This is a genomic window from Pantoea sp. JV6, assembly GCF_025910055.1.
GTDB lineage: Bacteria > Pseudomonadota > Gammaproteobacteria > Enterobacterales > Enterobacteriaceae > Pantoea > Pantoea agglomerans.
Map to the genome: position 1 here is coordinate 57,672 of NZ_JAPCIM010000024.1, position 55,830 is coordinate 113,501.

General features: G+C 55.3%; 60 protein-coding genes and 2 pseudogenes (1 of these 62 cut by a window edge). 12 read left to right on the forward strand and 50 right to left on the reverse strand.

Translation table 11 applies throughout. The features are described from left to right. Positions 1–2: 2 nt before the first annotated feature. Both tnpB and OK412_RS22185 read left to right on the forward strand, forming a co-directional pair. Positions 3–102 (forward strand): annotated as a pseudogene (gene tnpB / locus OK412_RS22180) (IS66 family insertion sequence element accessory protein TnpB); the annotation flags it as partial. Between the two features lie 11 nt (positions 103–113). Then, positions 114–284 (forward strand): annotated as a pseudogene (locus OK412_RS22185) (IS66 family transposase); the annotation flags it as partial. Positions 285–560: 276 nt separating this feature from the next. Here OK412_RS22185 and OK412_RS22190 read toward each other — a convergent pair. From OK412_RS22190 to OK412_RS22355, 34 genes are all read right to left on the reverse strand, one after another. After that, positions 561–1,358, reverse strand: a complete 798-nt coding sequence (locus OK412_RS22190) for a thioredoxin domain-containing protein (protein WP_034950090.1) — start codon at positions 1,356–1,358, stop codon at positions 561–563. Between the two features lie 72 nt (positions 1,359–1,430). Beyond that, positions 1,431–7,064 carry a MobF family relaxase gene (mobF, locus tag OK412_RS22195; RefSeq protein ID WP_264353575.1) on the reverse strand — a complete coding sequence of 1,878 codons (5,634 nt, stop codon included), beginning with the start codon at positions 7,062–7,064 and terminating at the stop codon, positions 1,431–1,433. Then, a complete protein-coding gene (traD, locus tag OK412_RS22200) occupies positions 7,061–9,592 on the reverse strand; it encodes a type IV conjugative transfer system coupling protein TraD (RefSeq protein ID WP_264353576.1) in 2,532 nt (843 codons plus the stop codon). Before traD ends, mobF begins: the two co-directional genes overlap by 4 nt. 101 nt (positions 9,593–9,693) lie before the next feature. Then, positions 9,694–10,053 carry a hypothetical protein gene (locus OK412_RS22205; RefSeq protein ID WP_033781228.1) on the reverse strand — a complete coding sequence of 120 codons (360 nt, stop codon included), beginning with the start codon at positions 10,051–10,053 and terminating at the stop codon, positions 9,694–9,696. A 344-nt stretch (positions 10,054–10,397) separates the two neighbouring features. Then, positions 10,398–10,649 carry a hypothetical protein gene (locus tag OK412_RS22210; RefSeq protein WP_061704453.1) on the reverse strand — a complete coding sequence of 84 codons (252 nt, stop codon included), beginning with the start codon at positions 10,647–10,649 and terminating at the stop codon, positions 10,398–10,400. 79 nt (positions 10,650–10,728) lie between these two features. Further along, entirely contained in the window at positions 10,729–11,460 is a 732-nt protein-coding gene (gene traT, locus OK412_RS22215) for a complement resistance protein TraT (protein ID WP_061704454.1), read from the reverse strand. Positions 11,461–11,590: 130 nt separating this feature from the next. Then, positions 11,591–12,160, reverse strand: coding sequence for a hypothetical protein (locus tag OK412_RS22220; RefSeq protein WP_137230252.1), 570 nt, complete (start codon positions 12,158–12,160; stop codon positions 11,591–11,593). Positions 12,161–12,182: 22 nt separating this feature from the next. Next, positions 12,183–15,242 carry a conjugal transfer mating-pair stabilization protein TraG gene (gene traG / locus OK412_RS22225; protein ID WP_137230254.1) on the reverse strand — a complete coding sequence of 1,020 codons (3,060 nt, stop codon included), beginning with the start codon at positions 15,240–15,242 and terminating at the stop codon, positions 12,183–12,185. Further along, entirely contained in the window at positions 15,235–16,602 is a 1,368-nt protein-coding gene (gene traH / locus OK412_RS22230; RefSeq protein ID WP_264353577.1) for a conjugal transfer pilus assembly protein TraH, read from the reverse strand. The genes traG and traH overlap by 8 nt, the downstream gene beginning before the upstream one ends. A 34-nt stretch (positions 16,603–16,636) precedes the next feature. Beyond that, a complete protein-coding gene (locus tag OK412_RS22235) occupies positions 16,637–16,915 on the reverse strand; it encodes a hypothetical protein (protein ID WP_109654169.1) in 279 nt (92 codons plus the stop codon). A gap of 31 nt (positions 16,916–16,946) precedes the next feature. Continuing rightward, positions 16,947–17,573 (reverse strand): F-type conjugal transfer protein TrbB, encoded by a 627-nt coding sequence (gene trbB / locus OK412_RS22240; protein ID WP_132500212.1) that lies wholly within the window; start codon positions 17,571–17,573, stop codon positions 16,947–16,949. 201 nt (positions 17,574–17,774) lie between these two features. Then, on the reverse strand, positions 17,775–18,245 hold the full coding sequence (locus OK412_RS22245) for a hypothetical protein (RefSeq protein ID WP_137230256.1): 471 nt from the start codon (positions 18,243–18,245) through the stop codon (positions 17,775–17,777). 10 nt (positions 18,246–18,255) lie between these two features. Continuing rightward, the gene (traF, locus tag OK412_RS22250; RefSeq protein WP_069027079.1) at positions 18,256–19,053 is read right to left on the reverse strand and encodes a type-F conjugative transfer system pilin assembly protein TraF; all 798 of its coding nucleotides are present in this window, start codon (positions 19,051–19,053) and stop codon (positions 18,256–18,258) included. After that, positions 19,050–20,897, reverse strand: coding sequence for a type-F conjugative transfer system mating-pair stabilization protein TraN (gene traN / locus OK412_RS22255; RefSeq protein WP_264353578.1), 1,848 nt, complete (start codon positions 20,895–20,897; stop codon positions 19,050–19,052). The genes traF and traN overlap by 4 nt, the downstream gene beginning before the upstream one ends. Continuing rightward, positions 20,894–21,523 carry a type-F conjugative transfer system pilin assembly protein TrbC gene (gene trbC, locus OK412_RS22260; RefSeq protein ID WP_264353579.1) on the reverse strand — a complete coding sequence of 210 codons (630 nt, stop codon included), beginning with the start codon at positions 21,521–21,523 and terminating at the stop codon, positions 20,894–20,896. Before trbC ends, traN begins: the two co-directional genes overlap by 4 nt. Positions 21,524–21,532: 9 nt before the next feature. Beyond that, entirely contained in the window at positions 21,533–22,525 is a 993-nt protein-coding gene (gene traU / locus OK412_RS22265; RefSeq protein ID WP_109654180.1) for a conjugal transfer pilus assembly protein TraU, read from the reverse strand. Then, entirely contained in the window at positions 22,525–22,863 is a 339-nt protein-coding gene (locus OK412_RS22270; RefSeq protein ID WP_132500206.1) for a hypothetical protein, read from the reverse strand. Before OK412_RS22270 ends, traU begins: the two co-directional genes overlap by 1 nt. A gap of 166 nt (positions 22,864–23,029) precedes the next feature. Continuing rightward, positions 23,030–23,410 carry a hypothetical protein gene (locus tag OK412_RS22275; RefSeq protein WP_132500205.1) on the reverse strand — a complete coding sequence of 127 codons (381 nt, stop codon included), beginning with the start codon at positions 23,408–23,410 and terminating at the stop codon, positions 23,030–23,032. Between the two features lie 58 nt (positions 23,411–23,468). Beyond that, the gene (locus OK412_RS22280; protein WP_264353580.1) at positions 23,469–23,894 is read right to left on the reverse strand and encodes a hypothetical protein; all 426 of its coding nucleotides are present in this window, start codon (positions 23,892–23,894) and stop codon (positions 23,469–23,471) included. Between the two features lie 263 nt (positions 23,895–24,157). After that, positions 24,158–24,781, reverse strand: a complete 624-nt coding sequence (gene traW, locus OK412_RS22285) for a type-F conjugative transfer system protein TraW (RefSeq protein WP_264353581.1) — start codon at positions 24,779–24,781, stop codon at positions 24,158–24,160. After that, entirely contained in the window at positions 24,778–25,224 is a 447-nt protein-coding gene (gene trbI, locus OK412_RS22290; protein ID WP_264353582.1) for a type-F conjugative transfer system protein TrbI, read from the reverse strand. The genes traW and trbI overlap by 4 nt, the downstream gene beginning before the upstream one ends. Positions 25,225–25,238: 14 nt before the next feature. Next, on the reverse strand, positions 25,239–27,884 hold the full coding sequence (gene traC / locus OK412_RS22295) for a type IV secretion system protein TraC (RefSeq protein WP_264353583.1): 2,646 nt from the start codon (positions 27,882–27,884) through the stop codon (positions 25,239–25,241). After that, positions 27,874–28,101, reverse strand: coding sequence for a hypothetical protein (locus OK412_RS22300; RefSeq protein ID WP_264353584.1), 228 nt, complete (start codon positions 28,099–28,101; stop codon positions 27,874–27,876). Before OK412_RS22300 ends, traC begins: the two co-directional genes overlap by 11 nt. Beyond that, positions 28,101–28,643 (reverse strand): type IV conjugative transfer system lipoprotein TraV, encoded by a 543-nt coding sequence (gene traV / locus OK412_RS22305; RefSeq protein WP_264353585.1) that lies wholly within the window; start codon positions 28,641–28,643, stop codon positions 28,101–28,103. The genes OK412_RS22300 and traV overlap by 1 nt, the downstream gene beginning before the upstream one ends. 107 nt (positions 28,644–28,750) lie before the next feature. Next, positions 28,751–29,131 carry a hypothetical protein gene (locus OK412_RS22310; protein ID WP_264353586.1) on the reverse strand — a complete coding sequence of 127 codons (381 nt, stop codon included), beginning with the start codon at positions 29,129–29,131 and terminating at the stop codon, positions 28,751–28,753. A 262-nt stretch (positions 29,132–29,393) separates the two neighbouring features. Further along, a complete protein-coding gene (locus tag OK412_RS22315) occupies positions 29,394–29,573 on the reverse strand; it encodes a hypothetical protein (protein WP_132500197.1) in 180 nt (59 codons plus the stop codon). A 24-nt stretch (positions 29,574–29,597) separates the two neighbouring features. Next, on the reverse strand, positions 29,598–30,002 hold the full coding sequence (locus OK412_RS22320) for a hypothetical protein (RefSeq protein WP_132500196.1): 405 nt from the start codon (positions 30,000–30,002) through the stop codon (positions 29,598–29,600). Further along, positions 29,999–30,532, reverse strand: coding sequence for a transcription/translation regulatory transformer protein RfaH (gene rfaH, locus OK412_RS22325; RefSeq protein WP_132500195.1), 534 nt, complete (start codon positions 30,530–30,532; stop codon positions 29,999–30,001). Before rfaH ends, OK412_RS22320 begins: the two co-directional genes overlap by 4 nt. Before the next feature lie 11 nt (positions 30,533–30,543). Then, positions 30,544–31,935 carry an F-type conjugal transfer pilus assembly protein TraB gene (gene traB, locus OK412_RS22330; RefSeq protein WP_132500194.1) on the reverse strand — a complete coding sequence of 464 codons (1,392 nt, stop codon included), beginning with the start codon at positions 31,933–31,935 and terminating at the stop codon, positions 30,544–30,546. After that, positions 31,932–32,669, reverse strand: a complete 738-nt coding sequence (gene traK, locus OK412_RS22335) for an F-type conjugal transfer protein TraK (protein WP_264353587.1) — start codon at positions 32,667–32,669, stop codon at positions 31,932–31,934. Before traK ends, traB begins: the two co-directional genes overlap by 4 nt. A gap of 4 nt (positions 32,670–32,673) precedes the next feature. Beyond that, on the reverse strand, positions 32,674–33,273 hold the full coding sequence (locus tag OK412_RS22340) for a type IV conjugative transfer system protein TraE (RefSeq protein ID WP_264353588.1): 600 nt from the start codon (positions 33,271–33,273) through the stop codon (positions 32,674–32,676). Between the two features lie 44 nt (positions 33,274–33,317). Beyond that, positions 33,318–33,620, reverse strand: coding sequence for a type IV conjugative transfer system protein TraL (gene traL / locus OK412_RS22345; protein ID WP_109654215.1), 303 nt, complete (start codon positions 33,618–33,620; stop codon positions 33,318–33,320). A 7-nt stretch (positions 33,621–33,627) separates the two neighbouring features. After that, positions 33,628–34,044 (reverse strand): type IV conjugative transfer system pilin TraA, encoded by a 417-nt coding sequence (locus OK412_RS22350; protein ID WP_264353589.1) that lies wholly within the window; start codon positions 34,042–34,044, stop codon positions 33,628–33,630. A 237-nt stretch (positions 34,045–34,281) separates the two neighbouring features. Further along, a complete protein-coding gene (locus tag OK412_RS22355; RefSeq protein WP_111535084.1) occupies positions 34,282–34,485 on the reverse strand; it encodes a TraY domain-containing protein in 204 nt (67 codons plus the stop codon). A 352-nt stretch (positions 34,486–34,837) separates the two neighbouring features. On the opposite strand from OK412_RS22355, the gene OK412_RS22360 reads away from it, so the two are divergent. Genes OK412_RS22360 through OK412_RS22375 form a run of 4 tightly spaced genes read left to right on the forward strand, consistent with a single transcriptional unit; the run spans position 34,838 to position 37,777 of the window. Next, complete coding sequence (locus OK412_RS22360; RefSeq protein ID WP_264353590.1) at positions 34,838–35,608, forward strand: helix-turn-helix domain-containing protein; 771 nt, start codon at positions 34,838–34,840, stop codon at positions 35,606–35,608. Positions 35,609–35,619: 11 nt separating this feature from the next. Next, positions 35,620–36,054, forward strand: coding sequence for a GNAT family N-acetyltransferase (locus OK412_RS22365; RefSeq protein ID WP_264353591.1), 435 nt, complete (start codon positions 35,620–35,622; stop codon positions 36,052–36,054). Further along, positions 36,051–36,503, forward strand: coding sequence for a molybdopterin-dependent oxidoreductase (locus OK412_RS22370; protein ID WP_137230280.1), 453 nt, complete (start codon positions 36,051–36,053; stop codon positions 36,501–36,503). The genes OK412_RS22365 and OK412_RS22370 overlap by 4 nt, the downstream gene beginning before the upstream one ends. Further along, entirely contained in the window at positions 36,500–37,777 is a 1,278-nt protein-coding gene (locus OK412_RS22375; protein ID WP_264353592.1) for a sensor histidine kinase, read from the forward strand. Before OK412_RS22370 ends, OK412_RS22375 begins: the two co-directional genes overlap by 4 nt. Positions 37,778–37,818: 41 nt before the next feature. Here the strand turns inward: OK412_RS22375 and OK412_RS22380 are convergent, their stop codons facing one another. Beyond that, positions 37,819–38,217: a relaxosome protein TraM gene (locus tag OK412_RS22380; RefSeq protein WP_137230284.1), complete on the reverse strand. Its 399-nt coding sequence runs from the start codon at positions 38,215–38,217 to the stop codon at positions 37,819–37,821. 613 nt (positions 38,218–38,830) lie between these two features. On the opposite strand from OK412_RS22380, the gene OK412_RS22385 reads away from it, so the two are divergent. After that, positions 38,831–39,364, forward strand: coding sequence for a lytic transglycosylase domain-containing protein (locus OK412_RS22385; RefSeq protein ID WP_264353593.1), 534 nt, complete (start codon positions 38,831–38,833; stop codon positions 39,362–39,364). Positions 39,365–39,386: 22 nt separating this feature from the next. On the opposite strand, the gene OK412_RS22390 is transcribed toward OK412_RS22385, so the two are convergent. From OK412_RS22390 to OK412_RS22430, 9 genes are all read right to left on the reverse strand, one after another. Next, entirely contained in the window at positions 39,387–40,208 is an 822-nt protein-coding gene (locus OK412_RS22390; RefSeq protein WP_264353594.1) for a DUF932 domain-containing protein, read from the reverse strand. 122 nt (positions 40,209–40,330) lie between these two features. Further along, positions 40,331–40,909: a hypothetical protein gene (locus OK412_RS22395; RefSeq protein WP_264353595.1), complete on the reverse strand. Its 579-nt coding sequence runs from the start codon at positions 40,907–40,909 to the stop codon at positions 40,331–40,333. Between the two features lie 690 nt (positions 40,910–41,599). Beyond that, positions 41,600–42,169, reverse strand: coding sequence for a hypothetical protein (locus OK412_RS22400; protein ID WP_264353596.1), 570 nt, complete (start codon positions 42,167–42,169; stop codon positions 41,600–41,602). Beyond that, entirely contained in the window at positions 42,166–42,303 is a 138-nt protein-coding gene (locus OK412_RS22405; RefSeq protein WP_264353597.1) for a succinate dehydrogenase flavoprotein subunit, read from the reverse strand. The genes OK412_RS22400 and OK412_RS22405 overlap by 4 nt, the downstream gene beginning before the upstream one ends. Positions 42,304–42,406: 103 nt before the next feature. After that, positions 42,407–42,886 carry a hypothetical protein gene (locus OK412_RS22410; protein ID WP_264353598.1) on the reverse strand — a complete coding sequence of 160 codons (480 nt, stop codon included), beginning with the start codon at positions 42,884–42,886 and terminating at the stop codon, positions 42,407–42,409. A 416-nt stretch (positions 42,887–43,302) separates the two neighbouring features. Further along, positions 43,303–44,034, reverse strand: coding sequence for a plasmid SOS inhibition protein A (locus OK412_RS22415; RefSeq protein WP_264353599.1), 732 nt, complete (start codon positions 44,032–44,034; stop codon positions 43,303–43,305). Next, positions 44,031–44,468, reverse strand: a complete 438-nt coding sequence (psiB, locus tag OK412_RS22420; RefSeq protein ID WP_264353600.1) for a conjugation system SOS inhibitor PsiB — start codon at positions 44,466–44,468, stop codon at positions 44,031–44,033. The genes OK412_RS22415 and psiB overlap by 4 nt, the downstream gene beginning before the upstream one ends. Positions 44,469–44,506: 38 nt before the next feature. Further along, entirely contained in the window at positions 44,507–46,543 is a 2,037-nt protein-coding gene (locus OK412_RS22425; RefSeq protein ID WP_264353601.1) for a ParB/RepB/Spo0J family partition protein, read from the reverse strand. A 73-nt stretch (positions 46,544–46,616) separates the two neighbouring features. After that, on the reverse strand, positions 46,617–46,850 hold the full coding sequence (locus OK412_RS22430) for a DUF905 domain-containing protein (RefSeq protein ID WP_264353619.1): 234 nt from the start codon (positions 46,848–46,850) through the stop codon (positions 46,617–46,619). A gap of 670 nt (positions 46,851–47,520) precedes the next feature. On the opposite strand from OK412_RS22430, the gene OK412_RS22435 reads away from it, so the two are divergent. Beyond that, entirely contained in the window at positions 47,521–47,856 is a 336-nt protein-coding gene (locus OK412_RS22435; RefSeq protein WP_033781321.1) for a nuclear transport factor 2 family protein, read from the forward strand. A gap of 117 nt (positions 47,857–47,973) precedes the next feature. Here OK412_RS22435 and OK412_RS22440 read toward each other — a convergent pair whose 3' ends face one another. From OK412_RS22440 to OK412_RS22455, 4 genes are all read right to left on the reverse strand, one after another. After that, positions 47,974–48,162 carry a hypothetical protein gene (locus OK412_RS22440; RefSeq protein ID WP_033781319.1) on the reverse strand — a complete coding sequence of 63 codons (189 nt, stop codon included), beginning with the start codon at positions 48,160–48,162 and terminating at the stop codon, positions 47,974–47,976. Between the two features lie 39 nt (positions 48,163–48,201). Next, entirely contained in the window at positions 48,202–48,702 is a 501-nt protein-coding gene (locus OK412_RS22445; protein ID WP_264353602.1) for an antirestriction protein ArdA, read from the reverse strand. A 452-nt stretch (positions 48,703–49,154) separates the two neighbouring features. Further along, on the reverse strand, positions 49,155–49,385 hold the full coding sequence (locus OK412_RS22450; protein ID WP_264353603.1) for a hypothetical protein: 231 nt from the start codon (positions 49,383–49,385) through the stop codon (positions 49,155–49,157). Positions 49,386–49,420: 35 nt separating this feature from the next. Continuing rightward, the gene (locus tag OK412_RS22455) at positions 49,421–50,065 is read right to left on the reverse strand and encodes a DNA methyltransferase (protein WP_137230313.1); all 645 of its coding nucleotides are present in this window, start codon (positions 50,063–50,065) and stop codon (positions 49,421–49,423) included. Positions 50,066–50,504: 439 nt separating this feature from the next. Between OK412_RS22455 and OK412_RS22460 the strand changes: the two genes are divergently transcribed. Beyond that, positions 50,505–51,641 (forward strand): HNH endonuclease, encoded by a 1,137-nt coding sequence (locus OK412_RS22460; protein WP_264353604.1) that lies wholly within the window; start codon positions 50,505–50,507, stop codon positions 51,639–51,641. A 102-nt stretch (positions 51,642–51,743) separates the two neighbouring features. Here OK412_RS22460 and umuC (OK412_RS22465) read toward each other — a convergent pair whose 3' ends face one another. Both umuC (OK412_RS22465) and OK412_RS22470 read right to left on the reverse strand, forming a co-directional pair. Further along, positions 51,744–53,006: a translesion error-prone DNA polymerase V subunit UmuC gene (umuC, locus tag OK412_RS22465; protein WP_264353605.1), complete on the reverse strand. Its 1,263-nt coding sequence runs from the start codon at positions 53,004–53,006 to the stop codon at positions 51,744–51,746. Next, a complete protein-coding gene (locus OK412_RS22470) occupies positions 53,006–53,386 on the reverse strand; it encodes a S24 family peptidase (RefSeq protein ID WP_187495410.1) in 381 nt (126 codons plus the stop codon). Before OK412_RS22470 ends, umuC (OK412_RS22465) begins: the two co-directional genes overlap by 1 nt. A 137-nt stretch (positions 53,387–53,523) precedes the next feature. Here OK412_RS22470 and OK412_RS22475 point away from each other — a divergent pair, with 137 nt between their 5' ends. The 3 genes from OK412_RS22475 to umuC (OK412_RS22485) all read left to right on the forward strand — a co-directional run. Continuing rightward, entirely contained in the window at positions 53,524–54,204 is a 681-nt protein-coding gene (locus OK412_RS22475) for an SOS response-associated peptidase family protein (RefSeq protein ID WP_264353606.1), read from the forward strand. A gap of 456 nt (positions 54,205–54,660) precedes the next feature. Then, positions 54,661–55,110: a translesion error-prone DNA polymerase V autoproteolytic subunit gene (gene umuD / locus OK412_RS22480; RefSeq protein ID WP_264353607.1), complete on the forward strand. Its 450-nt coding sequence runs from the start codon at positions 54,661–54,663 to the stop codon at positions 55,108–55,110. 8 nt (positions 55,111–55,118) lie between these two features. Further along, positions 55,119–55,830: the 5' portion of a translesion error-prone DNA polymerase V subunit UmuC gene (gene umuC, locus OK412_RS22485; RefSeq protein ID WP_264353620.1), read on the forward strand. The gene runs 563 nt beyond the window's last position; only the first 712 of its 1,275 coding nucleotides appear in the window; the start codon lies at positions 55,119–55,121; its stop codon lies beyond the right edge, outside the window.

Sequence of the window (55,830 nt, forward strand, 5' to 3'; positions counted from 1 at the left end):
ATATGAAAAACGGCTTCAACGGCCTGGCATCATAAGGTGCAGAACACGCTTAGCACTGACACGTTCGGCGGCCACCTGTTCATTTTCCGTGGTCGCCGCGGCTACATTATATCGAAGCGGCTTATATGTCGCACGCCAGTAGAAAAATCCACGACGTTCACGTCCGCACCCCAACTGATATTACCACCGAGGCGCTGAAGCGCATCGGTGAGCTGTACTCCATCGAAGCGGAGATACGTGGCAGCCCTGCAAAGGAGAGACTGGCGGTCCGTAAAACCGAGTCCGCGATCTGTTTAGACCTTACCTCGGCTTGAACGTTAATACGGTCTAAATGCGATGCTTACCGTCGACCGCGAATGATCGCTTTAACAATACAATGGGCAGGGCGGTCAGAGCGAGGAACGAACAGCCTGAGCGGCGTGGCCGTCATGGGGTAAAGGTTCTGGCGGTATGGCCGATACTCACTGATACTGTCGGCGCGATTGTAAGTACATCCGATGGCCTTGCCTTTTCCATTGTGGATACTATGACTGGCCCTTTATGACTCAGGCCGGTCTTTTTTATCCTTTCTCTGCCCGGGCAATGGCCTGCTGCATAACCTGTTCGCTGACCACGCCCGGGATAACCGTGGTGTTATCCTGTGTGGCGTTCTCAGCAGGCATCACGATAATGCCCGGCGTCCCCGTAAGGCCCAGCATCTCAGCCAGGTCAGCATTGTTCTCAATAATCTGGTCGGAGGCAGCATTACTATCGTCTGAAGCGTTACCTGCACCGGCAGCAACGGCGGCTTTCTCAATATCTTCTGCCGTCAGTTTCCCTTCGTTATGCCCGGTCTGGTAAATGCCGTTGTGAAACGCCATGTACGTATCTGCGCCGTGTTTCCTGTAAATGCTAAGGCCGCGGCGTGATGCCTGCTCTGATTCCGGATAACGGGCGGCAAAAATGGTCCAGTCCCGGAATGCAAAGCGCACGCCGGCGTTTGCAGCCATCACCTTTTCCATCACCGGCGCCATCATGCTGCAGGCGATACATTCATAGTCAAAGAACTCAGTCACGATAACCTTTGAGTCAGCCGGCCCTTTCACGGGAACGCCATCAAGCTGCATCAGCAGCCGGTGTGTTTTCAGCGCTGACTGCACATAAGTTTGCTGCTGCATTGCCTGTTGCCGCGCCTGTAGCTTTTTGCTCACCTCTATGAGCACGTCCGGGTGCGCGACCAGATAGTCCGCCGCAATCTCGCCGATACGGGCCTGTTGTTCGGGGCTAAAAGTTTCCGCGCCGGTCGCGCCGGACTGTACTGAAAACAACGAGGTGCTCATGGCCAGCGCAAAGGTGGCCATCTTAAGGGTCTGTTTCATGATTTATCTCATATGCCTGCCCGGAGCAGACTGAAGGTGAGGCGGCCGCAATGAGTGCGGCCACGCTGATTTTTAACGTTCTTTCTGAATGTTCCTGGAGGGTGCATGTGACAGTTCGGGTGGCATTCGTTCCGGAGCATCATGCTGAACCGGCCTGCTGAGACCTGCCGCAATCTCTCTTTCCGTCCGGGCGGCGGCTGACAGCTCAGTAGCCAGTTCTGTATCGCCCTTGCCCGAATGTACTGGCTGCTCCCGGCTCTCCTCCGGCATCCTGATAATTTCCGGAGAATCCTGCCGGGTATCTTCCAGAACCCGGCCGGCAAGTTTCGCCTCGTCCGTTACAGACCTGACATCTGGAATCTCAGGTTTCTCACTGTCTGTCTTCTCCTGTGGAGCAGCCCGACTGAGGTCTGTGGCAAGCTTTTCCTCTCCTGCCACATCTGCCCGACTGTCACTGGCCATAATATGCGCCTCCGGTACGACAGGAACGTCAGGCTGATGACTGTCTCTCCTGACAAGGTCTCTGACAGCTGCGTCACCAATGTCGGCAGGTACCGCTGTTGACACCGTATCTTCCGGAACGGGCGGTGTGTTCTGCACACTATTAACGGCTGCTCTTACCACCGTTTCAGCTACGGGCTCCAGGCCCCCTGAAATCTTTAGCAGCTGTTGTGACGGCGAGTCGTTTCCGGTTTTAAGCAGAATGCCGGACGTGGGATGCTTTCTCGCCGTGCTGAGCGCCTCGTCCAGTGTGTTCACCACCAGAGTTTCACCGTTCCGGCTTTTCTGCAAAAGCGCCGCCTGTCCGCCGGTAGTGATAATCCGCCTTTCGGTACCCCGACTTACTTCACCACTGCCGGGACGAAGCGGCACCATCGTCAGGCCCGCCGCTTTACCGTTACCGTCGTACACCGGCAGGGCCAGATGAGGCTCAGGGAATTTTCGCGTCGGTGGGATAATACGGGCAGTAACCGGGCTGCCGCTCAGGCCGTTTGACCGCAGAAACGCGCGACCGATGGCCGTTTTTGACGCGGCCTGCCCCATCGCCCAGATTTGCCTGGCCTGAACGCGCTCCGGCTCCGGCATCAGCGCGTCATGCGCCGTGGACGGCTCGTTTTTTCTGCCCCCGAGCGTCTTTGTCCAGCCATCTCTGTCATCGGTAATTATCTGAACGTGGTCCTTTGCACGCGAGACGTTGATATAAAACGCCCGTGCGCCACTCATTTGCTTGCGGGCACCCTCAACGCCTTCGAGCGCAAGTGAGTACCGGGCGCTGGCGCCCTGTGCGCCATAGCCGGTGACAGCCCAGCTGTAGTCCACGTGTCGATCTGCAATCGTAGTCGCCGGATCGATGACTTTAACCCCACTGCCGTTACGCAGGACAATTTCACCCGTGTCACGCAGTTCCTCTACGCGATACTGTTCGTGTGCAGCGTGACCGGCCTGCTTCTGTGTTTTACTCAGGCGGACGCTGTCACCCGTGCGTAGTTCAATTGCACGGGTTTCAAAAACCTCGATTTCGGTAGCGTTAAGTTCCTGTGGGGACCAGAAGTGCGTGCGCCCTGCTTCATCCTTCAGGATGACGTTGCCATTGTCCTGATCAACGCCAGTAACGTGCAGATACCGCTGATTTGCCATAACCACCTGCCCGGCTTCCCAGTCGTCAATACGGTTAAAATCGTGCCGCCCGCCATTAATACGGTCCAGGACAGGGACGATGCGATGCGCCTCGCCCAGCTCTTTTGTTATCACCATCGCCTCATGAATACCCTCATTGATGGCTTTGCGGTCTGCGTGCAGCTGTACCATGATCATGGTCTGCTCCCTTGCCTCATCAGTGCGGCTCATAAAGTCAGCCACGATAGTAGAGACCGGGTCTGCTGACTGCACAATTGATCCAGAGGGAAGCACTGTACCCGGCCGCCGGGGGACGACGTCCGGAGAAACTTTTTCAATATTTCTGAGCGCGCCCGCGAAATCATTGCCGATGATGCTGTACACCGCAGACTTCAGGTCCGTATCGCGCTGGCGCACGATTTCTTTCATCACCGCCACGTCAATCGGGCTCCGCTCCTGCATCAGCTGGAACGGCGCACCGCTCTCTGGCGACTGCAGCTGCGCGACGTCACCTACTGGTACGGCGCGGCCGTTGCCGGCAGCGATCGCGCGATACGCTGCAGCGGTATCCTGGTTCCCAATCATGGAGGACTCATCGATAAGGAACAGCATATTGTCATAGCGGACGTCCTCACCGGCCGCGCTACGCATCTGCCAGTCCAGCACAAACGACTTTAGCGTCTGCGCATCAATGCCCGTGCCCGCCATCTCTTTGACCGCCCGGTGAGTCGGCCCCAGGCCCACAATGACCGGGCGCGCGTCAGCCGGTAGGGTATCGATTGCCGCCTTTACCGCATTGAACTGGGTGGTTTTACCGACACCCGCATACCCCTGCACGGCCGTAAAGCGGTCCGGACTCTGCAGAATAAGTGAGGTAGCCTCTTTCTGGCCCTGAGTCAGGCCTGAAAGCAGAACCGGATCTACCTGTGACATCAGCGGCACCTGCGTGTTTTTACCCCGTTCGATTTCACCGAGAATGGCTTTTTCCATCTCCCACGTGGAGCGCGCAACGAAGTGAGGCCCGGAACCGGTCTGCACCTCAATGAGATCGCCTTCCTTAACCTGCCGGCCAATTTCAGTTTCAATGAGCTTCAGATTGCCGCTGAACGTCAGCGCCTCCTCCAGCAGCTTCGTCCACGAGAAAGCAACGTCCCGCATCTGCGCCACGCTTCGCGTCACGGCTTTACGGGCATCAGAGAGCAGCTGCCTGTTAAGCGTGTCCACGGCCTCGCTGGCATCCTCTTTTCCGCTGGCCTGCCGGACCAGTGATAACGGCGAGCGCGTTGATCGCATGCGTCCCAGTTTCTCTTCCGCCCGGCTCAGGTCCTCTCCCGTGAAAATCTCCGCCTCATGGCCTGACTGCGCCAGCGAATTAATCATGTTCGCCGACAGGTCCTGCGCACCCAGGCTTGCCAGCACCGTACCATGGTCATTGTCCCGGCTGCCGGGCGCACTTACATAGCCATAACTTACATATAGCGGCCCGGACGCATCCAGCTGCAGCGGCTTTTTCTGCCCTTCGCGCTGCACGACGAGCGTTCCGTTTTCAATGGCCGTGACCGTGAGGCGGTCGCGCGCCTTCAGGCCCGCATTTTTATCGCCGGCGAGTGCAAACAACTGCTCCCCGGCAGCAACCTCTACCGCACTCTGCTTAAACAGCCGCCAGTCACCTGAGAGCGAACTGAGCTTTATCCGTGACAGCTCACCGTCCCCGTCAACCACGGACAGCATACGGGTCTCATCATGCACACGGTCGATGACGTAGTGACGCGTCTCGTTTTTCTCCGACCTGTCTTCCAGCACCATACCGGCGCGGTAGGTCTGAGGGAGACGGCGCTCTTTGGCCGTCATAAATACCGGCGTACGCGCCACGATACTGACCTGCTCCTGCCCCAGTCTGCCGGCATTCTGCAGCGCATTCCTGATAACACCGGTCAGCTGAGCCTGTTCACGCGGGCCTGTTACAACAGCCGTAACTGGCCCATCCGCGGGGTCCATTCCGGCGTAACGCTCTGCCAATGCCTGATAGCGGTCGCGCTTGTCCTGAATACTGGTTACGCGGACCTCTATTCCGTCAGGTGATGTGTTAAGGCTCTGACGTTTTACGCCTGCCGCGGTCAGTACGGACAGTGCGTTCGCATTTGACTGCCGCCCGGCGCTGTCCAGAAAGAGCAGCTGCGCATTCTGCAACTGCGCCTCACCGGTAAGTACCAGCATTTCTTTCAGGCTGAGTTTTTCCGCACTTTCCACGATGACCGTACTCTGTGGCGTCAGGCTGAAGGTGCCATCGAGCATCCGGCTGCGGTGGAGAAGCCGGTCTTTGAGCTCAGGTGATTTGGCAAAGCTGAGTGCGCGCTCGGCGGAGCTTGTCAGCACGCTGACCTCGCGCCCCTGTTCGCGTGACATTGTCACCAGTTCCTCCGTGACTTCACGCAGACGCCCGACAGATGCGGGTGCGTTGATGATAATGGCAGGCTCCCGGGCAACATGCTCAAGATGGCCGGGGGTCGGGCTGCAGGTGAGGCTGAAATTTACCACCCTGTTATCTTTCAGGATATCCGCTGCCAGTGACTGTACCGACAACTCATCCAGCAGGTGGATGTGCGAGGTAAATACGCCTTTATCGCCGTCAAGAGGCACGAGCAGGTTGTCACGAATTGCCTGGTCCAGCGCTTTGCGCAGGTCCGGAATGCTGTTCTGCAGTTCACCGGCGTTATGAGCGGTCAGCAGTAGATCCCCATAGGTAAATCGCGTTTTACTGTCGCTCAGTACAGAAATAGCGGTGCGGACAGCCTCCATCGCCTGCACGGGCGTTTCCTGCGCTTCGCCGGCTTCAGGCCGTGACTTTTCACGTTCGCGGGCCTCATTCATGACGCCCTGAATATCAAAGCCGGTATCCTCCATCTGTCGCTGCCAGCGCGCCTGAAGCCGTGCGCGGCCATCGGCGGTTTCGGGCTTCGCGATCGGCACATCTTTCATCTGATCTGACGGCGCTGAGGGTTCCTTATCCGCAGTTGCAGGGGCTTTTCCGGTGTCAGCCACCACATGTTCCGGCACGGGCTCAGTCTGCTCGAGCACAGGGGATGGTCCGGGCCGGACAATCGGCACATTTTTATCCTGTGCTGAAGGCGTTGCCGGTTCTTTATCCGCTGTTGCAGCCGCTTTTCCCGTTGTAGCGACCACGTGTTCCGGCACCGGCGCAGCCGGCACGGATACGGCGGAGGGTTCTGTCCGGGTACGTACCGGTACGGTTTCGTCTTCGCCATAGCGGCTGATATCCTGCTTGCGCTGGCGGGTATCAAGTGCGGCCACGTCGCGGCTTTTCAGCGAGGCATCCTCGCCGGCGCGCGCGTGGATTTCCCGGTGACGTGAGGAAAATTCTTCCAGCACATCTTCCGTAAAGCCCTTTATTTCCCACAAATCGTGACGGCCGCCGGTGGGGAGGGTTTCATAACCCATCGCCTCAGCCTTGCCCTTCAGCACGTTGCGGTAGATTTTGCCGTACGTAATCTGGTTGCGGTACGCCGTCTCGATGAAGCCGGCACCGTGAATGGTGTCGGTGGCCAGCGCCTTCCACTTGCCGTCCAGCTCCGTAACGTTAGCCATCACCGCGTGGGTATGGATCTGCGGATCGAGGTTGCGCGAAGTGTCGTGCGTGAACAGCGCGGCGACCATTTTACCGCTGGTAACGATGCGCGTGACGCCCTCCTTCGTGTCACGGGCACTTACCGTCTGCTCCATGACAGCCAGCGTCTCTTTTACCGCTTCATGGTGCGCCTCCAGCAGGCGTTTGTCGCCGCCGGCAAGGATCAGCATTGAGACGCTTTTAGGTGCTGAAAAGGTAAAATCATATCCAGGCCGGTGCACGTGCGCGCCCTGCATTTCCTTACCCAGCGTCACGCCATTGGGCAGATTGCCATGCAGAATGCCCGTGAACGTATCAAGGTCAACCGGCCCCTCAAGGCCGAGCTCGCGCGCGCCCTCGCCCAGCCACTGCGTGGGCATATCGTCCAGAAAATAGTAGTTATCCTTGCTGCTGTAGTAGCCGGCAGCATCGGCGGCCGAAGCCACCGGAGCAACGGTCATCATCGTTCATACCCTCCCGGGTCCAGGCTGTCACTCATCTCCTGATACGCCTCGTAGTCGTCGCGGTGTCGCAGGATGTTCTTTTCGTCGTCGGCCATGCGCGCATTGGCATCCCCATACTTTTTGGCTTCTGCTTCCTCGCGCTTTTCCTGATCCGTTTTTCGCGGGCTGATGTGCCGGACAATGAGGCGCCCGCCGTCATCTTTTTCCATTTGCACGTTTAGCTCTGGAGCCTCCCCGCCCGATGTGTCGCTGTCGGTTTCAGTCGTGCCTGCCGTATTGCCGGTCTGCAGCCTCCGGATTCGGTCCAGCGGAGAAAGCCTCGGGGCGGTATCAGGCTGTGGAATTACTGGTGCCGATGGGCCCGGCGTTGTCTCTGTTGTTTGGTCCGATGTGGCTTGCCTGGCAGGCAGCGGCCTGACCTGAGACGCACTCAAGGGTTCAACCGTGGCGCGGCGAGCGAACGGATGGACGTTAGAGGTGGTCAACATTTCGCTGGCAGAAGCGGGGGTTTCTTCTGTCGCTTGCACTTGAGTGGAAACTTCGACGGCAGGATCAGCTTTGCATTCAGCTGACGCTGCTGATCCCTCTGTGAGGTTTTGAGGTATCACTGGGGCTACAGTCGGCGAGGCAGCTGCAGATTCAGGCACAGCAGTGACGGTGGTGTGGCCACCGTCTTCAAGTATTTCTTCGCCGGTCGGAAACGAAATGTTCGCCGCGCGGGCGCTGCGTTCGTTGCTCTCAATGATGCGCTCGAGTTCCGGACTCAGCCGGTCGCGGAATTCGCGCTCAATCAGCGCGGGGTGGTATTTTTTCTGTTTGCGGTATTTCAGGTTCAGCTTCACCACGGGGTATTCGCCCGGCAGGCGGACATAGAACTGCAGGTTAGGCATCTTCATTATTTGGTCGTAGTCCACGATGGGCTCGTTGACCTTGTCCTTACTGATGGAGATGCCGTCGCGCACCTGGTCAAGGCCGTAGCTATTCTGTTCGCGCGCCTCGCGCCGGCGCTGATGACCCAGCTCCTCCTCCACGATTTTTGCCACCTCAGCGCTCGGTGAGCGGCCGTAGGCCCGGGTGTTCAGCAGGTCAAAAATGGCTTTGGCCATCTCGCGGCCGTAAATGTGGATAAGCTGCGGCATGTTCTGAATGCCCAGCACGAAACAGCCACCGAACTTGCGGGCCTCGGCCAGCGTTTCGTTGAACTCCGGTATCTTCTGCAGGCTGGCAATTTCATCACCGATGAACCACACGCGCCTGTCGCTGTTCTCGCCCATGCTCTGCAGCAGCAGAGTTGCCAGCGACAGCCACATCGATATCAGGGGGCGCACAGCCTTGCGATGGCGGGCCGTGGTGGAGATAAACAGCCAGCTGCTGTCATACTGTGCATCGGTCATCCACTCGCGGATGCTGAACTCCGGCTTACCCTCCTTATCCAGCCCCTGCAGGTAGCGCAGCGATTTGGCGTAGTTGGTCAGCACCGATCGGATAGAGATGGCTGTTTTCTCGATTTTCTCCTCAACCAGGTTGGCGGACGGGGTGTTTTTGAGAAACTCGCGCAGGCTTTTCAGGTCGATGGAGAGGCAGGTCTTCAGGAACGTTTCGATGCTGCGATCAGGACGGGACGCGAACTGCATGGCCGTATCGCTGAAGATGGTGCGCGATGAGGACACCCAGAACGGGTCAGAGTCGCCCTCGACCGGCATCAGCGCGGCCGTCATATTCTCGTAGTCCACCACGTCCTGCGCTTCGCGCCACAGCACCCAGTTCTCACAGCGCCTGTCGTGCGCGTTCAGAATTTTGTCCACGCGCTCGTCGTAGTGGGTCTCAATAAAAGTACCGCCGGAATCGTAAACAATCGCCCGGTCGCCGCGCCGGCGGATATAGTCCAGCAGCCAGCGGATGAGCGTGGACTTGCCCACGCCGATGGTGCCGTGAATGAGATAGTTCATGACCTCGGCGTTCTTCACCATGTTCAGGCCACCAATCTGCAGATCGGACTTCTCACCGGCCTTTTTCAGCAGCCGGTTAACCTCTTGAAGCTGATCGGTAAGGGTCATGCCAGAGATAAACTCGTCCTCACTCTCTTTTTTACCGATGCGACCCACGTACCAGGCGATGAGGCACCAGAGCAGGCTGGCGGTGATACCACAGGCGCTGGCGATAAAGCGCAGGTTCGCCAGAAACTGGCGGCCCATGTCCTGCATCCACGGATTGGCCAGCAGCTGCGCCGGCGTCAGCTTTATCGTGCACAGCTGCGCACCCTCATCGCAGTGCCAGAAAATGTCCCACGTGGCTTCGGCCGCGCGCGGGGACAGGCCCAGCAGTGAGTGACTGGGCCACGCAGCCCAGTACCAGAAACCGTTGCGCAGCACGTCGTCGGGAGTCGTCAGCCAGAACAGCACACCGGTGGCCACCACGAACAGCAGCAGCATCCAGTGGAAAATCCAGTTGCTGACCTGCACAAACATGCGCAGCCGGTAGGCCGTCATCTGGCCGCCCTGCGTCAGGTATTTGGGTGTAAAACTCATGGGGAACTCCGGAAAGCACGCAGGCGCAGCCCGCCCGGAAAAATCGGGCAGGCTGACGGCAGAAAGAAAAGTGGCTGAAAGGGCCGCTCAGGCCCCGGAAATTATTTCAGCGTAACGGACGCGGGAGTGCGGATAAGCCCCGTACGGCGCAGCAGCCAGACGCCAGCCATGACGGGAATAGCACAGGTGAAGATAAACAGATTCCAGCAGGCCAGCGTGAGTGCGGAGAGCACGCAGCCGGCCGTCAGTACCAGCAAAACCAGCAGCAGCGTGATAATCCCCGGGGGCATCATGTCGCCCTGCACCATACGGGTGGCGAGATCCCAGGCAAACAGATGGCTGTGTGACATGATAGTTTTTACGATATCCGGGCCGAACTGCCACAGTACGATGGCGCTCCAGGCGAAAAACAGGGTTAACCAGATAATAAAGGTGCGTGCCGCACCGCTGAGAGTGAGCATAGGAATTTCCTTCTGAAAGATAAGAACGGAGAGTCAGTACGGATACAGCGCAATCCCGGACGTGCGCCACCCGCGCAGAAACCTGCCAATGAAGCATGCGGGGGAGATATCCGGAAAATCAGAGCCACGCTTCCGCTACCCTGTGTATCAGGGAGACGCGTGGAAATATGAGGTCCCGTAAGGGAGGAGGGCAGCACCCGTGGTGTTGATGCTGCCCCGGTGTCAGCCGCCCGGGGGCGCAGACGGGGGTCGGCAGGCGCCCCGTTGTCAGGAGAGATTTCTTATTTCCCCTTAAGGCGCATGCCGCCGGTTTTGCAACCGGTCATTATTTAATACCAGGAATTTCAGCGGCCTGCAAGTATCCAGATAAGGCGTAAGATATTCCAGAGCGCCAGTGCAATGGTTATTCCGCAGGATGCTATCGACAAAACATAAAGAAGCACGGCTGCGACGACAAACCGGAAGAAACCATCAGAATTAACCGCAACTGATGTGCCGCTGTATTCATGCATTGCGCTGATAAACCGCCCCGGGAGCCAGTTCTCTGTAACCTTCGCTAACAACAGTGTGCAGATGCCACCGAGCAGTGTGATCATTACATGTGCTGGCAGCCAGGCTGCAACATCCTCGATTCGTCTTCGCACTGTTCGCTCCCGTGATCAGTGACTTTATCCGTTACATGATGCCTGCAACGGATTTGGCCAGCTGCGCTTCAAGCACCGGCTTTGCCTCTTCGAACTTCAGGTTTACTTTGTTGGCATTTGAGACAACGCGGGTCTGGTACTTCATACGATTGCCCTCTTCGCTGCTGGTCTGCAGCTTGATGCCCGAGGAGCCCTGACGCAGTGCTGCTACGTTGTCAGTTGTCACTGACGCCTTGCTGCGCTCAGAAATTTGCAGATCGGTCACCATCGTATAGTTTGTGTCTTCAACCAGAGCATCCGCCGCCATTCCGGCAAGGCCCGCCGCCAGACCTACCCCAAGGATTGCCCCGCCGGATGTGCTGTTATAGGCAGTAATGCCTGCACCCAGCGCGGCGCCGGTAGCGGCACCTTCATATCCGGTCGACAGAAATCCCTGTGCCTGACGTAAGTCCATCTTTTCTGCCTTCAGGACATTGGCCTGAATCCAGTAGTAGGCAGAGTCAGGATTTGAAGTCACGGTGTAGCCTTTGGCCCGCAGGTCCTGTGCCAGCATCGGCTCCAGATCGCTCATGTCCTTGTCAGATGTGTTACGCACCTGCAGGTACACGGTTTTCTGGCTGGAAGGCTCCAGCCACACTGTCTGGCTCATCTGCGTTTTGACGTCGAGATTGCGTTTTTTGATGGCAGTGCTCATGGCACTACAGCCGGAAAGCATCAGAGAGGCAGCAGCAATCGCTGCCACGAAGGCATTGCGGTTTTTCATTGACGTATCCTTGTTAAACGGAAAAAACGGGACTGGCGCGCCCCGGGGCACGCTGTATTAATAAGGGGGTTATTAAGAAAACCCCTTCCGTCAGAGTGCCGGAAGGGGTATCGGCAGACGCCGTGAGAACTTAAATCTTTTTGATAAGATTGCTGATTTTCTCAAGAGCCAGACCGGCTCCGAGTCGGTTAATTTCAGCGGATACTAATATGCTTGTAATCACAAACAACATTAATAATAAAGCTGGAACTGCTAAGGCAAACCAAACAGAAACCCCGGAAAGTAAGCTACTCAAAATCATTAGTGAACAAAAAATTATGACCGATTTTCTTACTATCTTGCCGATATGACTAATTATCAACGACTCATTTCTAAGGTTTGATGGTAAAGATAGGTAGGTGAGTTGGTTGTTATATGTCATAAGAAAAACAAACAATCCTATACCTGCAGTAATGGCCACTAAGTACCAACCTTCTGAAGCAAAAAAGTTCAAAAAGCCTGCAATAGATGCATCATCTTTATAATAAGAAACATAAAAGATAATGGTACTTAAGACGCTTAACACAGCAGCAAAAAGTGGCAATATTGAACTTCTTTTCGACAAGGAAGCCGCCGAAGGAATTTCTCTATGATTAGCCCCTAAGCAGCCCATCAAAAGATCGACGTCCGCTTCAACTTGTGCTGCAGTTAAGTTTGCCATCTGCGTTCTCCCTTCACATTCATCAAGAGGCTTTTTTCTGCTGCTCCCTAAGCTCTTTTAATTTCTTCTCAAAGGCGTCGGTTTCCGCATGATCAAAGCCTGGTTTAGTTTGCCTAATATCCTCTTCAGTACGGCCTATCTGCTGACTCCTGACCGCACCCTGATGCTCATTTCTGAGTATATCACTGGACGTCTGAACAGTGGTTTTGTTTTCGGCGATTTTCCCGTCATTTTCCCTGAGAGTTTCCATAAGGCCAGATCTTTGTGCTGCGACCTGATTAGCAACGTTACTCTGGATGCCGGCCCCTGCGGCCTGCTCGCTCACACGTCTGGACCCGCTGCGGAAATCATCTCTCATTTCCTGTGAAGGTGCACCGGCCTGAGCGCTGAGGTTTCGTTCTCCCTGATGCGCGCTGACTTCAGTTGTGCGGCCATTTGTGACGACAGATTCCGGCGACGCTCCGCGGACTCGTTCATGGCCATGAGCCGAAGGTGAACCCGACAGAGCGTCTCCAGACGACTGCGTCCCGGCCAGAAGCGGTGCTCCCCCGCCCGAAGATGTCCCGGCGGCATCCAGCGAACGGGCAGGCTGCAGCGGCTCGCTGTTAACCTGATCTGTCCTTGCGCCATAGTTACGCATGATTTCCGGCTCAAGCCGCTCGTGCATAAATTCGGTGGCCGCACCCTGAGCGCTTCTGACGTTGGTCAGGATGTTCTGCGCATCACTGCCATATTTCGCCGTCGTCCAGTCCACAAACTCCTGATTGTAGTTAGCATCCAGGCTGGCGCTCTGCGTCTGTGACAGCGTGGCCATGCGGCTGAACTCCTGACTGCGCGTGCTGCTCTCGGTGTACTGATGGTACTGACTCTTCGCATCATTAAGCGTCGCTGCGAACTGCTGAGCATTCGAGCTGGACTGATTATCAGTATGACTCCCCGAATCGCTCAGGCGGGTTGAGGTGACCATGTCCACACCCTCGCGGAAGTCACGGGCTTCCTGACTGCTCTGATCCTTACGGTTATCGCGGCCCTCAGCGTGGCTGTCCTGCGTCCCGTGCGAGCTGCCAGACGTATGGCGCCAGTCCGTATTGACGTTTGCTTCGCCCCCGGCACTGAGGCCGGTCGCCCACTTGCCCAGCTTGCCGGCAAGTTGGTCACCAGAGTCAAATTTCACATAGCCTCTGGCACCCGCACCCACACCACCCTGATTGGTAATGTCCATTAGCTGGTTATACGCCTGCTGTTCAGAAACATTATGCGACTTCGCATAGCTCTCAACAGCCGACTGCATTTTGCTCGCGCCTCTGGAGACGTTCGTTGCCACGCTGTTGTCGCTGCCCTGCGTCACGCTGTCGCTGTTGCCACTCTGCTGCGTCAGCTGGTTCATCTGCTGGAAACCACTGGTCACGCTATGGTTATAGCCATCAAGAGAGCTCTGCGCCTGCTGCTGTGCCTGCCGCGCCTGCTCGGAGAACCCGCTGCTGGCAAGGGAGCTGAGGCGCATGCTGACCGGCAGGTTAGATATCGCCTGGCTGGTATCCACTACGGTATGGCCGTCCGCCGTCTGCGTCATCATCGCGTTATTACCGGTCTGGAAGCCCTGAGACCCCGAGCGGCGCAGCATGTTGGTGTCAAACTTGTTGGCGCTGACGTTATCCATCGACATGTTGTTAAACGACCAGTTGCCGTCCGCCGTCGTAGAGGCCTGTCCGCCGGTCGCAAATGCCGCCGAACTCATTACCCCGCCGACGGCCTGTGAGGCCACTGATGCCGCGCCTTTGGTCAGGAAAAAGGCCAGCACTGGTATCGACATGCTCAGATAGCCCGCGATGTTGGCCGCGTCTGAGTGCTGCAGGGCGACCTGATCCTGATTGGCCAGCACCAGCGGCGTGGCACCGGTCTTCGTCTGCAGATAGAAGTTGGCCAGCGAGTTAAGAATGGCGAACATAACCGGCCACATGGTGAAGTAAACGAAACCGCCAGCGTACAGCTTCAGCGTTTTAAGCCCGAAGATGTCGTGGTTCACCAGTGCCAGCGCGATCACCAGCGGGAACAGCGCAATCAGGACCAGCATCATCAGCGACTGGAACATCGGCAGCGTACGCGCAGCTATCACGCCACCCGCGCCCCAGCTGATGCGCTGTTTGGTCATGCTGGACTCGGTGGCCAGATTCAGCAGGTTGGCCGTGTCCGAAGAGCGCGCCGCAAAGCCTTTCCAGCCGTCACGGATGGCCGCATTGGTGATGTTATTACGCATAATCTGCGCTGCGCTCAGGCCGCCTGCATAGAAGAAGTTGTAGCTCTCATCCATCGCGTTGCCGAGCAGCGTGTCCCCGCTGACGCGGCTGCCGAACACGCGCGTGGCCAGTGCATGCCAGGTTGTGCCGCCAATGCGCACGTCCGCCCCAATCAGGTTTTTAATGACCGCAGCCGCCTGCTGGCAGGTGATGAACTGCCGGCCGCTGCCCGTATCCTGATACAGACCGCGCAGCGGGCTCGGGTTATTCGTAATCAGCGTAAGCGGATCGGTGCTGTTCAGCAGCTGTGACACGGTGTATTTATTATTCAGCAGAATATCGCCCACCACGCAGTTCTCCACGTAGTCGGTAAGCATTCCGGCCAGCTGTGGATTCTGTGATCGGAAGTCCGTAGTCTGCGCAACAATCTGCGAACCAAACAGCATGCCGGTCTTGGTATAGGTCAGCGAATCCGGCCGCGAAAAGCTGTACTCATAAAGCCGCGCCACACCGAACTGCACGGACGTGGTCAGGCCGGCGATGAAGGCCAGGCCGGCCGGCACGTTATCGACCTGATAAACCGCCGCCGGATCTGTGACATCAAGTATCTGTACGCTGCGCTTCGGAACGAGCAGCACCGAGGTGATGACAAAAAAGATGGCCAGCCAGCTGGCAAACACCATCGGATTGCGTGATTTGATGAAGCTGACGATCACGCCCAGCACGCCAAACAGCCCGGCGATACGTTTTAACGTGTCATAGGTGTCGCTGCCGATGACGGTGACGACGCCGTTAAACACCTGACGCCACATGTCACCGCCGTAGATGGTCCAGACCTCAGTCATTGCCCGTTCCCCACTGATAGTTGCCCTGATAGGACGTCGAGATAATGGTTGATACCTGCTGCTGCAGGTACTGCATGTTGCGATCGATGCCGTCCAGCGCGTTCTGATCAGCTGTACTCTGCAGCTTCATCTGTGCCAGCAGCGAGGTTGCAGCCAGCACGTTGTTACGAAGCTCGCCGGCCGCCTGCTCGGGGAAGTTTTTACCGGCAAGTGACTGACTTGCCTGCTTTACCAACTCTTGCAGGTACTGGATCATCATGTCCTGCGCGATAAAGTCGGCGACCTGTATCAGGTAGGTCGGGCTCATGCCCATGCTGCGCGAGTTGGTCAGGTATTTCAGTACCGGCACCGAGGTGGTGTTGATGAAGCCTTTCTCTCTGTCCGACAGGCCGGTATCGGCCGTGAGCTTGCTGTCGATGGAAATCATCAGGTTGCGCACTTGGGTCACCAGGGCGATGTCGCTACTTACCGTGACACTGGCCACTGTAGGGCCGAGGCACAGATCCGGCTCGTCGCAGCCGTACATCTTCGCGGTGCCGCCGCGCATCAGCACGGTAATGATGTCGCGGTTATCAACCAGAGGCGTCAGGACAGTGACTTGCCCGGCTTTATTGAAAATGATTGAACCCACCACGCTCATCACCAGTTCCTTCAGCTGGCGGTTGCCGTCAAACAGGTGGTTGCGGCCCAGCGCATCCCAGATGAGGTTTTTGTTCTTCAGCACCCGGTCCTTCATGTTGTCAGAGGCTCTTCCTGTGACGCTGTCACCCTGCCCGCCCACTGTGCAGCCCTGACGCGACGCCGCCCAGTCGGAGAAAATGTTGCTCTCGCCGGCAATGTCCTGACAGATCTTCTGATTCGACACCTGCGATACAGGCCACAGACCGCCGATGATGCCCTGCGCGGCCTGGCATGAACTCATGTTGGCTGAGTTCACATCAGAGGCCAGCTTCTGCAGGAAATCCTTAGCCTGCTTGAGCTCCGGCACCATCGTCTGCAGCGCCAGATCAAATGCATAGCCCGCCGCATTACTCATGATCTGCTTAACAAATCGCTGCAGTTCTGCGCCATTGATGTAAGAAAAGGCGCCCAGATAGGAGTCAATGCCGCCGCAGCCGGCGTTGAGTGACGGCACCTGCATCGAGATGAGCTGAACCTGTTTCACCGGGTTACGCAGATAGATGGAGCCGCCGGTAACATAGCCTGCAGCCTGCCCCTGCCATGCCTGCGCCTTTGAGACGTTGCCGTCAAAGCCGAGGCTGCCAAAGTAGCCGTTCAGGTCACCCTGCACATCGGCAAAAGCCGGCACGTTCAGTGTAAGGGCAGCCAGAGCGCCTGTGAGGAACTGACGCAGATTCATGGTGTTTTCCCCGTCTGTAAATGTGTACGTTCTGTCATTGAAAACTCCGGTCAGCCGTAAATCCGTGCCGGCGCAGTGTGATGCTGGTCAGTACGCCGCAACCGAAGCCACCGGCAAGGGAAAGCAGGAACAGCAGCGGATAAAGCTGAAGACCGCTGAGGACCAGCGCATCAGAACCGTAAGTCATGCCGATTATCGGGCCAGCAAGGTCGCAGGCGAGCCAGGCATAAATTCCGGCAGCAGCCAGCAGCGAGGCGCAGACAAGCAGCAGCGCCGTCTCAAGTCGCGAGAGCGTTAAAGGTTTTTCAGTCATGGGTATTCCGTGAGCGGCACAGCCGCCTGTATTACTGTGGGGTCAGTGAGGCACTGCTGGGTACCGGACCCAGCGTATCCGGCGGGAGGTTGTCGATATCGGCTTCGATCATCTGCGCCAGGCGCTGGCTCATCGTTCCCATATCCGTCTCTCCCTGAAAAAGCGGGTAGGCCACGTTGGTGTTAACGTTGACCATAAACGTGGTCGGCGTGGCGATGGGCAGGCCATTACCGAAGAACGTCAGAATTTCACCGGCAATCGGCTCGTTCGGTCCCGCTTTACGCGGGATAAGCGCCACCGGAAAGGCCGCGTCCCCGTAGCCGTCAAGGCTATAGGGGTACACCTTTATCCCTTCCTCATCAGCCCAGGATTTCAGCAGCGGATCGAACTTCGCGCTGTACTGACAGCCGCGCTGCATAAAAACCACCACCGCATAGTCGTTCAGGTTCACCTGCCGCCCGTCCGTAAGGGTCATCATCCGGGGCGGTTTTACGGGCGCCGCCCGCACCAGGCTCGCCCCGGGTAATCCGAAGTCCGGCAGCTGCGCGCCCCGCTGTGCCTTTGCCTGCTCAAGCGCAGCAATGTCAGAGGCCACTGACGCCTGAGCTAATGCAGGCAGTTGCAGAAGCAGCGCTGTCAGCAGTACGTTAAGCCTCATGATGGCCTCCCCGGCGGCGGCGCAGCATTCGGCGATATGCAATCAGTTCCATAATGAAGCCCAGCGCAACCAGAACCAGACAGGCCAATGAGCACCCGGCAAGCACGTCGTACGTTAAGCTGACTGACCATGTCAGCAGCTGGCGCAGGCAGTTAAAAATAATGCCCGCCATAAACAGTAAGATGATAAGAGGTAATCGGTTCATGTACGGACTCCCTGAGCGCGGCGGCGCAGGATTCGCACCGCCAGGCCGGCAATAATGGAAAACAGTACGCCGGTGAGGTAGAGGCTGCGCAGCATGTTATTGGTGTCGGCTGCCCATGCCTCGCGGCTCACCGCCGCTTTTACGCAAATGGCAGGCGAGGGTGCAGGCTTAATATCTCTGCTGACCGGTACGGTCTTATCTCGTGATGTTTCAGGAACGGCCGGCCAGGTCTCTACGCGCGTGGCCTGCGATGCGCAACTCCACACCTGCCCTGCCGGCGCATCGCGTATCAGCCTTTCGGCCTCACTAATCAATAAATGCCCGGCACCACCGGCGCTGTGCGCGCAGAGCAGGAACAGCAGAAAGAACAGCAGCGCCGGATGGATAACCAGCGTCTGCAGCAGGAAGTTTTGTACCCGGCGCGCATCGCGCAGCCGCCCGTACCAGACCGGAGAGAGAGTCAGCATACACATGTCCTCAGAAGTTAGGTTTAAAGCCGGTGGCCACGTTAAGAAAGCGCTTCGCCAGGTCGTCCTGGGTCATGAAGCCATAGGCAAGCGGCCGGAAGCTTTTTGACTTCGGGTCAACCAGGAACAGCGCCGGATAATGGCTGATCCCCATGCGCGCGCTCTGACCGGCGTCCGGCCGACTGTCGGGCACCTGCGGCGACACCGTGCCGTCCACGCTCACCGGGATAAGCGAGATGTGACGCAGGCGGGCAAAGTCCGCCACCACGCCGGCCATCTGAGCATCAATCGGGTCGCTGCCACGGTAGAAGTAGAAAAGGCCGTACTCACCTGAGAGCTTACTTATCGCCGCGGTCTGCTCGGCCTGATCCCGGGCCTGCTGCAGCGGCGCAGTGCTGTTGTAGTGCGGGTGATCAAGGTTGTAGTCGAGGTCCGGATGATCGAGCTGCGCAACGGCGAACGACTGGCTGAACATCGAGGCGCGGTCGGTCCAGAACTTCTGCCAGCGCAGAAAGGTGGCGGTGTTCTCGGCTGACGGATGAAGGATGGCGTTATTCAGCGCCTCCTTTGTATATCCTTTCAGAACGTCCGCCTGCTCTGACGGTGACAATCTGCTGAAGTCCGGGACCTGCGGCGCAGGCTGCGGTTTCGGCGCGGGCGGGTCCGGCTTTTTCTTCGGCTCGTTGTACCAGTGCCAGCCGGTAAACGGGTCGGCCGGCGTCACCACCGCGTCAGCGGGCGGCGCATCGTCCGCCACGGCCTGGCCCGTGCACGCCACCATCAACAGGGCAATCAGCAGTGGTTTCATTTTTTACCTCCTGTCTGCGCGTTAACCTGCGCGGCAATGCGGTCCTTAGCCTGCTGAACCATCGTCGCTGAGTCAGGGATTTTCTGGTTGGCCATCAGGTCGCTGTAGAAATCCTGGAAGTTAATCAGATCAAAATTTATGGCCTGCAGTTCAGGAACGGTGATGCCACGACAGTTCGGTGAGTCTCCGCTGCCAAAGCTGACGTGCAGCTGATCGCGTCGGCCCTGCTCCTGAATGATGCGGGCGAGCTTCCCGCCGAACACGCAGTAAGCCTGCTTCTTCTGTACGCACACCCCGAGCACGGCCTTATTGCAGGCTTCGCCGACGAGTACGGTGACTTTTTTTGCCTTCGCCTTACCGATGGCCATTTCATCACTGTTGCAGTTAGCCAGCCCCGAACTGTTCCCCCAGCCGGTATCGACGCAGCAGTTTGAAAAGCCCGCCATCGCTTTACGGCAGTAGAGCGCCTGTCCGGTAAAGGCTTTGATATCGATCTGATCACCGTTCTTGACGTCATCGCCGGCGGAGGCAAGACCGGCCAGTTTGGCCACTGCCGTGTCAAAGCCGCTGTCGCCGGCTCCGTCAGTACCGTTGCAGTCGCCGGTCTGACACAGATACTGTCCGCCGCACAGCAGCCCCTGAGAGCTGTAGGTTGTCTGACACTGGTATGTATCCTGCTCATGCATGCACGTTCCGCCTTCAGCCTCTGTACAGCCGCGGGCAGCGATAGTGCAGTTTCTGTCAGACATCAACTGGGCACAGTTACCGGTGGAATTAACCGGCACGATGTAGCTGTCCTGGTACTGCCAGCAGCCCTGCGTCTGGGTAAAGGTCTGGCCGTCAGAGGTAACCGAGCGGGAGCCGCCCGGGTCGGTGCAGACGCTGCCGGTGCTGGCGGTGGCCTGTGATTTATCAAAGCTGCAGCTTTCGGACCAGGTCGTGTCGGCCTTTTTATCCGATACGGTTACGTTAAATGTTACGTCGAGGTGGAACAGCGTGGTGCCATCGTTGATGTATTTAATAAGCGTATTAATGGTGGCATCGAGACGTGACCCTTTAGGTGTAATCACCGCAGAGTAAACCTGACCCGCGTTAACCTGCAGCCCCGCGATACCCAGGCTGTCGGCTCCCTTGCCGTACCGGAGCGTGACGCTGTTGTTCAGTATCGAGGTGACGTAATCGGCTCCCGAGTTGTAGGACGGGGCCGGGGTATAAACCAGTTGCGTGCTGCCGCTGATGAGCGTGGCCGTTTCAGGAAATGTGAAATCCACTATTACCTGGTTGCCCGTTCGGCGCGCGTTTTTAAGCAGCATATTCATTGTCCGGGTTTCCGTATGGCTTGAGCCCGTGACGATAACGCTGCCGGTGCGGGCACAGGTCTGGATCTGCGCCACATCCCTGTCGCACGTGAAGTTTTCGAATACCGACTTTGAAACAACTTTCGTGGTGCACTGGCTGTTGGTACCGTCCACGATAGAGCCGCTGTTGGCTTCTGCATTCTTGCCGTTCTGGATAAAGTCAGCGTTGGGATCGATGGTTACAGGCGGGTTCTTCGTTGAAGAATCCGTAACTGCCTGTCCCGCTTCATTACTTCCGATCTGTGTCTGCCCTTTATCCCCAATGCCACCGTCACCACCCTGCACGCCGCCGTAATAGCCGCCCTGTGGGGGATTGGCTGTGTAGCCCGGAATGACTGACGCCGGGTCAGTCCCTTTAGCGGCAGAGGTCCCCTGTCCCTTATTCGATCCCGCATACCCTGCACCCGCGTTGTAAGCGTCGCTTACCGCATCTGCGAATGCGCCGGACGCCATCAGACATAAAGAAAGCAGCAGGGCACGCTTCATTTCGCACCCTCCGCGTCCTGGAGCAGCTGCGCAGCCGTACTGCCACAGTCGCCGCGCTGTTTAATTTCTTCGAGCGCCTGCTTCACAGGCAGGCTGCCGTAGATCACATCAGACTGACTGCCACAGGTGACGACCAGCGCCGGCACGGCCTTTATGTTGTACTTCTCGTACAGGGTTGGGTCGATCTGCACCCCTGCCTGCTTATCTTTTTTGGACAGTTCAAACATCGTCTCAGCCGTCTGACGGAAGTCGTTGTTCAGCAGGCCGCGCAGCGTGGCCGGTATGCCGAAGCGGCGTGCGTCCGCAAGCATCGGCAGCAGCCCCTCCTCCGGGATACCCAGACTGACGAAGTAAACGGCACGCGGCGTGGGGCGCGCAGCGCTGTTCTGATCCGCTTGCGCGGCGGCAATTTCGTTCTGCAGCTGCGAGACCCGTCCCTGCTGCGCATCCGGTAGCGTGATATTCATGCCCTTCAGCTGGCTTTTGAACAGTTCCAGGTCGCGCTGCTGCTGTTTCATATACGCCATGTCGTTGCCTGACACGACTGGCTGATCAGCCGCATTCGCCATTTCCGTGCACAGCAGCGCGGCGCCCGCGAGCAGCGCCGTAATCAGAGGTTGTTTCATGGTGAGTCCTTACAGATAAACGCAGTTACGCTTTCGCCACATGAGGTAGCCGAAGTTCTTTTTCGTCGCCGGTGAGTTGTGTACAGAGCCCCAGAGCTGGGTCGTTGTGCCGAACGGATGACAGTCGTTTGGTTCGGGGTACATATTCACCATCTGATAACGCCAGCGTGATTTCGGGATGATCGGGGACGGATACTGATAGCAGACCGCCACGTCCGCCCCGACCGTCTCCATCACCAGTCCCTCCCGGTGCAGCTTGAAGGCCATGCGTTCGCTGACCAGCAGGGAGGCCTCAAGCGGCGAAAACTCATTACTGGTAAAGCCCGTAAACGGATACATCGACCCCTGTGCGCCGGCGCACCAGAACAGCGGGTCCAGTGGCACGCCCGCCGTGGAGGCAATCGAGTCCGCCGCACAGGCGCCCTGCGCCAGCAGGTTGTTGAAAAGCGCCACTTCCGGATTCAGGATCATGGCCAGCGTGCTGTCGTTCCACAGCGGGTCGACCTCAGACAGATACGCGATGTCCATGTCACCGGTCTGCATGCAACCCGTACTGGTGATGATGTTGAGCCAGTAAATCAGCGGATATTTGTACCAGTGCACGTGATAGAAGCTGCCGGGTGTGGGTGAGTCGCTCTGCCCGCCGCGTCCGGCACCGGTGCGGCCGAGGTTAATTTTGAAGCCGCCCATGTTCACCATGACGCCGGGCTCGCGCGTCACGTCGGTCAGCGCCAGCGGCTCCCAGAAGCCAATGGCCAGACCCAGCCGGTAAAAAATACCGTACGGGCACATCTGAATCGGCGAGGCAGGGTTCGGAGTATCCGGGTGCGCGCCTGATGCCAGCTGGATGCTGCCCAGCGACATCGGGAACAGACACTTCCAGCAGACGTCGCTGATCGGGTTCACCCAGCGTCCGTCGCCGGCGTTACTGGTCGCTGCCATGACAGGCTTCGCCATGACCGCTGCCGTGAGCAGGCACATTATGAGAAGGAAACGTTTCATTAATCTTTGACCTGCATTTTGTTACGGAGCCAGACGCACACCGGACCGTCATCTGTGTCGTGAATGCTGCCAACAAACCATCCCCCGCCTGCGGGCCCGGACGGCTGCCACTGGCTGCAATTACCTGTTTTCCAGAATGTCTTCATCAACCAGCCAGGTACGTCGTTTTCCATCCAGATGAAGGAGGCAGCGAGATTATGTGCGGAAAGCCAGGCCTCAAACTCGCCGGGCTGCGGATATTCATTGCCGTCAGCGGGCACAAAAAATTCAGGATGCGTCCAGCCGCCCCAGCGATCGCGCACGACCGGCTGAGCCGATATTTCAGCAGGGTGTGTCATAGGGTGAGATTCCGTAAAGACGGCAGCGGAACTGCCGGGGTCAGACGTTAAACGGGCCTGCCTGCGGGGTGCAGGCTGAGGCGTACCGCAGCAGCGCGAGGAACGAACAGCCTGCGCACTGCGGGCAGAAAAGGCATTCAGGTGGCCGCAGCCACCCGGGGAGGATTTACTTCACCGCGCGGCACAGTCTGCCGGCAACATCGTCGAGTTCGCGGTCATAACTGGCACGCTCAGCCGCACTCAGAAAGCCCTGCTGCTTTACGTAGCCGTCAGCATCTTTTCTGACGCGGCCAGCCTGTTGCCATAGCTGTTCAGACTGCGCTTCCGTAAGGTGACGCGCTTTGCGGGCATTACCGATATCGGCCTGCAGCACGTTAATGCGTACCGATATGTGCGCCTGAAGCGGGTCTTTAATACTGCCGCCGGTTTCCCCCTTCACGTCATGCTGAGCCTTTATATCGCATGACGGCCACTCCTGCGTAAATGACGAAGCGGCTGTGGCATGGCCGGCAGCCAGCAGCAGAAATCCTAACGTCAGCGTTCTCATTGCCTGTGTCCCTTAAAGTGATTATTCACGCGCAGAATTATAGACCAGCCGCTGTCAGCTACAGATCCGTACCATTATCCGCGGTATGACCGCCACGCCTGACAACGTACCAGCCAGCTGCCTCGGCTCCCCGCTGACAGCAATCTGTCCAGCTGCCGGTGTAGTCATCCTCTTCGGCATCCCGCAGCATCGCCTCTGCAGCTTCGTCGCTCTGGCGCGGGTTCAGGTAGCGGGAACGCGCTTTTACGATGGCGATACCCACGCGGGTCCGGACTGCATAAGGCAGCAGAACCTTTGACTGCGGCTCAGCACGAAGCGCAAACCCTTCCGCCTCCAGCGCGCCGCCAAATGCCGCCAGCATGAACTGCCAGTAATGGCTGTTCGCCTCAGCAGCTGCAAGTTCGGCCATCTCGCGACTGCCAAACGGTGCCGGAGATGATGAGCCGAAAGCCACGCGCATCGTGTCCTGCCTCTCGGGAGTCATTCTCCTGCCAGTCCTGACCATAACGATGGCCAGCGCTATGAGAACAATGAAACCACCCACGGCCGGCAGGCCTGACGTAAACGCGCTTATGCTCTCGGGTGTCAGTGAGATTTCGGCACGACAGGCAGGCGGGACAGGATCAGTCCATATCGGTTGCATCACCGGCTCCGCGTGCAGCTGAACGGGTGCGGCCTCAGATGACGACGCAGAATGCTGCCGGTCATTTACCAGTCTCTGCACAAGATCATACGGCGTGTTATCACTCATTTCAGTGCCACCTCCTCAACCCTGAGCATTCTGTCCGCGCGCGTAATGCGCACCGGGGTGTGCTCAAAGCCGAATTTCGTTGTTAACGTGCCGTACTGGTCGAAGTACACCGGCTCGTCCAGTGCAATACTGCTGTCGTGCACGTTGCCTTTAACCAAGATGACCTTAAAGTTCTGCTGGCCCGTGATCTGCAGCTTCAGCCACGCCATCTGCTGCGGATTGTCACCGTCAACGAAGTACAGCGTCTCGCTGAAGGCGACCTTGTCCAGCGGATTAACCTTATCGCCCGCCCGGGCGATGACGTTGCCGCGCATGTCGCGGATAGTTTCCCGCACCGTAAAGGTCGGGTCATACAGGAACGCGCGGTCCGTTTTCGCCGGCGTCAGCCCGGCCACCGGTGCCGGACGTACGGCGTGAGCTTTCACCCGGGCTTCGGCCTCACGCTGCAGGCGGTCCATTTCGCCGCTGTCCTCCATGCCCTGCAGACGCTGCCCGATAAAAGTCAGCAGATCCGGTTCGGCGATGGGGAACAGGTGGCCGATGGTGCCGAGGTCTTTAGCCAGCGCAGAACCCGGAACCACTGTGGCGAGCAGAACAACCGCTGTAGTGAGCAGCCTCATGGCGCCCCCTGCATCTGACGGGCAATGTCGGCCTGAATGATTGGGGTAATGTCGGTGACGCCCGCAACCACCGCCCCCTTCACCAGGATGACACCGCCATGCGCGGCCTGCCAGTCAGAGAGGCTGGCGTCCAGCGCGGCGCCAAACCGCTTTGTCAGTGTCTCCAGCGCCCCCTTTTCCACCGGCTGCTGCACCGTCTGCTGCCGAAACGTATCGATAGTGCCTTTCATGTCAAATACCACGTAATCGGGCTGTACGGCCTTAGCAACCAGCGCACTGACGCCGGCGCTGAGCACAATGACCAGCGCGGCGAACGCTGCCAGCCGGGCACCGCGGCTGCGCATCAACTGCGCTGACGCGGTCGCGCGAGCGCCGTCACTCATCCCTGCGTTATCCTCGTTTTCTATGGCCACCTGCTGAGGCGGCTGTCTTTCTTCCTGCATCGTTTAATCCTCTTTTAAGCAGTGGTCAGGCCTGCCCAGCGCTCCAGCTCCTGCATCTCGGCCTGGTACATGTGAGGCTCGCAGGCCAGCAGGTATGCAGCCTCTTCGCTGGTCGCCCCGGCCTTCTGCGCCTCCGTCATGTACTGATAGTCTTCGCCGCGGGTGCTGAACATGGCGCGCGTGACCGGGTCAACAAAGACGCGATGGAACGAACTGTTTTCACCCGTTGAGATCATCACCGAGCTGAAGCCGGTATCGCGCGCGGGCTGGAAGCCGCGGATAACCTGCGTTTCAACCTCACTGAACTGATCCGGGTTGGAATTGAGGTAGGTTTTGAACGCTTTTGCATCCTGCAGCAGAGTAACTTTGGTGCCCGAACAGTCCCATGCGGCTGCCGCGGCTGGCGGTGCGGCCTGGTCTTTGGTGCCGGTAAAGTCCTTGATACCCTGCGTGATGGTGATGAACGCCCCGCGATGGCGGCGCACCGTACGGTAGCCGGTTTCGATAAAGCGGGCCGCGTGCGGGTTAGAGCCGCTGAACAGGCGCCAGGCCTCGTCAATAATGGCGACCTTCTTCAGGCTGCGCGGCGAGTGGTACATCTTTTCCTGAATGGCCAGAATCAGCGAGTACAGGATGGCAGAGAGCAGGTGCGGCTGATTTTCCAGACTCAGCAGTTCCAGTACGGCAAAGCGCGTGTCGCCGTCGAGTGTCGGCTTGTCCGAGTTGAAGTAGTCGCCGTTGGCTCCCCACGTGCACCAGCGGTCCAGCAGCAGCACCAGCTCGTTGATGCGGTTCATGATGGTCGGCTGCTGGCCATATTCTTCCCTGACCGCCGCAGACTTCATGTACAGCACCACGTCGTCTATACGCGCGGTGTTCTGCTTCGCCTCGTAGGCCGCCACCACCCCTTTGAGCAGGATGGTTTCGCTGACCTTATCCAGCGGTTCGTTGGGGCTGGCCAGTACGGTGAGCAGTCCCTGGATGCCTTCGGCAGACGCTTTAATGTCCCGTACGTTAGCGAACGGGTTAAAGCGCAGCGTCGCACCGTCCAGGTAGGCCCCGCCCGCCTGCCGGCAGAAGTTTTTGTAGCTGCCCCCCATGTCGATAACCCACCCGAAGCCGCCGGCGTTCAGCACCTGTCGCAGGATTTCCTGTATGAAGAAGCTTTTACCTGCGCCGGTGGTGCCGGTCACCGCGATGTTAAAATTAGTTGCCCCGTTGCTTTCGCTGAACATATCAAAGAAGGCCAGCGCGTTGCGGTAGGTCGGCAGCGGACTGCCCGATGCCGCCATCTGCCGCTCGGCTACCACCGGCATGAGGTTAACGGCGTTAAAGCTCTTGCAGCGCAGGGTGGCGTTCATGTGCTTCATGTCGTCCCACAGTCCCTCCTGCATCAGGAACGGCATTGAGGTCAGCCAGTTGCGCAGCTGCTGGTAGCGCGGCGCGGACATTTCAAGGTCATTTTTGCGAAACACGTTGATGGCGGAGAGTTCACAGCGCTGTTGTTCGCTGTCGCTGTCGGGCGTGAACAGCGTCAGGTTAAGGTTAAAGCTGCACATCGCAATTTCGTTGCTGGCAAGCCCCATGCGCAGGTCGCGCCACTCTTCATAGGTGCGCTGCGTGTTGGGGAACAGCTTGCCGTAGGAGGAGTTGGCCTTCTTGCCCATGTCCTGCTCCTTACGGAACGCCTCGTTCTGGCTGCTCACCTGCTCCTCCACGCAGATGGTCCAGCTCAGCAGGAACGGACAGGGAATGCCCAGATCAGGAAACCGCATGTTCTGCAGGTTGTCCGCCGCCTGCCAGAGCGCGAACTGCTTCGGAACCTTTGTCAGCTGCATGTTCACGATGCGCGTGCTGACCACCGCGCTGTCGCTGCTGTCGCTGACCGCACGATCGCCGTGCTGGCGTGCAGTGGTCAGCTTCAGGTGATCCGGATGAACCTCCATTTCGGTACTGGTGTCCACGCACTGGCGGTGCAGCTCCTGCTCCGGGTTCCAGTGCTCACTGCCCGCACTGACCTGCCCCGGCCGGTAGTTCAGCTGCTCGCGGATGACGGATAAAAACTCATTCGGTCCCACGCGACGGGTGTCCATGTGCGCGGCCAGCATCGAGACACGGAGCGTTTCGCGCACCTGCGCCACCGCGTCCAGCGACTTGATGCCGCCGGTGCCGGGGTGTGCATACACCAGGAAAACGCGGTAGTTACGCAGGTACAGCGGGTACTCGCGCTCATTGGCCAGCCCCTTCAGCGCCGAGCGCTCCCAGAAGGCTTTGGTGATGGCGTTCAGGCGCGGCGCCATGTCGCCCTTCCACATATCCCGGCTCAGCCCGTTTTCCAGCATGTCGCCCACGCACTTGCTGGCCACCATCAGCACCGTGACCGGCGTTTTACGGGGCAGCTTTTTACGCAGCAGGTCGTCGAGCGCCTGTACCACCTGCTGATTCGCGCCGGCGAGCGGTGCCACCTCCAGAATAAAGCCGACCGAGCGGCTGTTAATGAAGAGTTCGGACTTTTCATCAAACTCACGCCACGGCAGCAGGCTGGTCAGCGACGGGTAGCTGAAGCTCTCCTCCAGCCTCTGGCGCGCCATCCTGGCACCGCCCTCATCCCGGCTGCTGCTGAAGATGCCGGTGAGGTGATCGATAACGTTACTGATCATGCTGACCTCCGGCGCGCTCTGTTTTCAGCGCGGCCTTTATCAGGGTATGGAAGTGCGCGGATTTTCCGGCTCCGGGCGTACTGTGCGTAAAGACGTGTCCATAAGGGGGCACATCCACGAACATCAGTCCGGGCCTGACCCGGTGATGCAGCGCAGCTGCAGACGATGCGGGCGCCCGCTGTTCAGAGGCACTGCTGAATGAAAAACGCTTTTTCATTACTCCCCCTCGCTGATTACGCGGAAATCTTCGTCCCAGCGGGACTTCTGCTTCACGAACTCCACCACGGCGGGCTGATGAAAGCTGTCCTGCTCGTCCACCCAGGGCGCAATCCACAGGCGCTGCGTCGCGTCAGGAATGCGGCGGGCGTCCACCTGCCCCGGTCCGCTGTAGTCACCCGGGACAACAGGGCCGGTGGCGCCAGTACGAACCGGCACCGTGGACGCGCGCAGGCTGTCTGCGGTCATGCCCTGTCCTTTAACCGGGCGCGGTGCAGGCGTTGCCATGCTTACCGGGCGGTAAGGGCTGACGGCGGGCTTCACGTTGCCGGGCGTCGCCAGCGCCTCAGCGGCAGGCTTTGGGCCGGCCTCCTTTTCTGCCGTCAGGTCATCCAGGCTCTGATGCCTGGATGCCAGCTTGCTGGCATCGGACATCGACAGGCACTGGTCGGTCGCGGTTTTATTACAGTCAAAATCAGAGTTCATGCCGGCGCAGCCGGACAGCGCAGCGCACAGCAGTGCGCACGCAAAGAGTTTCTGCATGGTGGAGTCCTCAGTGGCGGCTGTGCCGCAATGGGTCAGGGAGATATAAAAGTGCAGGTTAGTCAGGTGGTGCGGGTTGCCCTGGTGAAGGCACGTAAAAAGGAGGTTCAGCCGGTATGTTTTTCTTTCATAAAGGTGTTGACCATCTGCCAGTCCTTAAATTCATCGTCGCTCATGACGTGATGTCGGCAGGCGACTGGTTTATTTTTGACCGGCTCTTTTGTTCGAACCCAGACATCAGCACTCGGCATGTCCGGTGAGACCTGGCGGATGACGTCAGCGATGTACATCGCCAGCCGCTCAATTGTGATGTCTGCGAGTGCGGGGACATGCCTGGAATTCTCTGCCATTGGGCGTATCGCTGCATCCGGGAACGGACGGGTGTTAAGTCTTTCAAGCCGGAACAGCATATTATCGCTGGGATGCCGTCCGCCAGTAATCCGGATCAGCAGCGAGTCCGGCACAGGTGTGGTTTCATCGTGGACCATTTTTCGCCTCGTTTAAGGTCAGGTTCTGTTGAGGAAGATGCGAAGGGTGCCCTGGTGAAGGCTGAAGTATTGTTCATCGAGTTATGTGATACCTGTCACGGCTGTCAGATAAAGAAACAAAGCAGTCTTTTTAAAGGGGGACAGTCTGCAGGGTGCGGAGAATCCAATTCACCGGGTTGCCACACTCGTCTGATTGACGGCCAGCAGGCGCTGATCTACCCATCCATCTGCCCTGCAGGTCGCTACGGCCGAAGCTAAAATCTCAGCTATATAGGGCATCAGGCTGGGGACTGCCAGAAGCCAGACGCTGACGGAGCGCCTCGATCTCGGTCAGCATGGCGGCCAGCTGGCAGCTGCTCGCCTGTGCCTGCCAGGCTTGCCGGTAACGAAGCCGCAGCGCACAGAGCCGGATATGCAGTTCACGCTGGTTGTGTTTATCCATGATTGCCTCCGCAGCCTGATTTCGTTATCTGAGGTTAAGCAGGAAGTAGAACAGCGTTAAAAAATATGCGATACCGGTAGTAAAGGCCGCCATAAATAAAATATCTATGGGATGGGGTACCGGTACCATCCAGAACCACACACTCTTGACAAAATAATATGCCGCCAAGATCAGCCAGAACAGCACCATCGCCCCGAAGGTCAAGACCGCCATGTTCCTGCACAGGTACGCCAGCAAAACAATAACGGGAGACGTTAACAGGGCCAGCCGCCAGACCTGCCAGCCCGGAAAGCCCGGGAAACCGGGCAGCCCCTCACGCATCGTCAGGCCGGACAGGATGAAGTTAGCCGCCAGCATGACTGCAATCAGAACCAGGTAAAGGTGATCCCTGTTATCCGCATGATGCCAGCGTTGAATCATCGCTTTCATGCCGCCTCCTGCCCGTGAGTTGACGTCCTGCGGAACTGAATGTTCTGAGACCTGACCTTTTTAAGATCAAGCTCGACCAGTCTTCCCATAAGGTTCAGGAGAAGCATTGCACGCTTTGCGCCCTGCGGCTCATGCCAGATAGCTTGCATGTTTTCAAACGTGCCGTTTGTTATCAGAACTGTATCGCCATGCTCAGGTGCCTGCATGTCTGCCTGCGCGGCCGATTCAGCTCCCCGCTTCATGCGCTCCATTTCCGCATCCCCCATAATTGCGATGCGGTTGCCAAAACTGACTATGGTTGAGACTCCGCGAGTTGCTTTAATTGTCGTCGTATGAATTTCTTCAGGGTCGAATCGCGCAAACAGATAGCCAGGAAAAAGTGGCTGGGGTTTAACCGGTTTAACGCTTCCCCCTGCAACAAGCTGACAGGTGAAAAGCGGAAGGTAACATTCCACACCTTGGTTGAGCAGATGGGCCTCAGCGCGCTTTTCCTGATTAAATAACGACTTGATTACATACCACTGTTTCATCTGTCATCTCCTTAATTAATGGTGTCGCCGAGGCGCAGCTGGCTGGCCTGACGCAGAACTTCGTCAGGGTTCAGAACAGGCGCACTGCCGTTACTGCTGCTGACTGTCGGTGCAATCGCTGCCGCCTGCTGCACAGCTGCCTGCGGGGCCTCCTGCTTCGCCTTTTCTGCTTCAGCGTCCTCAATTGTTTCCAGGCGGAAACCCTGCTGGAAGACCACCGTCACAGCGTTGCCGGCGCCGATATCAATGACCGGGTGATACTGCTCGGCACGCTTAATCCAGTACTGGCTCAGCGTGTCCGCAGCCTTGCTGGCACCGCCACCGAGGCCCTGCTTGAAGATATCGCCGGCACCCACAGAGGCGCTGCCACCGAGTCCGACCGTAGGTGTCGCGGCAGACTGTATGCCCTCACCGAAGCCGGACAGCAGCCCGGCAGCCCCGGCATTGGCAATGATGGCGCCGTTACGCATGACCGGCTTGCCGCGGATACCCACCTTGCCCTGGAAGGACACGTGCCCGTCGAACGGCATGTCGATGTGTTTGCCGTTTTTCAGGATACAGCTGATGTTTTTGGTGCGGACTTCGCCGCGCTCGCTGGAGATATCACCGTACATCTCCCCGGTCACGCGGCACTGGTCCATGTTCCAGGTCTTCCCGTTTGGCATGGAGACATCGCCCAGCAGGGTGATGACCACCGGAGAGGTATTCTGCTGACCGGTTACGCTGGCGTTGGCGTCAGCGCCCTCAATCATGACCGCCTCGGAGAATGACCCGGAAGGTATCCAGGGAAGCTTCATCTTTTTGTCAGTGAGCGCAGCGTAGGTGAAGGTATCGCGGCTCAGGCCGCCCGGCCGCACAGTGCCGGTGCCAGGATAAAAGCCCTGCCCCTGCGAAGGATAAAACTGGCTGCCCTGACCCGCAGCCGGTCCGCTGCCGGGATTGTTAATGCTCCACTGCGCCGGGCCGGACTGCCCGGAGGAGACCGGGGCACTGGCAGGTGGCGTGCCTGCCGCCGGTGTGGTGGCTGCAGGACCATTCGGAGTCCGGCCTCCCTGTACCTGCTGCGTCTGCAGCTGGCTGATAGCCTCTGCCATCGTGGTCAGCTGCTTCTTCAGCTCCTCATTCTGGCTTTTCAGCGTGCCGGTCAGCGTACCGAGGTCGCGCTCAAGTCCGGCTGTCTTGTTCTGCTGCTGCTGCAGCGCCGCGGTCGCTACGCCTTCGGTAAAGGACGTGTTCACCAGGCTGCCTGTCAGGTTCGGTGCCGCCTTCGGTGCAGGCTGGTTCAGCTCCGCCTCATGATGCGAGTAAGCCCAGATGCCGCCGCCCACCGCCAGCATGACCGCGGCGGCAACGCCGGCAATCACCCACTGGCGGCGGCGCGTCGCGGTATTGATGTTGCTCATGCCCCGCCCTCCGCGTCAGTCGAGAAAATCACCCACACGAAGCCTTCACCGTTAGCGTAGAGCGTGCGGGTTGAGAGCATCACCGCGCGCACGCCCTTCTGCCAGAACTGCTTTTCGTTCAGCGGCCGCGTTACGTAGCCGGTGTTTTTCATGCGATAGCGCATAACCCGCAGGTGAGAGCCGGCAAACTGGCGCTCCGGGGTCAGCAGCACGCCCGCAGGCGGGTTATACGCCGGACCGCGCGAGGCTTTTACCTCGGTGTAGCTCTCCGGCACGTCGCCGCTGACCACGCTGCGGGCAACGCTGATCAGGGTTTTCTGGAAGGGCTGACTCTCCTCCCAGACCTTTGCATCCGGGTTGGGCTTAAGTGGCACATCCGCCGGTATCAGGTGCAGCGTGCGGCCGTTGCCGGGCTTCGGCGACACGTCGATCGAAACACCCACGCCGCCGGCTGTCTCCAGGAAGATGGTGAAGTCCTGCCCGGTCAGCGGCGTAATCAGCAGTGCGCCGTCGGCGGTGTTGCTTTTGAGGTAGGCATTATCCGGACCGGTAATGCCGGTAATAAGCTCGCCGTCGATAATGATTTTGTTAGGACTGGTGTTGCTCATCTGCGCCTTAAGGTGCGCATTATTTTCAAACGGGGTCCCGGCAGGGCCGGGTACTGCTGCCTGCCCGGTGGCAGGCAGCAGCGCCAGCGCGCCGGCAACGGCCAGGGCGGAAAGGGTCTTTTTCATCGGTTCAGTCCTGTTGCGGGCGGCGTTCAGGTTGAGTCCAGGGCACCTCGGGGAAGGCCGTCAGGCGGATAAGGCCGTCCACGTAGTGCACACTTAGCCGGTAGGCTTTACTGGCATCCGGAAGTGAAATATTCAGGTTGCCGTTAGTGGTGCTTGCGCTCAGTGTGCCCTGCACGGTGATGTCACCGGTGTTGGAATCGGTGATTTCGTCATCGATGCGGAACACGGAAGAGACGCCGTTGTTTTTGATGTACTCAGCTTCGGCTGCGAGCTGCTTTTTCATGTCGTCACGGTACTCAGCGGGAACGAAGCGCAGCAGGGCGGCATGCTGGCTGTCCACGGTTTCGGGCGTGACGGAAAGGCGGAGGTTGACGAAAGAGCGTACCAGCATGCCGTTTAAGGCCGCGTCTCCGGAGGCGGAATCGGAGAGGAACGGGCGGTCAAACATCATGGGGGTGGTCAGGGTCCTCTGCGTTTTTGCAAAATGCCACGCCAGCGCGCCGGTCACGACGGTGCTGACGGCGAGAATAAACACGAGCAGCGAAAGTGCGCACAGGGCCAGAATGATTACCCGGTTGCGCCCCTCCCGGACCTGATACTTCATAGCGTTATCCTTTTAATAAGCGCCATCCGAAGATGGCGCGCGGGTTACTGCATCCAGTGCCGGTTGCCCGAGTCGGGCACGCGGCGGAACTGCAGCCGGAGCAGCGTGGTCGGCAGGTACCAGTAAAGAAGGTTCAGGAGCCACCAGGTGCCCTGCCCCTTCTTCAGATGGCGGACTAACAGCCAGAGCGCGCCAGCCACAATCAGCATCACAATGAACATGTCGCAGAAAAAACCGATGACGCCGCACGCAATGATGAGTACGGCCTCCTCAGTGGGGAGTCCGGCAAGGCGTTTCTGCTGATTGAGGGTTTCCGGGAACTGATACTGAAGCGATTCCCTGTCCATGACGGGGTCAGCCGGCGAGGCTGAAGAACACTTTGGTGATAACGATGAGGAACGGGATGCCGCCGACCAGAATCATCGGGTTGCGCACCTTGATGTAGGCCGCGACGGACAGAATGACTTCGCCGATATACAGCCCCCATTCGACGGTGCTGCCATGACCAAATGTATCCTTAGCATCCTGCTTCTGGCTGGCCAGCAGGTCTGTAGCTCCGGCAAAGTGTGGCAATGCAAAGAACAGCATTGCAAGGGCAATCAGGGTTACGTTTGCTCGATGCCGATAAACTTTTTTACAGGCAGTATGGGTAAGACCTTTCAGCATTTGTTTAATGGAGAAACATTTACCAGAGATAGGTTCCTGGTAGCCATCAGACAATGCTACCGCCACGCTATCCGTTTTACCGGAAGCGAAAATCGAAGTTTGCATTATTCAATCCTTAATCAGAATCAGGTTCTAAAAAAAAGGACTCACCATTTTTATAATGGTGAGTAGCGTCCTGCATCAGCAGTTTCTGATGCAGTTTGGGAAAACATTTTAGCGAATATGAGTTTTCTGTTTCAGAATGGGCTATGTATATCCACCTCCTAATATGCATAAAATTAACAGTAGCGTTATATAAAAAAATTTATATGAGAGGCATGGGCGGCGAAAAAAACTCAAAACCTACTCACAGTCAGTGGCAGATTCGAATCTCCGACCGGTGGCGGCTAAGTCGGAAAATGATCTGAGTGAGTCTTCAAGTCTGATTTTTGCCTCTCGTGTTTTACTTCTTCCTGAACGCTTAGATGATTCCACCAGGAGCTGGTTAGTCTCCTCTGACAGGTGGACTAAAACTGAACCTCCCCTGATAGATTTTTCATTGGCCATAAGGCGTCTCTTATGTGGATAAAAACATTTTAATCAATAACTTATCTAATCACGCTAACTGCAAAACATCTCGTTTACTGATGAAGAAAGTTAACTGAACAACTCAAAAGATACTCAGTAGTGATGTGTTTCTGTAAAGAATTATGCATGTATTGAAAAGTATTTCGAGTGGTTTTTGAGTATTTTCCTATATAGAAACTGAGTTTATTAAGAAAAGCCTTAATAAACAGAACGTTACCGGATCAAAAAACCCTTCAAAAGATACTCATTCGTGTATCATCTTTTGTTTAACCCAAATTCTTGAGTCACGGCGTTAGCTGGGTAAAACGTAACCGATGGACGGGAGTAGACTTTGGACACATCTAATAAAAACCTCAAAAAAGTATTAGAACTTTTTGAGCGGAAAGGAATCGATAAGAGGAAACAGGCGTCAACAATGGCTGATATCCTCGGTATTAAATATCAGAGCGCCAAACAAAAACTCGATGGTAAAAGAGGAGTTTTCTATAGCGAGATAAAATCGGTTTATGATTATTTCCACGAATCCCTTGATGAAGCAAAACCATATAACGGTATATTCATTGTTAATGATATGCATGTTAGATGTAATATTGTTGTCAGTGATGAAAAGGTTGATATTAAAGAGCCAGGCATTAACTATGCATACTTTCATAAAAATTATTATGTAGTAAATCCAACAAGCGTGAAATTCAGTAAAGACATGAAGCAGGTAATAAGAATGGATTTTTTACCTGCGCCGAAACTGGCAATACTCGATAATGATAAAGAACTACTCGAACTATTAAAGTCAGTATCTAACAGATACGGTATTGATGCGTCGGTTTACGAGACTGCACAAGAAATGATGCAGGCGGTCGACAGTGAAGATTATGATGGATATGTTGTTGACTGGTTACTGGACTACAGCGAAAACTCAGAGGCAGTCATCAAGAAGATCCGCTCTAAAAGCGAGACAGTGCCGATAATCTTGCTCACCGGACAACTGAATCAGCATGAGCGAGAGATAGGAGAAATCATTATGGAATACGGAGTTGAACTGGTTGAAAAGCCAACTCGTGTTTTTATACTTTCCTCCATATTACTAGCAAACCTCTTTTTTTAAATGGCACTGAAATGGAATTAATTAAATTAACAGCTGAACATATAAAAGAAATGTACGACATAAGGTTTTCTGTTACCGAAAACTTTGTCCATGCCCATCAGATTGAGTATCTGCAGAGAGAAGTAATTCTGGCTGACGTTGCTCAGGGTGGTGGATGGATCTGCAAGATTGACGGTAGCTATGTGGGTTATGGCCTCGGCATTCATATACCCCATGCACTGATAGGTGGTCTGTTTGTTCGGCCAGAGTACCAGGGGCAGGGAGTTGGGGGAGCGATACTGGAAAAAATCACTGAGTGGTTTTTTGAACAGGGAGACACTGAGATTGAACTGACCACTGATGAACACTCATCAGCTGCTCGCTTCTATCAAGCGAGAGGCTGGCATAGTTGCGGTCACGATGAATATGGACAGTTGATTATGAAGAAAAGGAAAATGACCAAATGAAGTTACTCACAGCTCTTCTGTTCTCTGCGATCTCGGCCAAAGCAGCGTATGCTGACTCCTTTGTTCTGGCAGACGGCAGTAAAGAAATTACCGTCTCTACTGAGGATCTGGTCAAGCTACCAGTCACTTCAATAACTACAGCTACGAATTTCACGCCCAAAGCTACTTTCGAGGGCGTGACCTTCACAGAGCTGCTATCAAAGTACTCGATTAAGGCATCATCTCTGAGAGTCTATGCCCTTGATGACTACAGCTACACCCTGCCAGTGGGAGAGCTTATAAAATATCACGTTATCCTGGCATACCGGAAAAATGGCCAACTGATCCCGGTTTCTGATCTGGGGCCTTTTGCCATAATCTACCCCAGAGATGAGCATCCAGAACTGAACAAACTGGAAGTGAATGCCAAAACTGTCTGGCAGATAAACAGGATTGAGGTTATCAAATGAAACGCAGGGTTGTTCCCGTCGTACTTGGCTTAGTACTGACACTTTTTTTTCCAGGTTCAGTTTTTTTTACTGTTCAGAAATTCAACGAAATTAAAAATCAGTATAAAAGTATTGAGCCAAACCTTGATAACTACTCGACGGCTGAAATCCTCTTCCTGGCATTTGAAAGAACCCGAACATCTGTTTACCAGACACAAACCCCGGACAATTTCGAAACAAAGAAGTCTGTTTTTGACTCTAAAGTCAGAATTCTTAAAAACAAATCATTACGCATAAACTCATTTTATTATGAGCCGGATTTCCTTAGTGCACTTAACCTCCTTGAGAAGCAAAGCGCTGAACTAGGCAGGCTTAATGAATCCACACCGCCCTCAAAAAGGAAGGATGTACTCTTAGAGCAAATGAATAAGATGCAGCCTACGCTCATTAACCTGCAAGAAATTATTTATAAAATCCAAATCAGAAACTTCAACACAATAAAGTCATTGATACTGGATAACTCCTCATACACAGAGCTTGCAGCACTTTTTTGCATTTTCCTTCTTTTTACTTTAATCATTTTACTCTGGGTGCATATCGTAAAACTAAACTCAGCGATTAAAGGAAAAAACATCTTCATCTCAGCCATATATCATGAGCTATCAGGCTCTATTCAGAAAATCCAGTTATCTTCTGATATGATCAATGTGAGGGGGGATGTTTTAAATTCTGAAAAATACCTTGCTAAAATCACTTATCATTCTAATAAGCTTTATCAGCAGACAAAAGAAATACTTGAGTTTTCTAAAATCGAGATCGGTAATGTTGGTGTTAATAACCTAAGCTTTTATATTGAAGATGCTTTAAATGCTGGCTTATCTCTCTACAATGAAAGCAATGCCAATAAAATAGAATGTAACATATATCCGCAGAACATTCTCATCAATGCTGATAAACAAAAAATCATATCAATAATCCATAACATTATTGACAACGCTAATAAAAACACTCATTCCGGGTTGATTAAAGTGCGACTTAGAGTGGCTAAGTCGTACTTATTTTTAAGAGTCAGTGACACAGGATGCGGTTTTGATACTAAAAAACTCAATCTACTTTTCCAACCATTCAATCAGGGCGCTGAGAGTCAAACCCGACAAGGTCTGGGCCTGGGACTTTCAATTGTTAAAAGTTATCTCAAAACAATGAAGGGGAATATCAGTGCACGTTCGCAAATCAATGAAGGCTCAACCTTTATGATCAGAGTACCGGTAACTGTAATTGATAAAGAATCTTAATTATCCTGAAAGAAGTCCGCCGTGCCCGGACTTCTTTTCCATTACTCGCTCTCGTCTGGTTTAACGAAGTGCCTGTTATCTGCATCGCTTTCTGAGTTGTCTATTTCAGTAAGGTACTGGCTCAACAGGGAATCAATACGCTCCGTTCCCCCGCCTCCCGTTGAGTTGACATAAAGCTCAGTCATCATCGTCAGTAATATCATTATGCCTTCTTTACTGCCGCTGACTTTACGAAGCAGCTCACGATTAAACTCACGCTGATTAAACGTATCTTCTGTGTTTTTAGCTTTGTGCATAATCAGGCCTAACCTGAGAAGTTCATTACATGTGGAGGAAAGACTGACCTCAGCAGGACTTGCTCCATTCTGTATGTCCAGAAGATAAATATCCCTGATTTCCTTTTCAATTTTATCTTTGACGTAGATACCCATTCTTCCCATTAATTCTTCTCCTGAACGTATTATTTAGGTTTTTATAATAACTTTACCAATTTGTGTCATGCTCTCCTGTCCGACCCTTCATCGCTTTCAGCTCTATGAAGCACTAATGTGCATGCAATTTGAGTCTTATACAGGTAGTCGTAAGCGACACCACCATGTCGTAGGGTGTGACACTGTACGATATGCAACACTATGATTGAACTAATTATCAACACTCCTACGATATAACATCGTAGCAAGCTATGACAACAGGTAGTAGAAACCTACGATATCATGTCGTAGGAAATGACACTATCTTGTCGTAGTAACCTACGATAAAACAGGGATATACGAGCTTAACCCAATAACACATTTCCAGTAACCATCTGATTTTAAATAAAAAAACAGCAAGATAAAATCTTGCGTGGGGTGTGATGAAAACTTACCCCTGAAGAGCGGCTTGGTAAATAACGCTATCCTGCTGAATTCTTTATATCCCTGACGGGGTTCGTGACCGACCCGCCAGCGCAACGTGCGCGTCTGTAACGAATTATCTTGCAAGCGATGATCTGAGCGGGTATTTTCCACACGAACCCGCCTGGCGCTTTACGCGCACGTACGTGAGATTATCAGAATGAAAATATTTGCTGCTCTCGCGCTTGCCGCTGTATTCAGCGCGCAGGCTGCGCCGGAAATGTGTTTCACAAAAGCCGGTCAGGATTTCGGTATTGATCCGCGTCTCCTGATGGCACATTCCATTCAGGAATCACGCATGCGTAATAATGCACTGAATACGAAAAGCAGCGGCGGCACGCATGATGTCTGCAATATGCAGATTAACAGTTCTCACTTTAATCAGCTGAAAAAGTTTGATATTACGCGGGAAAGGCTGCTGAAAGATCCGTGCATCTGCATTTATACCGGGGCGTGGATCGAGGCGCGAAATTTCAGACAGTATGGCAGAAACTGGGACAGCGTCGGGATGTACAACACCGGCCCGAGTCCGAAGCTGATCAAACAGCGTCGTGAATATGCTGCAATCATCAAGAGTATTTACCGCGTGCTCATTGCACGGGATGAGGTTTACACCGCAATGGCGAAGCAGAATAAGAAAAGGCCCGCGCCTGAAAATTTCTTAGCTGCGGACGTAATGCCTGACAAAAAATAACCCCGGCATGCCGGGGTTATTTTCATGATTTGAGTTTTGCGAACTCCTCCGCCATCTTCCACAGCGCCTGATTCAGCTTTATATCGCCGTCGATACCTGTGACTGCCCGGGTCGTGGTTCTTTTTCCCTTCGCCGTTCTGCCGGGCAATCCCCCCTTGATCAGGTTCTCCTGCACGATATTAAACGCGGTCCACAGGTCGGTGCCTTTGTCATACCAGGCGCGCGGCTTAATAATACGCTCAGCTGACACCGGCGGCTCTTTGCCGTCATATTTATATTCCAGCGCCAGCTGGCCCAGCAGACGGCGTTCTTCACTGTTAACCTGAATGGATTTCATCATGCCGATATTATTTTCCACCTTATCGAACACGCCCAGCACCTCATAAGCACCTTCAATAACCTGCGATACAATATCCCCCTTGTGTGGCACGCTGATTTCACCAAACGATTTCCAGCACACCAGGCCATTCGTGCAGACCTGCCGGAAAATACCGGGGATCATTTTATAACTGCTGGAGCCGTCATGGCTGTTCAGTAATACGATTTCCGGAACCTCTTCGCCGCTGCTCTTATTTCCCCGGCGCAGGCGGATCATGTGTTTGGTAAATTCGCGTCTTTCCGGATCGCGGACGCGCGACTGGCTGGCATAAAAAGGTTCGAACCCTTCTTCACGCAGTTTATCCAGCAGTGTAATGGTCGGAATATAGGTATAACGCTCAGAGCGTGAATCATGCTTTTCGGCTGAAAATGCGCTCGGAACAATGCGCATCAGCTCATCATTATTCAGCGGGCTGTTTTTACGGATAGCAGTCGGGGCTGCATAGCGGGAAGAAAAACGGACCATAATTAATTACCTCATAAAGAAATAGTGTCAGCTGTCAAATAAAAAACTTATATAGCGGCCAGAGATTTTCTGAATATCAGATATCTTATTTCCCCTGCAGAGCGCTGCAAGGGAGTGTGTTTTCATCCTCTCAGGTGCGAAAATTGCCAGTGGCAGAATGGGCTGTATTCGTTAGCCCGGGGCAGGTTTTGCTTCGCATATTTAATCAGCCCTTCATGCTCAGACCAGAACAGATCAAGCGCCGCAACATTCAGCTCACCTGCGGCTTTGTAAACGTTAGTAGTCTGGTATTCGGTATTTTCCGCATACTCTTCTTCACCAATCGGATTAGCTGAATGCACGATCCGGGTTTCATAGGTTTCCGGTGCAGAGCCTGCCGCTGGAGCATAAACAAAAACCGTGATCTGCAGTTTTTCATGCGCGTTAATCAGCAACATCTCGATTCCTGAGCGGAATTTTCCCGTATTAAAATCTGCCTCTTCGCGCGTAAAAGTTGCCGCCGTCAGATACTCCAGATTCATAGCGAAATCGCTACGCAGCGCCGCGGTGTTCACATTGAACTGTGGATGATCCTTGAAAAATAGACTGCGACGTAAGGCACGGCGGATAGCTTCATAGCTGATATCTTCTGATGGTTTTGCCGTTAAAGAAGATGATTCTTTAGATTCTGAAGCCGGGGTGTTGACGTTCAGCTTTGACATGTTGTGTCTCCCGTGTGGTTATTCGATGTTTCTCTGAGTTCCTCGCCGTGAGGGCAGAACGGGCGCACGGGGATCAGGCTGAGCGCAGAGGGAAACGGCAAAGCCGCAGCCCGAAGGGACCGGGTGCAGCCGTTTAGCTTGCGTCCCTTGCGCGAAGGCGCCCGTGTGCCAGATTTCTGCACGGCGAGGGATTCAGGAAACGAAACAGAACGCGGGAGATGAACAGGGCACAGCACCGGACGGCGGCCCTTTGCCGGTCCGGTCTTCAGCGGCCCCGATTTTGGGGCCAGTGAACGCACCGGCGACAGCCGGTTGCAGCCCTTGACCTCAGCCATCAGGCCCTATGTCCGAAACCCGAAGGGGTTCGGCGGAGCTTACCGGCAAAGCCGGTTAGCGCAGTAGGACTGACGACCCGGCAACGCCGGGGAGCCGAAGGTGGCCATGTCCCGGCCCCTGAAGTTGATGTTTAGTCAGTAAAGGCAGCCATAGCACCAGAACCGGCATTACCGGCAACACCATCCGGACAGCAATGAGACACACGGCATCACTGGCAGACTACAGATCGCGCGGAAGGGGAAAGCCGGTGCGTCAGCACCGGGTTTTGCCTGGCCTGTAAGGCCTGCTTGGTTTTTTCGCGGTTCAGCACCCCGCTCATGGCCAGAATGGCCGGTGTAAACCGGCCTTAGCACTCTAGATTATGACCTTCCTGTTATAGGTCGCTTTCCAGTCCATGTATTCTGGTCCGTCACGAAGCGGTGAAAGACTGGTGAGATTTTCGGCTAAACCGTTCATGATCAGAATCCGTTCCACAGCCGCAAACCAGTCTTCCTTGTCGCCAATCGGAAACCACAGATTCGAGTTGTCACCGCTCAGCAGCGGATGATTGCAGAAGTGAACCCCCCTGCCCTGCGCTGTTATGCAGCCCGTCACGATACAGGAGGCGCGTACCGTTTCACTCAGGGCACTGCGAGCCAGTGTTTCCGCTATATCACCCCAGCACCACTCGCCATCAGGCACCGGCAGCTCGATACACCGTAACGAATGACCACCCGCCCGTGCGGTCAGCCTGGCAATGTCTGACACACCCGTTTCACCATATGCACCGTTTGCCTCGCAGACATAATGGCCATTGTGCCAGAAGGACTCTGCACCATTATCCAGGCGAATAAGGCAGTATTTGCCCATCACTCTGGTGATATCGTCCTGCTGGATCGGGCTGGTGAATGCTGTGGAATGTGGATGCTCAATAATCTGGCTCATTGCTGCTTCTCCACCTGACGCGCTACCTGCATCCACTGTGAAAACAGCATTGCTGTTAAATGTGCCAGCTGGCCGCTGCGCATGGCGTTTACAATCGCGATGGCATGTGCGACGATTTGCATGTCAAAAATCATATATCTCTCCAGATTCTGGTTTTGATGTTGCCGGTATCTCGTAAATACCGGCGGTGAAGAAAGCAGAGGAAACTCTGCTTTTTTTACATCTGTACTTCGCTCATCAGGCAATATCCGCTTTATGCATGGCGTATCCGGCTTTGAGAATCAAAGCCAGTTCATTGCTTGCGTATCCCCATGCTGCATCGCCTATTCCGTCTGGATAGCCGTGCGCAATGTGTGCCGCCTCAATCCACGCTTTAAATGACGCCAGCGGGATCATCGGGCGCGGGCGCGACCAGTCAGTAACCGTGTTGCAGACCTCTTCAGCCATATTCCTCAGCGTGCCTGTGAGAAGTTCAAAACGTTCTTCCTTGGTCATGCTCTCCGACTTCAATAATCTGAGATAATCCAGGCTCTGAGCCAGTGCCGGATCAAGGCCATTGATGTTTTGCCCTTCAGCCCCGGTTTCGGTGGTTTTGGTTGCGGCGGTTTTGACGTTCTGTGTGTTCATGCTGGTTCTCCTCTGATGGTTACTAAAACCCTGTTTCGGTTGGTATGGAGCGGCGAAGGGCAGAAGTAGCACCGGCAGACGGGCGAACACGGGGCGTCACCGCAGGCCGCAGCGCAAGCGAGCCGTCTTTGTGGCGAGTGCGAACGGGCGAGGAACGGCGAAGCGTACCCCTAGTGGGCGAACGGATGACTGTGCTACGAAAAGCCCTCCGCTCCGTACCAGCCGGAAAAGGGTGACAGCACAGGGATGAGCATGAACACAGTCGTCACGACGGAACGGCGTGACGCCCTTAAAGGGCGCAGCGCGCCCGGTTGAAGCACCGGCGACAGCCGGTTGCAGCCTTTGACCTCAGCCATCAGGCCCTATGTCCGAAACCCGGAGGGGTTCGGCGGAGCTTACCGGCAAAGCCGGTTAGCGCAGTAGGACTGACGACCCGGCAACGCCGGGGAGCCGAAGGGGGCCATGACTCCGTGCCTTTTTCAGTTCAGTGCTGTAATCGCCCCGGCTCATACCGCCACCGCCCTGAAAATCAGCTTGTTTGGTACCATCCAGCATTCCAGCTCCTGCGTCATCGCGGTCGATTCCTCTGACAGGAACCCGGCCTCTGCCCCCAGTCTCCATAACGGCTGGCCTGCCATTTCCCAGCGATCCAGAGATTCCAGTGAAGGGAATCTCTCACTCCACCGATAAAACATGATCTCCAGCTCGGTATGATGCAGTTGCGAGTCAGACCAGCGTGATATCCAGCTGCTGACACTGGCTGGCGTGTGGAATGCCAGGTCAATCTCAGCCTGCCCTTTTACCGCCTGATGAGTCCGCGTTTTCTCCTCTCTCTCACGGCGATACTGGCGGGAATACTTCTCATCGCGCAGCTCCGTTTTTCGCCGCTGCCGCTCGGTGCCCTGAAACCGCCATCCCGGAAACAGATCGTGTACATCATAACTGCTCAGCGGATGCGGACAGTCCTCACCGGCACTGGCAATCATCCGGTCAATCGCTGCCAGCCATGACTGTCTGTTACCCCTGAATTCGGCCTCAAGCATCGAGGGACGGAAAAAGCGAATTTCTTTCAGGGTTACCCGCCTGCTGCCCCTGAGCAGGCGGAAAAAGGCGTGCGCATACGGATAGTCTGCACAGTACACGCTACGTTCATGCCTGTTTTCAACGAAGGCGATGGCCTGCATCGCTGCACGGCGTGCAGGTGAAAGCGGAACCAGAGAACGACTGACAGGGATCATGCGTACTCTCCTTCTGCCAGATATTCCGCCATGCCGGCTGCGCAGTGTTCCAGCAGGGATGCCTGCGCCGCTGCGGCGATCAGGTCGCTGATGCGCTGCGGATCGAACGGCATCAGCCTGAGCACCTCGCGCACGCAGTTACCGTCATCTGACACGAGTACAATCAGCCACTCCCCGGACACGTCTCCCGGACTGCATACGCAGAGACTGAACGCCTCTCCGGGCGGCGTGTAGCGCAGCTGAACCGGAAAGAATCCGCCAAATTCGCCACGGTATTCCCCGTTGACATTCCAGCCCGCTGGCACGTGCAGCAGCTGCGCGACAGCGCTGGTCAGAATATGGCGTTCGTTCTCTCCTCTTTCGCGCCACTCCTCAAATTCGCAGGGGTGCATTCCGGTCAGCACGGTCAGATTCAGAGCATTGTTATTTTTCATGTTTGTCTCCATGCCGCCCCGAAGGGCGGCGCTCCTTATCAGGCCGCGTGAGCGGGATCGTTGTTGTCAGTGTCGCTGTCAGCCTCAGCAGATCCGGCCCCGCCGATCGTTTCTGGCTCCGGCCCTTTCATCCAGGCTGGCACCCAGCGCGTATCCCGCATTTTTCCCTCAGCCAGTTCAGCAGCATCCCCCTTCTTCATTTTCGCCGCGTCAGCAGCCGCGCCTGTAAACCCGGCCTCAGTCAGTGCATCGATAATCTGTGTATGCTTCAGGTCAGCGAAGAAGTTCGCCTTCGTGGGTTGCCACCAGTCACGCATGTGGAAGCCAATGGCGTTTTCCAGTGAGTCCAGGCGGCTGTCAGAGGTGCGCTGATATTCACGCGTCTGTACCCCGTCAACCGAGCAGGCGACACAGAACGCCATCAGTGACATAAGCGTTTCACCGCTCAGATCGAAGAAGGTGGTGAAGTCTTTATTCCATCTCTGCGGCAGCAGGGCTTCCAGACGGGTCTTTTCCTGCATCAGGGCAGTAAAGCCCGGGCCTTTGTCACCGGACGGGGCATTCTGCGTCAGGCTGTAGTGCGGCACGGTCACGCGGATGCCAAACGGGTTGCCATAATTTGAGCCAGAGGTGAAGACGTCAGTGCAAAGCTGCCAGACCAGCAGGGAAACAGCCTTTTTCTGCTGCTGCATCAGTGCAGCCTGCACGGCAAGGGTGCGCTCAGAGGACATTTTTGTGAGAAGCGGCGGACTGATACCCTCAGCCGCATCCGGCTTTTTAGCCACGTTGATTGGGCTGATATGAGGTACGGCAGATTCTGCGCCCTGCTCTGTTTCGCTGCTTTCTTCGCCCTGCAGATCGGCAATCCGCACAACGCCGCGCTGCACACAGAGTTCACCGTATTTATCGAACCCGACCACCACGCCTGACATGGCGCGAATTTCCGGGGTCCAGGCACGAACCAGTGCTGTTTTTTCGATGATTTCAATTTCATCGCTGGCGGCGCTGTAGCCTTCGTCGTCAGAGTTCTGCTCGCAATCGTCAGCTACCTGGTACAGATCATCGATGCGGCTTTCTTCATCACCGATGTACACAGGCTCCGGCTCGTCAGTCAGCTGATAAGTCAGTGCATCCCTGTGCGGGTAAAGCGAACTCAGCTGGCCCATGCTCCATTTCCAGCCTTCGCTTTTCTGAATGTCCTGCGCCATTGCGGTCAGCTTCTGCACGGTCAGGGTTTCCAGCAGCGCCGAGTCAGCCGTTCCCTCACCTTCCTGCTGACTGAACAGGTCTTCGCGCACGACACCGCCTGCTGCCTCATACGCCTCACGACCTACGAAAAGAAAGCGCTTATCAGTGATCGAGATTTCTTTATCGGTAATGAGTTTTCTTAACATGGTGACGGGCAGGTTATGCCAGGAGGCTTTCACCTCTTCATAGACACGCACCTGACGGGCCTGATCGTCTTCAAGGCAAAGCGTCTGGCACTGCTCAACCGTCAGCTGATCGTCTGCCAGCAATTTAAGCAGTGACGGCGCAAGGTTTGCGAGTTTCAGCATGCGCTGAACGTGACGGGTGCTGTAGCCCAGCTCTGCACCAATCTGCTCGGAGGTTTTGCCCTGATAAGCCAGGGCACCGAAGCTGGCAATCTGCTCTGCCGCATGCATATCGCTGCGCTGCGCATTCTCGATGTAGGAAACCAGCGCGGCCATTTCCGGGGAAACGCGCTTGAACGGCACCGGGTAATCGGGGGTCAGAAACTGCTGTGAGAGCAGCAGATTCAGGGCGGTAAGGCGTTTGCCGCCTGCGGCCACCGCCAGTTCGCCGTCCGGCAGTTCGTGGGCGACCAGATTCTGCAACAGGCCGACCGACTTAATGGTTGCCGCCAAGCTTTCAACGCTTTCCGTTGAATACGGGATGGTGCGGGCATTAAGCAGCGACATCACGAACACTGACAGGGGCGCATGTTCAACCGGCGCGGCTTCAAGCGCCGCTTTTACCGCTGCCTGTTCGGCGTCGGTCACTTTTTTAGCGCTGGTTTTTTTAGGAGCTTTTGCTTTAACATTGGCTACTGACATCGTTGATACCTCGTTAGATTAATGACTGTCTCGCCCTGCTGAGTGGCTGCTCCGCAGGGCACCTTTTAACTGCTTACTGCACTTTGCGAATACCGTAATCACCGATATAACGGTTCAGCCAGTAACCCGCCTTTGACTCAAAATTCCACGCGCGCCAGACCATTTCGCCGTCTTTACGCACGACCAGCCGAAAGTGCTTAACCTGATCGTCCTCGATGGCAACGTTGGTGTACTGCGCTGCGACCGCGTTCGCTTCCTCACGCGTAAAGGTATCCTCCGGTAAGCGCACCACTGCTGACTGTTCCACTGAAATCTCCTGATTGTGTTTGCCCTTAAAACCATCACCCGTTGAGTTGCCGGGGCCGCGGTCTTGACGTTTTGCGGGGAACTGCTGCTTTCTCCCCAGGTTGTAACCTTCACCCGTTTGAGAGCCGTTCGCCGCAAAGGGCGTAACGAGCACGGGCCGGCGCAGATGTCCGGGAGCGAGCGGAAAAATTTTTGGCCACATAAAAAATTTTCCGGCGAGAGGCTTCAGCCGTCCCTGGACAGCCAGGCGGTTTGTGCTTGTCTCAGCCCCGGCGAAAGGACGCAGACGGGCGAAAAACCCATGAGGAAAGCAGGAACCCGCCGCAACGGTGTGACGCGCGGGCGCGAAACAGCGTTGCCCCTTACATCCCGCCATGTGTGGTGGCGGGATGCAGGGAGCGCCGTTTACGGCGAGACTGAGCGGCGCAGACGGAACGGCTGCTGCGAGCGGAAGGTGTTGCGTCAGGATGGAAACCCGCTGCCCCGGAACGGGGCCGGGCAGAGACGGCCTGCCGGCTCTGTGCGAAGCATGACAGCCGACTGGACGCCCGGGGTAACGGACTTTTTATGATTAATCGGCGATACACCGAAGAAAGGATTTCAGACGCCTTCACATGAATGAATATTTATGCTACTAAATAGCATAAATAAACAACCACAGAGAACTAGACATGTCAGTCACACGTCCCGTCGCCGCTCAGTTTGAGGCTTACAATAAACACGATATAAATGCTTTCATTGATTGCTTTTCTGAAGATTTCAGAGGCTATCGTATGCCCGCTGAAGCCGCCTCAATGATTGGAAAATCAGCGCTCCGTGAGTTTTACATAAGTAATCGTTTTAATAATCCGGAACTCAGGGCAGAACTCATTTCCAGAACGGTGCTGGGTAACAAAGTGTTTGATCACGAATTCATTCATGGCCTGTCACCCGCCCCCCTCGAAAGCATTGCTGTTTTCGAAATTACAAATGACCTTATCTCCACGGCGTGGTTCTACTTTCCATAATATCAATCTCGCTGCCCTTACAGGCCGAAAGACGGGAGGCGCGCCTCTTTCCTTTCTGCTGCCGCAGGCGCGGTTTTCGCGGGCTAAAAGGCGGCCGGAACCGCCTGACTGTGCTGATTACCCTTTTCCGCCCTGCTTAATAAAGTGGCCACCGATGTAAACGGCACTCTGACATGTCATGAAATAACAGATTTCATCCATGATCTCCTCCGTCCTCAGCTCTCTCAGGCCGTTAGTTCGTCGCTGCGCATTCACAAGGGCTTTATACTGACGCAGGATGTCGCGGGTTTGCGGTGACAGTTTCATTTTTTCTCCTTTACGGCAGGGCTTCCCCTGCCAGCGTCATCAGTTGCTGAATACAAAGCCGTCGTGCAGCACATACCCGCTGCTGAACAGGTCACGGGTATAGGCTTCATAGTTGAAATAAGAGCGCAACGGCTCCGGAACGTCATTCAGGAGGCCGCTGTCTTCAATATGCTCATACGCATAATCTTCCTCACTTTCCGCCTTCCCCCTGTACGCATCATCAAATGCGTCGAAATCGCATCCGCCGGAATAATCCGCCCATGCAACAAAGGCGTCTTCCCTGCCCTCTTCTTTCGCCTGCTTCCACGCCGCGATGAAATCCCAGTCGATAAAGGATTCAGACACGAATTTAGAAGGAATGCCCTCCCAGTCCTGAAACATAAATTCAGGATCTTCTTCAGAGGCGTGGAGCTCGCGACACGCGTCGTGAAACTCGGTCTTATCCTCAAAGTCAGTAAGATCAAACCACTTCCCGAAAATACTGCCGCAGTTATATTTATGGTAAGTCCCGACGTATAACGCTGGTCCGCTAAATGTCATAAGAAATCCTCCGCAGTCAAAGTTGTCTCAGTTCCGGCCTGTGCCGTGACTGAATGACAGCCCGACGGAGAGACGCAGTGGTCAAGCGTGACGAGGAGGCCGCAGCGCAAGCGAGCGGAGACGTGTTTACGCACGGCGCTGACGCGAAGACTGAGCGGAAGCGCGACGGAAGTAAGCGCGGTGGAGGGAGTGCGAACGGGCGAAGGAGGCGCGCTTTACCACAAGGCGATCGGGCTACAGTGAAGTCACGGCACCGGCCGCAGCACGCACGGACCGGGTTTTCTGCCCTGTCCCGCCGCATGGCGGAATAAAGCGGCGCGCAGCAACTTCCTTATATCCATTTGTCCACAATCCGGGTGCATAGCCTGGCTATAACCCTGTGGACAAAAGTGCAGCGGCGGCTGTATCAGCGCACAGACAGCAGGCGGTCATAAAATAACCACCTGCATCCGTTACTTCAGGTGACTGTGCATTTCGGCAGCCCGCCGGTACAGCGCCATCAGTTCGGTGTCTATCTGCTCGATCAGCATTCCGGCCATTTTCTGCGCCGGCGCTGCGCCGCGGTAAAGATGGCGCTTTGTCATGTCCCGTAACCGGAGGTGAAACTCGTAAAGCGATTCCTCCAGGTCGTTAATGTCGCCGGTAAGCTGCGTGATTTCGGTCGTCAGTGTCTGGTCTGTCATGTTGCTGTCCTTATGATCCGGTCAGAGAATATGCGTTATGCGGCACGGGCGGCGCGCAGTTCACCCAGGCGGCGCAGGCCGGCTGCGTGGTACTCCTCAAGCAGTTCGATCCCTATCCAGCGGCGGCCGCACTGGTCCGCGGCTACGCAGGTCGAGCCGGACCCGGCAAACGGGTCCAGAATTAAATCCCCGGGCTTCGTGAAGGTTTCGATAAGTGGCTGCAACACACTCACCGGCTTTTCGGTCGGATGGTGCCGGTTGCCCGTGTACTGCCAGGGCATCACGTCGGGTAATGGTTTCGCCGGCAGCGGCGGCCGCCCTTTGGCCAGTAAGTAGGCGTTTTCATGCTGATAACCGACAAATGCCGATTTCGAAGCGTAGGTTTTGGTGAAGACGAGGTGCCCGACGACGCGGAAGCCCGCCGATTTCCACGCCTGCATAAAGACGTCCACGCGGTTCCAGCCGTAAAAACTCACCGCCAGGCTGTTGTTTTTCAGTACGCGAAACATTTCACGGCTGGCCGGCAGTACCCACTCGTCGCTCACGTCGCCCGCGATCGAACGGCCGGAGCGGTCCTTAAAGCCGACGAGGTACGGGGGATCGGTCAGAATGAAGTCGATGCTGTTATCCGGAAAGCCGGCCATGATCTGTACGCTGTCGCCACGCATGAATCGGGACATAGTTATGCTCCTTAATGTCAGGGGGCACCCCTGTGGTGCCGTGACCAACACGCAGACGGGCGAACAGCTGAGCAAACAAGGGCGGACGCGAAGCCGCACGCGCCGCCGGAGCGGACTGAATGTCCCGCGCACGGCGGGGAACGGGTGAGAAGGCCGGCGACAGCTTCGCTTGTTTGGGAAGCCGCCCGGCTACAGTAAGGGCACGGCACTTTACCTCTGCCGGTTTCCGGCCGCAGGACGGGAACCGGCAAAAGGAGCGGAGCGAAGCGAAAGCATTATTGGATGCATAAAGATCCTGAATTACTTCCAACCTGAATAAAACCGTTCATAGCATATAGGCCATTTAATTTTTCGTAGAAATGTTGTGTAATGAGCGGGTCGTTTCAAAAAATTTTTTATATATTATCTTCGATTCATTTAAAATGGCTGATGAAAACCCATGAAAAACTGCATATACTGTCGCAAAGATAAAGATGAGAAAGAATTTACTCTTGAGCATATAATTCCGCAGTTTTTAGGTGGGGCACATGCTCCTGAATTTCTGAAAACGAGAGATGTATGCAAAACATGCAACAATAATCTTGGTTTATTTGTTGATGCGTCTTTCGAAAAAAACTGGCTAGTTACAAATTGGCTTCGTGAGTCTTCCTCGGCGTTTTACAGTAAGGAAACTCCAGTTGGGGTATCGCTTAAATGCATGGGTAACGTTAGTCTTTCTCCCCCCAATCTTCCCGAGGATCACGTTTGCGAAATGTGGTTGGGCCCACATGGAGAACAGGTATTTTGGATTCGTCCACATGATAAAAAACTATCAGCATATGTGGGCGGAAATCCCAGGACTACAAAAGAGCTTCGGACTAGAGCTTACTTCTTGTTTTCCGAAAACACATCAAAAGATGTTCATAAGACATGGCTGTCTTTTGAGCAGGCCTTTCGTTTACGAAAAGTCAAAAAGATTTTGTGTGGCGAAGTTATAGGCGCAGATCCGATTACCATAGGATTTACAGAACCTGATGAGATAGATAAGGCCCGGAGTAAATTTTTCATAGCAAATGCTAAAGCCAGACTGCAACAAAAGGCAAAAGTCGTTTTCGACACGAAGTTTGACCAGCGTTTCCTTTGTAAAATTGCTATAGGTATCTCTTTTTGCCTTTTTGGTCCCAAAGTTCTTGAGTCAGCGTATGGTAAAGAGTTGCATGATGGACTTTGGTATCGCAATGGTAATGATCTACCTAAAATCCGTGGAACCAATTTATTTTCTAAAGGTACCAGTTCGAATCTTAATGAAATTATAGGTTTTCCAAATGCGATAACCATTCTGTTGTTTTCCAATCAGGATGGAATATCAATAAATTTGAACATTTCATCGAAATTAAATTGGACCATTCTGTGCGCACCAAAGGATATTTTGACAGATGACGATATTGCAAAAATTGGGGATGGGAAGATTCTGCTACTAGTACGAGCTATGGAAGTTGGCGTTTATCTTGATTTGCCCTTTTACCTCGCGTGTAAGTGTGGAAACACTTCACACCCAATGCTAGACTCTATTTTAGAGCGATTAAAAATAAAATAACTACAAAACCTATCAGATGATCAAGCATTAGCTTCCTGCATAAAATATAGTTAATCACGTTCTTTTAGCAGATAGCTAATGCTCTTATGGTGGTTATTTAGCTTATTTTATTCGTGGAACATCCTTAATTCTTGTTGTGTATCGTGGTGACAACATTTCACGCTTCATCTGCCATGAACTGTCACGTTCTCCCTGACCCGCGAAAAAGACTTTTCCTTTCCCGGATCTATTAATACCGTCCAGTGCTGCCATTAACTCGTCTGCGTTCGCACGCGGCTGCTGCTCACTAAACATGTCAAACTGCGCAATACCTGACTGATAAAAATCACCCAGCATGACGCCCGCTTTAGCGTACCGATAGCCTTCCCGCCAGATGGTGTTGATGCCGCGAAGCGCTAACTCAATGATGTCGCGGGTATCGTTCGTCGGATAATCACAGATGCGAGAGGCGGTATTCGAATACTGCGGTTCACCATCGTGCCGACCGGTAGCGATCGAGACGCTTATATGGCGGCAGCGTGAATTCTGCTGCCTGAGCTTTTCCGCAGCACGCGTGGCATACAGTACGACTGCCTGCTGCATATCTTCCAGCTGTGTGACGCGCTGGCCAAAAGAGCGCGAGTTTATAATCTGTTGTTTTGGCGGCGGTGCATCTTCAAGTGCCAGGCAAGACTCACCATTGAGTTCACGCACTGTGCGCTCGACAATAACGTCGAAATTCTTCCGTATCATGCTGACGTTGCTGTCCGCGAGTTGCAGGGCGGTAGTGATTCCCAGCTGGTTCATGCGCAGGCTGATCCGCCGGCCAATGCCCCAGATATCACTGACATCAGTCAGATGAAGGAGTTTTCGCTGTCGGCTTCTGTCTGACAGATCTACGACGCCATTCGTCTGCGTCCACTTTTTAGATGCATGGTTGGCCAGTTTGGCCAGGGTTTTGGTCGGCCCGAACCCCACGCCGATTATCAGCCCGGTTTCCTTCCGGATACGCTCGCGCATCTGCTGCCCGAATGCCTCAAGCGGGATAAGGTTATCAATCCCGGTAACGTCCAGAAATGACTCATCGATGGAATAGACTTCCTGTCCCGCGGCCATCTCGCCCAGTATGGCCATCATGCGTGCAGACATGTCGCCGTATAGCTCGTAATTGGAGCTGAACACGTGCACACCGTTTTGCCTGAAATAATGCTCATTCTGAAACAGCGGGGCGGCCATTTTAACCCCTAAACGCTTTGCCTCGGCCGATCGTGCGATAACGCATCCGTCGTTGTTCGACACGACGACAATCGGTTTACCACGCAGATCGGGCCTGAATACGGTTTCGCATGAGGCGTAAAAATTGTTGGCATCGGCCAGCGCAAACATTACTCGTCTCCTGCCGGTCCGTTAAATCCCACCCCGGCTACATCGGTGAGGGCATAGGCAACCACACCCCACACTGGCAGCACATGGCTTACATCAAGCAGCGTAACAGTTTCGTCCGCGTCCAGCGCCTGCAGGGCGGGAACCGGATTGAGCAGCAGCCGCCTCAGCGTCAGTTCTCCCTCGAGCTCGGCAACGATTAACTGACCGTGTGCCGGTGTCAGCGCGCGATCGATGGCCAGCACTGACCCTTTAATAATACCAGCATCTGGACAGTCGCTTTCGCTGCGCATCAGATAGGTAGAGTAAGGGGAAAGATGCACCAGATCGCCCAGACTCAGGCGCGTTTCGGTGTAGTTCTGGGCCGGACTCTGAAAGGCCATGAATTGCTCCATTCTTTACAGCTTTTCAGCCTTGTGAGGTGAACCTGATAACGACCGGGTGTCCGTCATGCAGGCGCATTTAATACTCCTGATATCAGTATACGTCGCTATCCTTACATCAACAGCAGGAGGTAACCATGTGTGGAAGATTTGCGCAGTACAGCAGCCGCGACGACTATTTTGACTCACTCGGCCTGACACCGGACGAAATCACATTCGATCCGGAACCTCTCGGGCGCTTTAACGTAGCACCAGGCACTAAAGTGTTACTGCTAAACGAACAGGAAGATTCGTTGCGCCTCGATCCGGTATATTGGGGCTACGGACCGGAATGGTGGGATAAGCAGCCACTTATCAACGCGCGCGGTGAGACGGCTGCGAGCGGCCGCATGTTTAAGCCTCTCTGGAATCATGGCCGCGCTATCGTGCCTGCTGACGGCTGGTTCGAATGGCAGAAAGAAGGTGGTGAGAAGCAGCCATTCTTCATCTTTCACAAAAAAAAGGAGCCACTTTTCTTCGCCGCCATCGGCAGGCAGCCGTACGGGCAGGATCACGGCAAAGAGGGCTTCGTGATTGTCACGTCAGCCAGCAATCAGGGCATGGTCGATATACATGACAGGCGGCCGCTGGTGATTACGCCTGATGCTGTTCGTGAATGGCTCAGTGACGAAACGTCTCCAGCGCGTGCAGAAGAAATTGCCCGCGACGCAGCCATTCCGGAAAAAGCATTTACTTGGCATCCTGTCAGCAAAAAAGTAGGCAATATTCATAACCAGGGCCACGAGCTTATCGAAATCTCACCGGCAGATAAGGATTAACGCTTTTATAGTTCGCATCTCTCAGCTGGGTATTGTTGCCGGAATAGGTAAGCCGGAAGAGTAACAGGGCTGCATATTTCTTTCTCTGAACGTGCAATTGTAACGCTTGCCGCAGGCCCGGCTGAGGCGTACCGCAGCGCAGCGAGGAACGAACAGCCGTGGCGAGGAAGCGTCATTTCACCGATGCCGGCATGAACTGCTTACACACCATACATACATTCTGCATTACTGTTAAAGCAGCCGGGCCACTTAGTGCCGGGCTGACCTTCATAAAATTCCCCATCCTGTCAGACAGATGGCTTCGCTTTTATACATGGCCGCTTCGCTTCCTCTTGCCAGATTAATTCACCTCAATAATACTGTACGTATAAACAGTAAAATAAGAGGAGGAATTTTTATGCGCAATTTCAACAAAGTTTCCGCAGTTCTGCTGCAGTATGGCCAGGGCATCAGGTCATGAATCCGGGTAACTATACTCCCGGGCTGACATTGCTCTGGCCACCCATATTTACGCCCCGCGTCAGGGTGCCGCTGTATGCAGATCCTTGCGCCGCCGGCTTCCCCTCCCCCGCTCAGGATTACGTTGAGAAAGAACTCGATCTGAATGAGCTCTGCATTCGCCGGCGCGCCTCAACCTTTTTCGTACGCGCCAGTGGAAACAGTATGCGGGATCTCGGTCTCTGCGATGGTGATGTCATGGTGGTTGACCGGGCAGAAGAGGCGGCTCACGGCGACATCGTGATCGCTGAGGTTAACGGCGAATTTACGGTCAAGCGTCTGCAGCTGCAGCCCAAGCTCGCCCTGCTGCCGATGAACCCAGCCTATCCGGTAATTTATCCGGAGGAGCTGCAGCTGCTCGGTGTGGTTACCTGGTTCTTCAACAGTACCCGAGCCCGCCGGAGGTGATCATGCCAATGTTTGGCCTGGCCGACGTCAATTCGTTTTATGCCAGCTGCGAAGCACTGTTTCGCCCTGATCTGCGCGGTAAGCCCGTTGTCGTCTTGTCGAACAACGACGGCTGCATCATCGCACGCAGCGCCGGCGCAAAAAAGCTGGGCATCAAAATGGGCACACCGTGGTTCCAGATAAAAAATCAGGATTTTGCCGAGCGTGTGCACGTCTTCAGTTCAAACTACGCGCTGTACCACAGTATGTCTCAACGTGTGATGACCGCACTGGAAGAGATTACGCCTCGCGTGGAACAGTATTCCATTGACGAGATGTTCCTGGACCTGACCGGCATTGATTTCTGTGAAGACTTTGAATATTTTGGCCGGCGCCTGCGCGTACACGTGCTGGCTACGACCGGCCTTACCGTCGGCGTGGGTATGGGGCCGACAAAAACCCTGGCCAAATCAGCACAGTGGGCCAGCAAGGAGTGGCCGCAGTTCCGTGGTGTATTAGCGCTGACGCCGGGTAATCCGAAGCGCACCGCCACCCTGCTGGCGAACCAGCCCGTGGAGGAAATCTGGGGCGTCGGCCGGCGCATCGGCGAGCGCCTTAATCTGATGGGCATTGAAAACGCCCTGCAGCTGTCACGCGCTCACCCTGCCCTTATCCGTAAGAATTTCAGCGTGGTGCTGGAGCGTACTGTACGGGAACTTAACGGGGAATCCTGTATTCCTC

Bases quoted from the DNA above. Each gene is read 5' to 3' on its own strand.
- OK412_RS22190 (WP_034950090.1), bottom strand. From the start codon at position 1,358: ATGAAACAGACCCTTAAGATGGCCACCTTTGCGCTGGCCATGAGCACC.
- mobF (WP_264353575.1), bottom strand. From the start codon at position 7,064: ATGATGACCGTTGCTCCGGTGGCTTCGGCCGCCGATGCTGCCGGCTAC.
- traD (WP_264353576.1), bottom strand. From the start codon at position 9,592: ATGAGTTTTACACCCAAATACCTGACGCAGGGCGGCCAGATGACGGCC.
- OK412_RS22205 (WP_033781228.1), bottom strand. From the start codon at position 10,053: ATGCTCACTCTCAGCGGTGCGGCACGCACCTTTATTATCTGGTTAACC.
- OK412_RS22210 (WP_061704453.1), bottom strand. From the start codon at position 10,649: ATGATCACACTGCTCGGTGGCATCTGCACACTGTTGTTAGCGAAGGTT.
- traT (WP_061704454.1), bottom strand. From the start codon at position 11,460: ATGAAAAACCGCAATGCCTTCGTGGCAGCGATTGCTGCTGCCTCTCTG.
- OK412_RS22220 (WP_137230252.1), bottom strand. From the start codon at position 12,160: ATGGCAAACTTAACTGCAGCACAAGTTGAAGCGGACGTCGATCTTTTG.
- traG (WP_137230254.1), bottom strand. From the start codon at position 15,242: ATGACTGAGGTCTGGACCATCTACGGCGGTGACATGTGGCGTCAGGTG.
- traH (WP_264353577.1), bottom strand. From the start codon at position 16,602: ATGAATCTGCGTCAGTTCCTCACAGGCGCTCTGGCTGCCCTTACACTG.
- OK412_RS22235 (WP_109654169.1), bottom strand. From the start codon at position 16,915: ATGACTGAAAAACCTTTAACGCTCTCGCGACTTGAGACGGCGCTGCTG.
- trbB (WP_132500212.1), bottom strand. From the start codon at position 17,573: ATGAGGCTTAACGTACTGCTGACAGCGCTGCTTCTGCAACTGCCTGCA.
- OK412_RS22245 (WP_137230256.1), bottom strand. From the start codon at position 18,245: ATGCTGACTCTCTCTCCGGTCTGGTACGGGCGGCTGCGCGATGCGCGC.
- traF (WP_069027079.1), bottom strand. From the start codon at position 19,053: ATGAAACCACTGCTGATTGCCCTGTTGATGGTGGCGTGCACGGGCCAG.
- traN (WP_264353578.1), bottom strand. From the start codon at position 20,897: ATGAAGCGTGCCCTGCTGCTTTCTTTATGTCTGATGGCGTCCGGCGCA.
- trbC (WP_264353579.1), bottom strand. From the start codon at position 21,523: ATGAAACAACCTCTGATTACGGCGCTGCTCGCGGGCGCCGCGCTGCTG.
- traU (WP_109654180.1), bottom strand. From the start codon at position 22,525: ATGAAACGTTTCCTTCTCATAATGTGCCTGCTCACGGCAGCGGTCATG.
- OK412_RS22270 (WP_132500206.1), bottom strand. From the start codon at position 22,863: ATGACACACCCTGCTGAAATATCGGCTCAGCCGGTCGTGCGCGATCGC.
- OK412_RS22275 (WP_132500205.1), bottom strand. From the start codon at position 23,410: ATGAGAACGCTGACGTTAGGATTTCTGCTGCTGGCTGCCGGCCATGCC.
- OK412_RS22280 (WP_264353580.1), bottom strand. From the start codon at position 23,894: ATGACTCCCGAGAGGCAGGACACGATGCGCGTGGCTTTCGGCTCATCA.
- traW (WP_264353581.1), bottom strand. From the start codon at position 24,781: ATGAGGCTGCTCACTACAGCGGTTGTTCTGCTCGCCACAGTGGTTCCG.
- trbI (WP_264353582.1), bottom strand. From the start codon at position 25,224: ATGCAGGAAGAAAGACAGCCGCCTCAGCAGGTGGCCATAGAAAACGAG.
- traC (WP_264353583.1), bottom strand. From the start codon at position 27,884: ATGATCAGTAACGTTATCGATCACCTCACCGGCATCTTCAGCAGCAGC.
- OK412_RS22300 (WP_264353584.1), bottom strand. From the start codon at position 28,101: ATGAAAAAGCGTTTTTCATTCAGCAGTGCCTCTGAACAGCGGGCGCCC.
- traV (WP_264353585.1), bottom strand. From the start codon at position 28,643: ATGCAGAAACTCTTTGCGTGCGCACTGCTGTGCGCTGCGCTGTCCGGC.
- OK412_RS22310 (WP_264353586.1), bottom strand. From the start codon at position 29,131: ATGGTCCACGATGAAACCACACCTGTGCCGGACTCGCTGCTGATCCGG.
- OK412_RS22315 (WP_132500197.1), bottom strand. From the start codon at position 29,573: ATGGATAAACACAACCAGCGTGAACTGCATATCCGGCTCTGTGCGCTG.
- OK412_RS22320 (WP_132500196.1), bottom strand. From the start codon at position 30,002: ATGAAAGCGATGATTCAACGCTGGCATCATGCGGATAACAGGGATCAC.
- rfaH (WP_132500195.1), bottom strand. From the start codon at position 30,532: ATGAAACAGTGGTATGTAATCAAGTCGTTATTTAATCAGGAAAAGCGC.
- traB (WP_132500194.1), bottom strand. From the start codon at position 31,935: ATGAGCAACATCAATACCGCGACGCGCCGCCGCCAGTGGGTGATTGCC.
- traK (WP_264353587.1), bottom strand. From the start codon at position 32,669: ATGAAAAAGACCCTTTCCGCCCTGGCCGTTGCCGGCGCGCTGGCGCTG.
- OK412_RS22340 (WP_264353588.1), bottom strand. From the start codon at position 33,273: ATGAAGTATCAGGTCCGGGAGGGGCGCAACCGGGTAATCATTCTGGCC.
- traL (WP_109654215.1), bottom strand. From the start codon at position 33,620: ATGGACAGGGAATCGCTTCAGTATCAGTTCCCGGAAACCCTCAATCAG.
- OK412_RS22350 (WP_264353589.1), bottom strand. From the start codon at position 34,044: ATGCAAACTTCGATTTTCGCTTCCGGTAAAACGGATAGCGTGGCGGTA.
- OK412_RS22355 (WP_111535084.1), bottom strand. From the start codon at position 34,485: ATGGCCAATGAAAAATCTATCAGGGGAGGTTCAGTTTTAGTCCACCTG.
- OK412_RS22365 (WP_264353591.1), top strand. From the start codon at position 35,620: ATGGAATTAATTAAATTAACAGCTGAACATATAAAAGAAATGTACGAC.
- OK412_RS22370 (WP_137230280.1), top strand. From the start codon at position 36,051: ATGAAGTTACTCACAGCTCTTCTGTTCTCTGCGATCTCGGCCAAAGCA.
- OK412_RS22375 (WP_264353592.1), top strand. From the start codon at position 36,500: ATGAAACGCAGGGTTGTTCCCGTCGTACTTGGCTTAGTACTGACACTT.
- OK412_RS22380 (WP_137230284.1), bottom strand. From the start codon at position 38,217: ATGGGAAGAATGGGTATCTACGTCAAAGATAAAATTGAAAAGGAAATC.
- OK412_RS22385 (WP_264353593.1), top strand. From the start codon at position 38,831: ATGAAAATATTTGCTGCTCTCGCGCTTGCCGCTGTATTCAGCGCGCAG.
- OK412_RS22390 (WP_264353594.1), bottom strand. From the start codon at position 40,208: ATGGTCCGTTTTTCTTCCCGCTATGCAGCCCCGACTGCTATCCGTAAA.
- OK412_RS22395 (WP_264353595.1), bottom strand. From the start codon at position 40,909: ATGTCAAAGCTGAACGTCAACACCCCGGCTTCAGAATCTAAAGAATCA.
- OK412_RS22400 (WP_264353596.1), bottom strand. From the start codon at position 42,169: ATGAGCCAGATTATTGAGCATCCACATTCCACAGCATTCACCAGCCCG.
- OK412_RS22405 (WP_264353597.1), bottom strand. From the start codon at position 42,303: ATGATTTTTGACATGCAAATCGTCGCACATGCCATCGCGATTGTAAAC.
- OK412_RS22415 (WP_264353599.1), bottom strand. From the start codon at position 44,034: ATGATCCCTGTCAGTCGTTCTCTGGTTCCGCTTTCACCTGCACGCCGT.
- psiB (WP_264353600.1), bottom strand. From the start codon at position 44,468: ATGAAAAATAACAATGCTCTGAATCTGACCGTGCTGACCGGAATGCAC.
- OK412_RS22425 (WP_264353601.1), bottom strand. From the start codon at position 46,543: ATGTCAGTAGCCAATGTTAAAGCAAAAGCTCCTAAAAAAACCAGCGCT.
- OK412_RS22435 (WP_033781321.1), top strand. From the start codon at position 47,521: ATGTCAGTCACACGTCCCGTCGCCGCTCAGTTTGAGGCTTACAATAAA.
- OK412_RS22440 (WP_033781319.1), bottom strand. From the start codon at position 48,162: ATGAAACTGTCACCGCAAACCCGCGACATCCTGCGTCAGTATAAAGCC.
- OK412_RS22445 (WP_264353602.1), bottom strand. From the start codon at position 48,702: ATGACATTTAGCGGACCAGCGTTATACGTCGGGACTTACCATAAATAT.
- OK412_RS22450 (WP_264353603.1), bottom strand. From the start codon at position 49,385: ATGACAGACCAGACACTGACGACCGAAATCACGCAGCTTACCGGCGAC.
- OK412_RS22455 (WP_137230313.1), bottom strand. From the start codon at position 50,065: ATGTCCCGATTCATGCGTGGCGACAGCGTACAGATCATGGCCGGCTTT.
- OK412_RS22460 (WP_264353604.1), top strand. From the start codon at position 50,505: ATGAAAAACTGCATATACTGTCGCAAAGATAAAGATGAGAAAGAATTT.
- umuC (WP_264353605.1), bottom strand. From the start codon at position 53,006: ATGTTTGCGCTGGCCGATGCCAACAATTTTTACGCCTCATGCGAAACC.
- OK412_RS22470 (WP_187495410.1), bottom strand. From the start codon at position 53,386: ATGGCCTTTCAGAGTCCGGCCCAGAACTACACCGAAACGCGCCTGAGT.
- OK412_RS22475 (WP_264353606.1), top strand. From the start codon at position 53,524: ATGTGTGGAAGATTTGCGCAGTACAGCAGCCGCGACGACTATTTTGAC.
- umuD (WP_264353607.1), top strand. From the start codon at position 54,661: ATGAATCCGGGTAACTATACTCCCGGGCTGACATTGCTCTGGCCACCC.